Raw genomic sequence first — 57,671 nt, forward strand, 5'->3', positions numbered from 1 at the left:
ATCGGCGTGCTGATCTGCTTCCTCGGAGGGCTGATGGCCGTGGATATCGTGCCCCGGAAGGCGACGGGAGCCGCACTGGGAATCGTCGGAATGGCATCCTACTGTGCCGCAGGAATTCAGGACGTGGCCTCAGGGTGGCTTATCGATGCGAACATATCGGTAACGGCTGACGGAGCCAGGCACTACGACTTCGGGCCCGTCGCGTTCTTCTGGATCGCGGCGTCTGTGATATCGTTCATACTGCCCCTGCTGAACCAAAAGAAATCGGCCGAGATAGGATAAAAACAATGGGAGCGCAGTTATGAAACTGCGCTCCCATTGTTTTAATACGAATAGCCGGAACCGTCAGAACAGGTGGAAAGCCACCGTCAACCCCGCCATCACGATCGAAACCATCGACATCAGTTTGATGAGAATGTTGAGCGACGGACCCGAAGTGTCTTTGAAGGGATCCCCCACGGTGTCACCCACGACCGTAGCTTTATGGCAGTCGGAACCCTTGCCGCCATAGTGGCCCTCCTCGACCATCTTCTTGGCGTTGTCCCACGCTCCGCCGGCATTGGCCATGAAGACCGCCAGCACGAATCCCGAGCTCAGGCCGCCCACGAGCAGTCCCATGACGCCCGCCACGCCGAAGATCAGGCCGACGGCAACCGGAACGATGATGGCCAGCAGGCTCGGGAACAGCATCTCACGCTGCGCTCCGCGGGTCGAAATTTCGACGCAGCGGGCATAATCGGGAGTTCCCTCGCCCGTGAGGATGCCCTTGATTTCCCGGAACTGGCGGCGTACCTCCTCCACCATGCTCTGAGCCGCGCGACCCACGGCATTCATCGTCAGGCCGCAGAAGAGGAACGACATCATCGCGCCGATGAACACGCCGACCAGCACCGTGGGATTCATCAGCGAAACGCGGTAGTATTCCATGAAATCGAGGATCGAGGCGTCCTGGATGAAGCGCATCGACCCGTCGGACATTTCGAGCATCGTCACGCCGTTGTGCATCAGTCCGATGCGTATTTCTTCGACATACGAAGCCAGCAGCGCGAGGGCCGTCAGGGCCGCCGAACCGATGGCGAAGCCCTTGCCCGTGGCAGCCGTGGTGTTACCCAGGGCGTCGAGGGCATCGGTGCGCCTGCGGACCTCGGGACCAAGGCCGCTCATCTCGGCATTGCCGCCCGCGTTGTCGGCGATGGGGCCGTAAGCGTCGGTGGCGAGGGTGATGCCCAGCGTCGAAAGCATGCCCACGGCAGCGATACCGATGCCGTAAAGTCCCAGCGACATATTCTGCGGAGCCATCATGTTCTGCACGTCGAAGCCGATGGCGCAAAGGTAAGCCAGAATGATCGCCACACCGATAGTGATGACAGGAACGGCCGTGGAGATCATACCCGAACCGATACCGGCGATGATGACCGTGGCAGGCCCCGTCTGGGCGCTTCCGGCGATCTTCTGCGTCGGTTTGTAGGAGTGCGAGGTGAAATATTCCGTGGCCTGCCCGATGATGATGCCCGCCACGAGGCCCGTGATGACCGAGAAGGACAACCCGACCCAGTTCTCGACGCCCAGCAGGTAGAGGATGCCGAACGTGGCGACGGCGATCAGCAGCGAGCTGAAATTGACGCCCACGCCCAACGATCGCAGCAGTTCGCGCATCGTGGCCCCCTCCTTCGTGCGGACGAGGAAGATGCCGATGATCGAAAGCAGGATGCCCACCGCGGCAATCAGCATCGGAGCCATCACGGCTTTCATCTGCAGCTCCTCGGAACCGACCGAAGAGAAAGCCGCAGCGCCCAGCGCCGCCGTGGCCAACACCGAGCCGCAATAGCTCTCGTAAAGGTCGGCGCCCATGCCGGCCACGTCGCCCACATTGTCGCCCACGTTGTCGGCGATGGTCGCGGGATTGCGCGGATCGTCCTCGGGGATGCCCGCCTCGACCTTGCCCACCAGGTCGGCGCCCACATCAGCCGCCTTGGTGTAGATTCCGCCGCCGACACGTGCGAACAAGGCCTGCGTCGAGGCGCCCATGCCGAAGGTCAGCATCGTCGTCGTGATGACCACGAGTTTCTGCGGCCCTGCGGCATCGACAAACCAGGTCAGGATCACGTACCAGAACGAGATGTCCAGCAGACCGAGGCCCACGACCACCAAACCCATCACCGCGCCGCTGCGGAAAGCGACTTTCAGGCCGCGGTCCAACGACTGCCGCGCGGCATTGGCCGTGCGGGCCGAAGCATAGGTGGCGGTCTTCATACCGAAGTAACCGGCCAGTCCCGAGAAGAATCCGCCCGTGATAAAGGCGAAAGGCACCCAGCCGTTCTGCACCCCGGCACCGTAGGCCAGATAAGCGAAAAACAGCGCCAGCACGACAAAGACGATGCCGACGACCTTGTACTGCTGACGCAGGTAGGCCATGGCGCCCTTACGCACATGCCCGGCGATCTCACGCATACGCTCCGTACCCTCGTCCTCGCGCTTCATCAGGCGGTAGAACGCCCAGGCGAAGCCCAGGGCGATGACGGACGCAGCGGGTACGATCCAGAAAATCGAAGGAATGTTCATATCATAAAACAGTTGGTTGGTTGCTTTTCAGTCACAGTCAGAAACAAATATATAAAAATATCCCGACCGTTGTAACGGACGGGATATAAAAGTGCCGGAACAGCCATTATTTTGTCTTTTAAGACATCAACACCCCGCCGGTTCCGAAACCTGCGGGGTGTTGTCGGATGATTATTCCACAGTCACGGGCAACTCCACCGCAATATCCGCCGACGAAGTTCCCAGCGAAAGCACATACTCTCCGGGATCGACGCGCCAGCCGTGCGTCCGGTCGTCCCAATAGGCCAGGGCGCTGCGATCGAGCTCGAATTCGACCTCCCCGCTCCTGCCCGGAGCCAATTCCACCCGACGGAACGCTTTCAGCTCCTTCTTCGGCCTCACGACCGCGGGATTCCGCTGCGAGACATAGAGCTGCACGACCTCGGCCCCGGAGCGAGGGCCCGTGTTAGTCAGGACTGCACGAACGGTCAGCGGGCCCTTTGCCGGAAACCGCTTCGCCGCATGGGGTTTCGACAGCGAAAAAGTCGTATAGGAAAGTCCGAATCCGAACGGATAGAGCGGTTCGATACCCTTGGTTTCATACCAGCGATACCCCACCAATACGGACTCCGCATAGTCGATGTCATAAATTCGGATCAGCTTCTCGTTATAGGCCCGCGGCGCCTTGTTGTAAAACTCCGCACCGGCCGGCATCGTCCCTTTGGCCGGAGAGTCCGCAAACTCCCGTTCGATGGTGATCGGAAGTTTCCCCGAAGGATTGATCCTGCCGGAGAGTATTCCCGCCAGGGCCGTCATGCCGTTCTGGCCGGGATACCAGCCGTAAATCACCGCCGCAGCCCGGTCGTTCCAGCCGCTCATGCGGATTCCCGACCCCGAGTTGACCAGCACGACCGTGTTCGGATTCGCTTCGACGCACATGCGGATAAATGCCTCCTCTTCCTTCGGCAGGGCGAACGGACGCTCGAACGACTCCACGTCGATCGTTCCCGCCGAAAGCAGGACGACATCCGCAGCCGCAAGCTGTTCCCGCGTGGGACGTTCCACGACCTGCACGGCATCGCCGAATTCCGCACGGACAGCATCCGCAAGCGAAACATTATCGTATCCCAGTACTTCGGCCGACGAAGAGGTGCTGCCTCCGGTGCGGGGTATCTCCCGGATAAAGCGTCCGGTGAGCAGAATCCGGCGGCCGGCGGCCAACGGCAGAATCCCGTTGTTCCGCAGCAGCACCGTGCCTTTCGCCGCAACTTCGCAGGCCGTTTCGGCATGCGCCGGGAAGCGGTCGAGCAGGTCGGGACGGTATTTCACCCGGTCGTAAAGCCCGAAAGCGACGGCGGTGGCGACGTTGGGCCGGATCATCCGTTCCAGATCCTTTTCCGTAATGCGCCCCTGGCGAAGCAGCTCCCGCACCTCTTCAACGAACTCACGGCGGCCGGGCATCTCCACATTCTGACCGCTTTTGACGACTTTTTCCGTGTCGTACACGGAGCTCCAGTCGCTCATCACGCATCCCCGGAATCCGAGCTCGCCGCGCAGCAGTTCCCCGATGACACGGCTGTTCTGACCGGCCCACTCCCCGTTGAGTTGGTTATAGGAGGTCATCACATAGGCCACACCGGCTTCGATACCGGCGCGGAACGGAGGCATATAGATCTCGTGCAGCGCCCGTTCATCGATCAATGAATTCGACCGGCGGCGGTAAAATTCCGTTTCGTTGCCGATGAAGTGTTTCAGGCAGGCGGCGGTCCCCGTCGACTGCATTCCCCGCACATAGGCCGCCGCGAGGACAGAAGTCAGCAGCGGGTCCTCCCCGAAATATTCGAAATTGCGGCCGCACTGGGAATTGCGGGCGATGTTCAGCCCCGGTCCCAGCAGCACTTCGATACCTCCCGCACGGCACTCCTCCCCCACGGCTTCCGCATAACGGAAAGCCAGCTCGGGATCGAACGACGAGGCGAGCATGATCGGACAGGGAAAGGCCGTCGAGCGCTCCAGCTGGCGGACCATCGTGGAGTCGGGCAGGTTGTTGCGCAGATGAACCCCTTGCGTGGCGTCGGAGAGATAGAGATAGGGAATACCCTTCTCCGGAACGCCGTAGAAGAAAAACGAGGAATAGCCGCGTGCAAAATCGATCTTTTCGTCGAGGCTGAGCCGGGCGATCAGGGAATCGGCCTGCCGGTAGGCTTCATCCCAGGCGACAGGCTGCCGTGCGAAGAGTCCGGCGGCGGCACAGCAGGCCGCCAGGGACAACAAAATTTTCCGTATCATAACTATCAGTCTGTTTTCAAAAAGGGAGGGAGGGGCGGAAAACACTCCGGCCCTCTCTCCCGGTTTCTTAAGTTCTCTATTTCGTCACGCAGATATTGTCGATGAACCAGCGGGAGAACTCTCCCGAAGCGGGTTCGCTCGTGAAACGCACGGCCGTGGAAGCCGTCGCCCCGTCGATCGTCAGCGAGAAACGGTTGAACTCGGTATAGGTCAGGCCGCTCACGACCTTCTTCGCCGCCCCGTCGATCGTTCCGCCGCCGATCACCTCGACGACCACCGATTTCAGATCGCCTTTCAGATCCTTCGCGCCGCTGCTGCTGAACACCGACGCATTTTTATAGGCCATTGCGTCGAACGACAGCGTAAGGGTTCCCGAGGCTCCGAACGCCGGGGTCATCAGCGCGCCCGTGTTGTTCGTATACGAGCCGTGAGCCACGGTCTGCGTCTCCACGAAACCGATCTGCGCATAACCCGGACGCTGGCGGACATGCGTGCCCGAAAGGCCGTTCTTCACCGCCGCATCCCAAACCGAAATGTCGCTGCCGCAGAAGTTGAGCATCGCGGCCAGTTTGTCGCCGTGGCGGTAGTCGAGCCCCGTCGTCAGGTTGTCGAACGGTTCGAAATAAACCGCTCCCGCGGGTTTCTCCGTATTGAAGACGGGAACCTTCTCCACGACCGCGCACGAGTGGAGACGGATCTCGCCGCCGTTGCCGATCGCCGCTCCGCTGCGGTCCACGCGCGTTCCGTCGTAAGGCGAAATGCGGATATAAAGCGTTCCGCGACGTTCGAGCGGAATCTGCGGCGCGATGTCGATCGTCCAGTAGAAGAAATTCTTGCCGCCGCCGACCGTCTTGCCCTGCGGAATCACGAAATGCGGGCCATCCGTCGGCGCAGGCGTATACCAGGTGACATTGTCGTTCGAATAACGCAGATACCAATTTGCCGGAGCCGATCCCGAAGCGCTCCATCCGAAAGAGAAGCGGAACGGCCCGTCAATGGTCTCGTTGAGCGGGAATGTGAGCAGCGCGTAGTTCTGATCGAGCTCTTGCCACGATTTCATCGGCAGATTGTGGTGTCCGCTGGACTCGGTCCAGTAACGGAAACCCAGATTGCCTCCCGAGGAGCTCAGTTTGGCCGTGATGTTGGCGCCCGTGCCGTCCATCGCCGTCACCGAAACGCCGTCGATAGAACCCGTACTGTTCGAACCGGAGTAATAGACATACTTGCCGTCGCCGTTGGTCGCCGTCCGGGTCATGATCGAAAGCACGTAAGGAAGCGTGATGCCGCCGTCGAAACGGGGCGCGTTCATCGCCGCGAAATCCGCCGCCGTGCAAGGCATCACGACGCTGTTCCCGTCGTACACGCCCGCAATGCCGCACAGCCGGCCGCTGCCGACCGGCACGGCGTCGATGCCGAACGTGCTGTTCTGCCGCGCATAGAGCGTGAAACGCTCGTCGTCGGCCGTCTGCACGGTGACGTTGTCGCTCAGCACCTTGTTCAGGTCGCTGACCACCACCTGTGCGTCGAGCGACACGTACATCGACTCGTAGTCGCCCGACGCGAGCTGGGCATAGGTCACCGGCAACGCCTCGGGCGTCACCTGCGTAGTTTCCGAGCGCACCACCCGGTCGTCCGAAACGGGTTTCAGTTCCATCACGCCGGTCTCGGCGTTCACGCCCACCACGGCGCCTTTCAGGTCGATCTCCAACTCTTCGCCCGGATTGCGGTAAAGCGTTTCGTCGGTGCGCAGCGTAATGCCGCAGCGGGGTTTCAGGTCGCTTTGGAGCGCAAGGCAGTTCTCGAAGTAGTTGTTGTCCTGAACGCTCGACACGACGATGCCGCGGAGTTTCACCTCCTGCGTCACGGTGTAGTCGCCGTCGGCGGCCAGCGTCCGCAGATCGGGAACGCTCAGGTAACCCTCGGACGTAGCGGAAGCCTGCACGAAATTCAGCTCCTCGGCCACCGCAGCATTGCGCTTGGCCGCGACACGCAGCGTGAGCGAGCGGCTCGCAGAGGTCGCATTTTCGCCGATCGCCACCGCCACCGTCGCCGTGCCCGTCGCCTCGGAACGCGAGAGCTGCGCCCACGACGTGTCGTCGCCCGTGACGGATATCTGCCAGTCGCAGTTGGCCCTGACCTCGAACGAAAGCGTCGTGCCGAATGACGGGGCGAGGATCGCATGGGTATCCAGCGCGATCGACTGCATCGGCAGCGCCACGTCGTCCTTGCACGACCCGGCCGAAAGCAGCAGCGCGAAGGCCGCCGCCGTTCGGAAAAAGCTGTTTGAAAGTCTGTTTTTCATAATCGCTTACTTTTTGAGGTCTACCAGTACGGGAAGGTGGTCGGAAACCTTCATCACATTGATCTCCTCATACGAGGGCACGGCCGTGCGCAGCACCTCGTACGACGGCGAATTGCCTGTATAGACAAGCACATAATCAATGCGCGACGGCGAAGAGGTATTCACGAAAGTATTGGCCGAAGTGCTGATAATCTTCCACGATTCGAGCGCCGTTTCCGGAATTTTCGACGTATTGAGGTCGCCCGCCAGATAGATCGGCTTCATGTAGGAGGTGTAATTGGCGGCGATATATTCGGTGATAATCTCGAACGACCGCCGCCGGTTCTCATCGGACTTGTGGCAGAAGTGCGTGGCGATAAAGATATAGTCGTCGAACTCCGCCAGGAAGAACTTGCGAGGCTCTTCTCCCGGCAAGTCGCCCGCATAGGTGTTTTTAGGCGCCGTCTTGCAGAGAATGCCGATACCGTAGTCACCACCGCGGTAATCGATCGTCTTGCAGTAATAGGGCCGCATCCCGGTACGGTCGGCCAGCTCCTTCAGCTGGTCGGTGGGATGCCACGTGGTGTTCTTGTCCAATTCCTGCAAGGCGATCACGTCGGGGTCCATCAGCGAGATGACCTTGGCCGTATTGTTGTAGTTCGCACGGTCGGTCCCAGAGTTCTGGGTCCAACCCTCGCAGCGGTGGGTGTTGTAGGTCGCCAGCCGGACCGAGTTGGGCAGGCGGTCGTACCCCTGCCCGTCATAGGGGTTCTCGGGTTCGTCGGAGGTCATGTCCCCGAAATTGAAATCGGAGTTGTCGCCCGACAGGTCGGAACACGCCGCTGCGGAGAGGACCAGGCAGCAGCCGAATAAAGCAGACAATATGAATCTGGTGATTTTCATGGTAGTTCGTGTTTAGGTTTCCGTTTAGAAATTCAGTCCGTCTTTCCAGCCGGGATTCTGGGTGATGGCGCCCTGCGTCAGCACCCGGTCGTCGGTCGGAACGGGATAGAGATAGTCGCGTTCTTCGTTCCAGGTACGGACATAGTCGGTATGAACGATGATGTTGCCGCGGTCGCCCTCGCTGAAAAAGATCTCCTTGTTCAGTTCGTAAACCGTCGCCGCCGAGGTCGCAGGCTTCGATCCCGACCAGATGCACACGTCGTCCACGCCGTCGCCGTTCAGGTCGTAACTTCCCGTACCGGGGAAATAAAGCCCCTTAAAAGGTTTTTCGAAACGCTTACCCTCCTTCCAGCGCATGATGTCCCAATAGCGCAGGTTCTCCATCAGCAGTTCGACGGTGCGTTCGCGGCGGATTTCGAGAATCACACCCTTGTTGTCGCCCGTCACGTTGGCGTAGCCCGTCTCCGCAGAAGCCAGGTAGGGATCGGGATGGGCGTTGGCCTCCGCGAGCGAGAGGTCAGCGACACCGGCCCGCTCGCGCAGCGGGTTGATCGACAGTTCGATGTCGTCCTGGGTCAGCGTTCCCAGCTCGGCTTTCGCCTCGGCATAGTTGAGAAGCACCTCGGCAGCGCGGAACAACGGCAGATCGTTCGTCGAAGCGTTGTACGAATCGTACTTGGCCGACTGCAGGTATTTCACCAACTGGTAGCCGGTCATCGTCGCAGCGAGGTTCGGGGCCGATTCGGCCGTGTCGTCGACACGCTTGTAACCGGGCGTGCGGACCGTCTGGGCGAAGCGGCCGTCGCGGTTCCGGCTCTCGTCGGGCAACTGCATCGTCTCCCAGCCGGGCTGCGAGGTGAAGGGCGTACCGTCTTTCATCAGATACATATTGGCAATGTTCTTCAACAGCCCCGGACGCCCCATCGTGATACTGGTGAGGTAACCGTTCACGTCGTGTTTCAGGCCGATGGCCGTGTTGTACGCCCGGGCGAGGACGATTTCCGTGTCGATCGCTTTGAGCGACGAGAAAAGATTCAGATAAGGCGTGCTCCCGGTCGTGTAGATCCCGTAACCGCTCTCGTCGATGAAACGTTTCGAAGCCGTCGCGCAAGCCGTGAGATAGGACTCGTAACCGGTCAATCCGTGATACTTGCGGAAGGTCCCCTCGAACAGGCAGGCCCGGCTTTTGAGGGCCAGCGCGGTCCAGCGGGTCACACGGTAAAGATCCTTTTCGGCAGGCAGGTGCAGGATGGCAAAGTCGAGGTCCTCGATCACCTTCTGCATCACCAGTTCCCGCGGATCGCGGCCCTTCTCGAAGAGCAACGGGTCGCTGGCGTCGATCGGACGGTCCACCCAGGGCACGTCGCCGTAATATTTCACCTTCTCGAAATAGAACCAGGCCCGGAAGAAACGCGCCAGACCTTCGTATTCGAGCCGCACGTGCTCGTCCGGGCAGTTCGAGGAGTGTTGCAGGAAAAAGTTGATGTCGCGCAGTTTCTCCCACTTCCAGGTATTCGCCGTAGCGGGAACGGTGCGGTTGCCCAGCACCTCGCTCGTAAGCGTGGTCTTGGCGATGATGTCGGCCGTTTCGCCGTAGATCGTCCCGGCGGAGGGGAACATCGTGTAGAAATCGTTGGTGTAGAGCTGACACTCTTCCTCCGTGCGGAAGAAGTTATCGGGTGTGAGCCGGTCTTTCGGGAAACGGTCGAGCGCATCCTCGCAACCGCAGAAGCCGCACGCCGCAACACCGGAAAAGATATAAAGAATGATTTTTTTCATAACGGCAGTCGCATTAGAAAGTTAAGTTCAGACCCACGGAGTAGGTTTTGCACCAGGGATAGACATTCGACTTCTTGTCCGAATCGGCGGCCGCCTGCTCGGGATCGAGGAAATCGCTCTCCAACGCCGACCATGTGGCGAGATTCTCACCGCTGAAATAGATGCGGCACTCTTTGATGCCGACCTTCGAAGTCAGCCGCCGGGGAATCGTGTAGCCGATCGTGAGGTTTTTCAGACGGCAGTAGGCCAGATTTTGCAAGTAACGGTCGTTGGTGTAGTAGGCCGTGCCCTGCGTCGAATTGAGCGACGTGTAGGCGCGGGCACGCGGGAAATAGGCGTCGGGGTTCTCCTCGCTCCACACCCGGCTCATGAAATTCTTTGGAATGAAAGTCGCATAGGGACGGCAGTAAGGACCCCAGAAGCGCAGGTTGTCCGCTCCGGGATACCAGTCCAGCCGGCCGATGCCCTGCATGAACACCGACACGTCGAATCCGTACCACGAGAAGTTCAGCGTCGCTCCGTACTGGTAACGCGGCGACGAGTTGCCGATCACGCGGCGGTCGCCCGGGTCCTCCAGCGTGCCTTTGCCGCCGTTGACGATGTTGTCGCCGTTCAGGTCGAGGTATTTGATGTCGCCCGCACGAACGCCCTTGCCGTAGGCTCCCGTCGCCGAATAGTAGCCCGCGGCGACGGTCGAAAGATCGACTTTCGAAGCGTATTCGGCAGCCTCTTCGTCGGTGCGGAACAGCCCGTCGACCTTATAGCCCCAAATCTCGCCGTACTTCTTGCCCACATAGGGATCGCCGATCAGCCCCGAAGGATTGTCGCACTTGGTGTACTTGGCCGTATAGTCCGAGAACGATCCCGTAATGCCGTAGCTGAAAGTGCTTCCCGCCAGTTCGAACGAGTCGCGCCAGCCGAGCACCAGTTCGTAGCCCTTCGTGCGGAGGTTGTTCGAGTTGACCTGCGGTTCGCCCGCTCCGTAGATCGACGGCAGCGACTTGCCCTTGCCCAGAATGCCCTTCGTGTCGCGGATGTAGAAATCGGCCGTCAGCGACAGGCGGTTGCTGAACATATTGAGGTCGAGTCCGAGGTTTTTCGACACAACCTTCTCCCAGGTCTGGTTGCCCGACACGGGATCGCTCACCGTGGCATGCTGTCCGAGCGTCGTCCCGTCGAACGAGTAGTCGCTCATCGAGCCTTTGGTCGTGACGGTCTGGATGAAATCGTAGTAGCCGATCTGCTGGTTGCCCAGCGAACCGTAGGAAAGACGGATTTTCAGATTGTCCACCGCCTTGCGCAACGGCTCGAAGAAAGGCTCCTCGCTGATGCGGTAAGCCGCAGAGAACGAGGGGAAGAAGCCGTAACGCTTGCCGCGCGGGAAGCGCGAGGTGCCGTCGTAGCGGCCGTTGACCTCGAAGAGATACTTGCCCCTGTAATCGTAGGCCGCCCGGTAGAAGAGGCCCATGATGGCGTATTCGTTGCGGCCTCCGTTGAGCGTGAAGTTGGTGGTGCCCTTGGCCAGGTTGAAGTCCGAGAGGTCCTCCGACAGCAGGCCGTCGTTGGCCGCCGTCAGATCGCGGAAATACTTGGCCTCATAGTTGTAACCGGCGATCAGCGTCAGGTTGTGTTTCTCGGCGAAGGTCCGGTTGTAGGTTCCGTAAACGTCGGCCACATAATAGTTCTGATCCCAGACGACCTCCTTGTATTTATTGGGGAAACTGCCTTCGGGTTCGGTCATCACCTCGCCCGGATACTGCGAATACTGGACGTTGACGCTGCGGTAGTCGTTGTGCAGGTAGCCCTGCGTGTAGCTGAAATCGGCCTTGACGTTGAAATCCCGGTGCAGCTTGAACGTGGCCTCGAACGTTGTGGTGATCTCCTGGGTCTTCTTGTTGCCGAAGCTCTTGCCCTTCTGCATCATGGCGTTGTATCCGTCCATCACGTAGTGGGTCGAGGACTGCGTCATCGAAGTATGCGACACGGCCGTTCCGTCGGGATTCACCGGCACGAACGACGCCAGCGCATGCAGCGTGGGCTTGCGGAAATTGTTGTACTCGTCCTCGTATCCGTAATACCTGTAATTCGACTGGAAGAATTTGGTGTTGCTGGCGATGGTCAGCCACGGCTTGATCTCGGCCTGCAGTTTCACGCGGAAATTGTAAGACTTGAACATGTCAGGTTCGAGCCGGTTGACGCCCTTTTGCTGGTAGTAACGTCCGCTGACCATGTAGGACAGCGCCTTGGAACCGCCCTTGATGTTGATGTTGTGGTCCCACGTCGGGCGGCTGTCGTCGTAGAGATAGTTATACCAGTCGAAATTGGCCAGGTAGACATACTGCTGACGGCCGTTGCGGTTGTCGGTGACGACCCACGGACGCGCCGGGTTCTCGGTCTTGTCGTTGCGCCGCTCCCAGAGCGCCTTGTAATCGGCCTCGGTGTAGGAGGTGTAGGGCGTGTTCTGGGTCGCCATCATGAAGAAGTCGGCGATCTTGGCCGAGTAGTAGCCGCGGGTTTCGTAATCGGTCGAGGTCGTGGGACTGGACACGGAGAAATAACCGTTGTACGACACCTCGGCCTTTTCGTTATACCGCCCGCTCTTGGTCGTGATCAGAATGACGCCGAACGCGCCGCGGGCACCGTAGATCGCGGCCGAGGAGGCGTCTTTCAGCACCGTGATCGACTCGATGTCGTTCGAGTTGATACGGTCGGGATAGGTTTCCACACCGTCGATCAGAATCAGCGGACTGCCTCCGTTGGGCGAAGTCGTACCGCGGATGTTGTACGACGCGCCGGCTCCGGGCTGCCCCGAGGAGAGAGTTACGTTGAGGTTGGGAATCACACCCTGCAAGGCGCGGCCCACGTTCGACACGGGACGGTCTTTCAGCTCTTTCTGCGACACCGTGGCGACGGCTCCGGTCAGGTTGGCTTTCTTCTGCACGCCGTAACCGACCACCACCACTTCGTCGATGCTCTGCTGGGCGGAGGTCAGGACCACGTCGAAAAAGGTCCGGGCGCCGACCGCCGCCTTGTAGGTGTCGAACCCGATGAACGACACTTCGAGCGCGGCCTTGTCCGAAAGGCTGAACGAGTCGAAAGCGAAGGCTCCGTTCGACCCGGAGGAGGTGCCCCGGACCGCTTCGCCGTCTTTGAGCAGGACGGTGGCACCTACGACGGGATTACCGGAAGCGTCCGCGACCTTGCCCGAAATTTTGCGGGGGGGGGAAACTTGCGCACCGCGCCGCGGCGTCAGGATCACCTTGTTCCGCTCGACGTTCACAAGAACGTCGGGAATACATTTCAACACGATCCGCTCGATGGGCCAGGCCTCCGCATCGACGGAAACGACACGGGTCAGGTCGATGTCGGCGTTGTTATACGCAAACGAGTACTTCCCCTGCGCCTCGATCTGCCGCAGCAGTTCGGCGACAGTGACATTTTTCAGATGAATCGTCACGGGCGGGTTGGCGGCGGAAACACCCCCGACGGACACAAACAGAAAAATGAATAAGGACATGATTTTTACAGGCAATCGCCGCTTGTGCGGGGCGCTGCCATCGGATTGTCCAAAAAATTTCATAGTTTTGTAACGATTTAAAGTTCATCATTCGTAGTATTATCTACGATAAGGTCTAATTTTAAGTCATGGGGCGGGTGGTAGGAACATCCGTCCCAATTTTTTCAAGTTCGTCAGCTCGTCATAGGCAAATGGTTTTCAGGGTTTGAGTTCGGGATTGCGTCATTCCGGGGCGAGAAAAACCGTCCCTCCGCGGATGTCGTAGCGTATCGGGGCGATCCGCGAGATCAGGCGCATCGCCTCCTCCAACGATTCGTATTCGATATGGAAAGAGAGTTTCGCCGAAAGGTCGATGTTCCCTTCGGAATGGAAATGCACGCCGTACCAACGTTCCAGATTGACCAGGATGGCCGAGAGCGATTTGTTGGTGAAGACCAGACGACGGGCCGTCCAACTGCAATAATCGCCGGCGGAGACCTCGGAAACCGCAATCCGGCCGGTCTGCGCATCGAACAAGATCCGTTCGTCGGGCCGCAGCAGGATCGGACTTTTACGGTCCGGGGTCAGGACCCGGACGCTGCCCGATTGAAGGATCGTTTCGGCATAGCGGGTACCGGCCCGGTGACGGGCGTCGAACTCCGTACCGAGAACCTCGACCTGCATGACCTCCATATCGACGACGAAGGGATGGGAGGCATCGTGCCTGACCTGAAAAAAGGCTTCGCCGTCGAGCCGGACCCGACGGGTCGCGGCATCGAATGTTTCGGGATAGCTCAGACGACTGTCACCGTTGAGCCAGACCCGCGTCCCGTCGGGAAGCGTGAACTCGCCCTTGCTGCCTTGGGCCGTGACCAGACACACCGAAGGGGTGCGTTCGTACCGCGAACGCAGGAACAGGTATTCCCCGCAGACGACGAGCGCCAGCAGGGCCGCAGCGGCCGCAAACCGCCGCAGGGATATGAACCGGCTCTTCTTTCCGGCCCGGTCCAGCATGTCGATCCGGCGGTGTATGTCGGGGAGTTTATGGCGGTAATCGCTTTCCGCAGGCCGGGCGAGCAATTCCTTCCAGGCCTGAAAAAGCGCCGCATCCTTCGTTTCCCGGTCGGCCGGGGCGGTCATCCACCGTCGGAAACGGCGCTGAATTTCCTCCGGCATGTCGCGGTGCAGGAAATCGCGGACGAGTCTGTTGATTTTGTCGGTCTTCATCGTTTGGGGTGCTGTTCATAATATAGAACGGCGAAAGAACGGCGAACCCCCAGCCGGAAAGAACGATTTTCAGAAAAAGAGCGTGATCGAGACGAGCAGGCGCCGCAGTTGGCCGAGTGCGGCGGTCATGTGGTTCTCCACGGTCTTGACGCTGATCCGGAGCTGTTCGGCGATCTCCCGGTTCGAAAGGCCCTCGTAACGGCTCATCCGGAAGATACGCCGCCGCTGATCGGGCATCTTGTCCACGGCAATGGAGATCAGCAGCGCCAAATCGTTCGTCTCTACCTGGCTGTCGAGCGTATCGTCGTGAAAATAGCGGACGGAGGACAACTGGGCCGATTCGTATTTCTCATGCACCAGCGAACGGCTGTAAATGTCGAAAATAGCGTTTTTCGTCATCGTAAAGAGGTAATTGGAAAAACGGGTCATCTGCGCGATCTCCTCTTTGCGTTCCCAGACTTTCAGCATGATGGACTGCATGACATCCTCCGCCTCCGTCCGGTTCTTCAACATCCAGAACGCCAGTTCCTCGACTTTCGGAGCATAATGCAGATAGAGTGCATCGAACGCCTCCCGGTCCCCCTGCGCCAGCCGATCCAATATTTCCCGCTCCTGCTCCACTCAGAAAATGTTTTTACAAAAATACGAAATTATTTGACTTATATGCAAGCGGGGAGGATAAACTGAGAGGAGGGAAGCCGCCGATTAAATTCGGAACTCCCCTCCTCTTCGTTCATACGCCTGCGGCGTTTTACGGATCGCTGCTCCCGCTACGACCCGAAGTTATCGTAGAGAATATTCTCCGGCGGTACGCCGAGGTCGTCGAGCATCTTCACCACCGAGGCAATCATCATCGGAGGTCCGCACATGAGGTAGATGCAGTCCTCGGGAGCCTGGTGGTTCTTCAGGTAGTTCTCATACAGCACATTGTGCACGAAGCCCGGCGTGTACGCCACCCCGGCGGCGTCCGCCTCGGGATCGGGACGGTCCAGCGCCAGGTTGAATTTGAAGTTGGGAAAATCCTTCTCGATCTGGTGGAACTCGTCGAGGTAGGGAACCTCCTTCAGGGCGCGCGCGCCGTACCAGAACGACACGGGACGGTTGGTCTTTTCGGTTTTGAACAGATGCATCAGGTGGCTGCGCATCGGAGCCATACCCGCACCGCCGCCGATGAAGATCAACTCCTGCGTGTCGGGCAGGTTGTCGGGCAGGAAGAACTCGCCGTAAGGACCCGAGATCGTGATCTTGTCACCCGGCTTGCGCGAGAAAACATACGACGAGCAGATACCCGGATTGACCTTCATGAAGCCGCCCGTAGCCTTGTCGAACGGAGGCGTGGCGATACGGATGTTGAGCATGATGATATTGCCCTCGGCCGGGTGGTTGGCCATCGAGTAGGCACGGAACGTCGGCTCGGGATTGGTCGTCACGAGGTCCCACATCTTGAACTTGTCCCAGTCGGCGCGGTACTTCTCGTCCACGTCCATGTCCGAGAATTTGATGGCGTCGTACTTCGGAATGTCGATCTGAATGTAGCCGCCGCTGCGGAACTTGAGGTTCTCGCCCTCGGGCAGCTTCACGACGAACTCTTTGAGGAAAGTCGAGATATTGCGGTTCGAGACCACCGTGCACTCCCACTTCTTGACGCCCAGGACGGCCTCGTCGACGTGGATTTTCATGTTCTCCTTCACTTTCACCTGACAGCCCAGACGCCAGTGGTCCTTGGCCATCTTGCGCGTGATGAAGCCCGTTTCGGTGGGCAGGATGTCGCCGCCGCCTTCGAGCACCTGGCATTTGCACATGCCGCACGAACCGCCGCCGCCGCAGGCCGAAGGCAGGAACACCTTGTTGTTGGCCAGCGTCGCGAGCAGCGTCGAGCCGCTCTCGGTCGTGATGACCTTCTCGCCGTCGTTGATGTCGATCGTCACGTCGCCCGAGGAGGTCAGTTTCGCCTTCGCATAGAGAAGCAGTGCGACCAGCACGAGCGTAATCACCAGAAAGGCTGCGATCGCAATTAAAATCGTTGTAGTCATTTTTTCAGAATCTCTTTTTAAAGGTTAGAACTGAATGCCCGAGAAGATCATGAAACCGATACCCATCAGGCCGGTGATGATGAAAGCGATGCCGGGACCTTTCAGCGCTGCGGGAATATGCGAATAAGTCGTCTTCTCGCGGATGGCGGCCATCATCACGATCGCCAGCCACCAGCCCAGTCCCGAACCCAGTCCGTAGACGATCGTCTGCCAGAGCGACGTGAGCTCCGCAGCGTCGACCTTCTGCTGCATGAAGAGCGAGCCGCCCATGATGGCGCAGTTCACGGCGATCAGCGGCAGGAAGATACCCAGCTGGTTGTAAAGCGTCGGCGAGAACTTCTCGACGGCCATCTCCACCAGCTGCACGAAAGCCGCGATGGTGGCGATGAAGACGATGAAGGTCAGGAAACTCAGGTCCACGCCCGCTACGAGCGCGTCGGCTTTGAGCACGTATTCATACAAAAGATAGTTCAGCGGCACGGTCATCACCATCACGAACGTAACGGCGGCACCGAGTCCGAGGGCCGTCTTCACGCTCTTCGACACGGCAATGTAGGAACACATGCCGAAGAAGAAGGCGAAGACCATATTGTCGATAAAGATCGACCGGATAAAGATATTCAATGATTCCATACGTTATCCTCCTATTTTTCCTGTAAGTCCTTGTTGCGCGAACGGTGCACCCAGATGATGCAGCCCACGATAATCAGCGCCATCGGCGGGAAGAGCATCAGTCCGCAGTTCGAATAGAAACCGCCTTCGGCCATGTACCAGCTCTCGGGAATGATACGGTAGCCCATGAGGCTGCCCGAACCGAACAATTCGCGGAAGAAAGCCACGATCACCAGGATCAGGCCGTAGCCCAGACCGTTGCCCAGACCGTCGAGGAACGACGCCCAGGGCTTGTTGGCCAGCGCGAAGGCCTCGACGCGGCCCATGACGATACAGTTGGTGATAATCAGTCCGACGTAGACCGACAGCTGCTTCGAGACTTCGTAAACGAACGCTTTGAGCACCTGGTCGACGAGGATTACCAGCGCGGCGATGACGACGAGCTGGACGATGATGCGGATACGCGAGGGAACGCCGTTGCGCAGCAGCGACATCACGAGGTTTGCGAATCCCGTGACGACCGTCACGGAGAGTGCCATAACGATGGCGGGCTTGAGCTGTACGGTGACGGCCAGCGCCGAGCAGATACCGAGGATCTGCACGATGACCGGGTTGTTCGCAGAGAACGGGCCCGTCAGGAATTTCAGGTTCTTAGCCGAAAACAAAGGCTCTTTTTCCATCTTACTCATTGTTTTCTACATTTTCTTCGTTAGACACTTCTGCCGCGGGGACCGCCTCGGCCGCACGCTTGGCCTCCAGCAGGGGCAGGTAGTTCTCCAGGCTGTTGTAGAGCATCGCCGTCACGCCGTCGGAGGTCTTCGTACCGCCCGAGATGGCGTCCACCTCGTGTGCGGGGTCCTTGGCGCCGCCCTTGCGGAGCTTCACCGAGACGAATTTGTCGCCCTCGAAGATCGTCTTGCCGACGAAATTGGCCTGGTATTTCGGCGTAGCTATCTCGGCGCCGAGACCCGGAGTCTCGCCCTTATGGGCCATGATGATACCGGCCACGGTATCCATATCCTTCTCCAGCGCGACATAGCCCCAGACCGGGCCCCAGAGGCCCATGCCCGTTACGGGAATGACCACGCGGCCGTCTTTGGCCTCGAAGATCGGGAACTTGCCCGCCTCGAACGTGCCCGGCAGGTCATTGAGCAGCGCGAAGACATCTTCGCCTTCGATCCGCTTGCCCTCCTTATCCACGACATAGGCATCGATATACTCGTCGTAGGACTGGTCCTGCGCCGAGAGCGACGCGAGGATGTTCTGCTTCTTCTCGTTCAGGTCGTTGGCATCCTGGCGGGGTTTGAGGGCGAGGGCTGCCACGGCCAGCAGCACGGCTACGACCACCACCATCACCGTCGAATACATAATAATATAGGCGTTGCCGTTCTTGTCGCTGAACAGGCCCTTTTTCGCCTGCTTCAGTTCGGTGAATTCCGATGCGGGAACTCCGCAGACAGGGCAGTTAGCGGGCGCGGCGTCACCTTCGTGGATGTAGCCGCAGACATTGCATTTGAATTTTTTCGTTGCCATAACTTATCTCCCCTATTTTGCGAGTTTGACACGTTTCTTGCGGCGGGCGATGTTGGCCTCCACCACGTAGTAGTCGACCAGCGGCGCCAGCGCATTCATGAAGAGGATCGAAAGCATCATGCCCTCGGGATAGGCCGGGTTCACCACGCGGATCAGCACGGCCAGCGCACCGGTCATCAAACCCACGATGTACTTGCCGGCGTTGGTCTGCGACGAGGTCACGGGGTCCGTGGCCATGAAGACCGCGCCGAAGGCGAAGCCGCCGACGATCAGGTGCCACCAGGCGGGATATTCCGTCACGCCGAGCGCCTGGAACAGATAGCCCATCGCCAGTCCGCCGACGAATACCGAAACCATCGTGCGCCACGAAGCGATACCCGTGAAGAGCAGGATGGCGGCGCCGAGGAGGATGGCCAGCGTCGAGGTCTCGGCGAACGATCCGGGAATGAAGCCCAGGAAGGCGTCGAGCGGCGAGTAGGCCATCGTACCGGTCGTCGAGAGCTGCTCGAGGGCCGTGGCGCCGGTGATGCCGTCGACATGCGCGCCCATCATCGTCCAGTCGGAATACCAGACCGTCTCACCCGACATCGAGGGAGTGTAGGCGAAGAATGCGAAAGCACGGGCCAGCAGCGCGGGGTTGAAGACATTCATACCCGTACCTCCGAAGACCTCCTTGCCGAAGACCACGGCGAAAGCCGTCGCCAGCCCGACCATCCAGAGCGGGGTCGATACCGGCATGATCATCGGAATCAGCAGGCCCGAAACGAGGAAACCCTCGTTGACCTCGTGGCCGCGCGCCTGCGCGAATCCGAACTCGATGCCCAGGCCCACGATATACGAGACGCAGACCATCGGCAGCACGCGGACCAGTCCGTAGAAAAAGGCCGTAAAGCCCTCCAGGCCGACCTGAATACCCGTATTGTAGCAACCGAAGAAGAATGCCGGCATCAGCGCCACGACGACCATGATCATCGTGCGTTTCATGTCATTGCAGTCACGGATGTGCGCACCTTTCCGGGTCGTGGTGTTGGGTACGAAGAGGAACGTTTCGAACGCATCGAACGTCGACTCCAGAAAGCCCAGCTTCCCGCCTTTCGAGAACGTGGGCTTGATATTGTCCATGAATTTACGAAGTCCCATCTTTAAGCCTCCCTGATCATTAAGTTAATACCGTCACGGATGATCTGCTGAATCTCGATCTTCGAGGGATCGACGAATTCGCACAGCGCGAAATCCTCCTCCGTGACCTCGTAAATACCGAGGTTCTCCATCTTGTCGATGTCGCCCGCGAGGCACGCCTTCAGGAGATACATCGGGTAGATGTCCATCGGCAGGTATTGCTCGTAGAGCCCCGTCACGACGAACGGACGTTCGCCGCCGTTCATGTTGGTATCGAGGTCGTAGGCCTTCTTGGGACAAATCCACGAGAAGTAGGCGCGCGATACGGAGAACTTGTTGAAGCGGGGCATCGCCCAGCCCAGCAGCTCGTACTTGTCACCTTCGGGAATCGCCGTCAGTTGGTTGGCGTAGAAGCCCATGAAGCCGTCCAGCGCGGTCTTGGCGCCCGTGAGCACGTTGCCCGAGATGAAGCGGATGCTGTCGCCCTCCTTCTGCTTCTTCACGTTGCCTTTGACCACGGAGTCAACCTTCGCACCGCCCACCATGCGGACATAGTGCGGTTTCTCGATCTCCGAACCGGCCACGGCGATGATCTTCGTCATGTCGACACGGCCCTCGTTGAACAGGCGGCCGATGATGGCCAGGTCTTGCACGTTGACCGTCCACACCACCTCACCCTTGTTCACGGGGTCGATGTGGTGAATCTGCACGCCGACGTTGCCGACGGGGTGCTTGCCGGCGAACGTGTGCAGCTCGGCACCCTGGAGCGACGGCATCTGTCCCTCGGCCTTGGCGCGCACCGAGAGGTGCACCTTGCCCGACGTGAGCTTCCGCATCACTTCGATACCCGTCTGGAGGTTCTTCTGTTCGGCTTTCAGGACAAAATTGTAGTCCGGGGCCAGGGGCGCCGAGTCGAAAGCGGATACAAAGACCGCTTTCGGCGAGTCGTTGGGATCGGCAATGATGCCGTAGGGACGCTGCACGATCATCGGCCAGAGGCCCGATTTGAGCAGCAATTCGACGATCTGCTCGCGCGAAGCCGACTTCAGGTCGGGCTTTGCGAACTCCTCATACTCCTGCGTGGCATCGGGGGTCACCGTCACGTTGAGAACCTTGCGCTTCTCACCGCGGTTGACGGCAGCCACCGTACCGCTGACGGGCGACGTGAAGAGAATGCGCTCGTCGGCCTTGTTGAAGAACAACGGCGTACCGGCTTTCACCCGATCACCCACCTTAACCAGCAGCTTGGGAATCACACCCTCGAAATCGAGGGGCGAGAGGGCGTACTCCGAAGCCTGCGGTGCGTCCGCGAGCGACTCCTGGGGTTTGCCCACCAGATTGATGTCTAAACCCTTGCGTAGTGTAATGATTTTCGACATGGTTAAAATTTTGATATTGTTATGTGTTTGGAATTAGTATTCCGCGTAGCGTTGTTAGTGTGCTAACAATTAATCGCGTGCGAAAGTACAAATTTTTTTCCTGAAAACCCCCATGCGCAAACCAATATTTCTTAAATATATTAAGATTTGCGGGCCCCGCTTTCGGGCCAAAACAGAGGACTTTCGAATACTTGCATTTCGAAATAAATACGAAATACCCGGAAGCAAAAACGACCGCCCCGCAACGACCGCCGACGGCAGGCGGTACGTTAAAAAATTGGTCTCAAATTCGCAAGGGTCGTGTTAAATTCCTACATTTGTCGTCGCCATGCTTCCTTATGTCAACATACACACCCACCGCCCGACGGGCTCGGGAATCGAGCTCCGCACAGCGGGCGTACACCCGTGGAATGCTGACATGCAGGAGGTTGCGACGCTCGGCGAACGGCTTTCTGACGTACAGGCCGTGGGAGAAACGGGGCTCGACTTCGTGCACGGTCCCGCGCGCGAGGTGCAGTTCGGGGCGTTGCGCGCCCAGCTGCGGATAGCCCGCGAACGGGGGCTTCCGGTGGTGCTCCACTGCGTCAGGGCTTTCGAACCCCTGATGCGCGAACTGGCCGCGTGCGAACCCCGTGCCGTAATTTTTCACGGCTTCATCGGATCGCCCGAGCAGGCGCGGCAGGCCCTTGCGAAAGGCTATTTCCTCTCGTTCGGCGAACGCGCCTTCGCATCGCCCAAAACGCTTGCAGCGCTGCGCGAAACGCCCCTGTCTCAGCTCTTTCTGGAGACCGACGACAGCCCCGTACCGATCGCGGAAATCTATGCCCGGGCGGCCGAAGCGAGGAGCGTTCCGGCGGAGGAGTTGCAACGGGCGACGCTGGCGAATTACAAACGGACATTTGAAACTCAGCATGGATAACTGGCTGGAAAGAACCGAATTACTGTTAGGCGCGGAAAAACTCGCGCAATTGAAGGCAGCCCACGTGCTCGTGGTCGGGCTGGGCGGCGTGGGAGCCTATGCCGCGGAGATGATCGCCCGGGCAGGCGTGGGACGCATGACCATCGCCGACGCCGATGTGGTGAACACGACGAACATCAACCGTCAGCTGGTGGCCCTGCATTCGACCGTCGGACGCCCGAAGGCCGAGGTGCTGGCCGGACGCCTGCGCGACATCAACCCCGGAATCGAGCTCACGGTGGTCGCCAAATACATCAGGGACGAGGAGACCTACACGCTGCTCGACGCCGCACGTTACGACTATGTGGTGGACGCCATCGACACCCTCTCGCCCAAACTGGCGCTGATCGCCGCCTCGCTGGAGCGGGGCCTGCCGCTCGTCAGTTCGATGGGCGCCGGAGCCAAGACCGACCCGACGCGACTGGAAATCGCCGACATCTCGAAGACCCACCACTGCCCGCTGGCCCACATGCTGCGCAAGCGGCTCCACAAAATCGGCATCCGAAAGGGCTTCCGGGCCGTCTTCTCGCCCGAGCCGATGCGCGAGGGAGCGATGATCCTCTGCGAGGAGCAGAACAAGAAATCGAATGTCGGGACCATCTCCTACATCCCGGCGCTGTTCGGCATCGGGTGCGCCTCGGTTGTCGTCAGGGATTTAATCGGAGAACTGAATCCCTGACGACAACAATTAAAAATGAAAAATTAAGAATTAAAAATTATGCAACCGAACATCGTATTTCTGGACGAATACAGTCTCGGAGGCGCCGACCTCGGGACCATCCGTGCGCTGGGCAGCTACACGGGTTACGAAACGACCTCCCGCGATGAGGTCGTCGACCGCTGCCGCGAAGCCGACGTAGTTATTACCAACAAGGTGGTCTTCCGCCGCGAGACCCTTCGGCAGCTCCCCCGTCTGCGGCTGATCTGCGCGGCGGCGACGGGCATGAACCACATCGACCTCGACGCGGCGAAAGAACAGGGCATCGCGGTGAAGAACGCCGTGGGTTATTCGACCCACGCCGTGACGGAAACCACCATCGGCGCGGCCATCGGGTTGCTGCGGCAGGTGGTCTATTACGACGATTATGTCAAAACCGCCTACGCCGGATCGCCCCTGCAATACCATTTCGGCCGTACGACCCACCAGCTCCACGGATCGAAATGGGGCATCGTCGGACTGGGCAACATCGGCCGCAGCGTGGCCCGCGTCGCCGAAGCGCTGGGATGCGAAGTCGCCTACACCTCCACTTCAGGCGTCGTGCGCGAGGAACCCTACCCCGCCCTGCCGCTCGACGAACTGCTCCGGCAGTCCGACGTGGTGTCGATCCACGCCCCGCTGACCGACCGCACGCGCGGACTGATCGGTGCGCGGGAGCTCTCACTGATGAAACCCTCGGCCATTCTCATCAACGTCGCCCGCGGCGGCATCGTCGACGAAGCCGCGCTGGCCGCGGCCCTCGACGCCGGAAAACTCGCCGGAGCCGGCCTCGACGTCTTCGCCCACGAACCCCTCGAACCCGGCAACCCGCTGCTCTCGATCCGGGAGCCGGACCGGCTGCTGCTCTCGCCCCACAACGCCTGGTCGCCCGTGGAGGCGGTCGAAGTGTTAGTAAAGTGCATCGCACGAAACATCCGGGAATTTTACAAAATAGGTTGACATGGACGTACAAACCCTCACGGCCGACGAACGGCGTCAGCGGGTATTCGATTTCCTCGACGCCCGCGGCATCCGCTACGAGTGGTACGAACACCCCGAGGCTCCGACCATCGAGATCGCCCGCCAATGGTGGCGCGACGATGGTTCGAAGCACTGCAAGAACCTCTTTTTCCGCAACCACAAGGGTAACCGCCACTACCTCGTATGCTTCGATTCGGAGCAGTCGATGGCCATTCACGACCTCGAACACCGCCTGCGGCAGGGCAAGCTGTCGTTCGCCTCGGAGCAGCGCATGGAGCGCTGGCTGGGACTGCGCCCCGGTTCGGTGTCGCCTTTCGGGCTGATCAACGACCCCGCGAACCACGTCCACCTGTTCCTCGACACCAACCTGCGACAATGGCCCTCCTACTCGTTCCACCCTAACGACAACCGCGCTACGGTGGTCATTTCGCGCGAAGAGTTCCTACGGTATCTCGCCGCCGCCGGCAACTCCTACGAGTTCATCGAGCTGTACTGAATCAAAAACCCCGGCCAGAAGGCCGGGGTTTTTCGTACGTGAAAGCCCGTTATTTCATCTCCACCAGCGCTTTGCCCGTCATTTCGGCAGGCTGTTCCAGCCCCATCAGGCAGAGCACCGTGGGTGCCACGTCGGCCAGAATGCCGTCGTGAACCGATTTCACACGGTCCGAAACCACCACGATGGGCACAGGGTTCAGCGAGTGCGCCGTGTTGGGCGTACCGTCGGGATTCACGGCATTGTCGGCATTGCCGTGGTCGGCGATCATCACCACCTCGTAGCCGTTGGCCTTGGCGGCCTCGACGACCTCGGAAACGCACTTATCGACGGCCTTCACGGCCTTCTCGATGGCCTCGTAAATACCCGTGTGGCCCACCATGTCGCCGTTGGCGAAATTCAGGCAGATGAAGTCGAATTTCTTCTCTCCCAGCGCCGCAACCAGCTTTTCGGCAACCTCCGGGGCCGACATCTCGGGCTGGAGGTCGTAGGTAGCCACCTTGGGCGACGCGACGAGGATGCGCTCCTCGCCCGCGAACTTATCCTCGCGGCCGCCGTTCAGGAAAAACGTGACGTGGGCGTATTTCTCGGTCTCGGCGATGCGCAGTTGTTTGAGGCCCTGCTTCGAAACGAACTCGCCGATGGTGTTGGGCACGTTCTCCTTGTCGAAGAGGATGTGCAGACCCGTGAACTTGGCGTCGTAGGGGGTCATGCAGCAATAGTAAAGCGGCAGGGTGTGCATTCCCTCGGCGGGCATCTCCTCCTGCGTCATCACGATCGTCAGTTCCTTGGCGCGGTCGTTGCGGTAGTTGAAGAAGATCACCAGGTCGTTCGGACGGATCGTGCCGACAGGCTGTCCGTTCTCGTCGATATGCACGACGGGCTTGATGAATTCGTCCGTCACGCCCTCGTCATACGATTTCTGGACGGCTTCGACCATGTCCGACGCATGTTCGCCGACGCCGTTCACCAGCGCGTCGTAAGCCACCTTCACGCGCTCCCAGCGCTTGTCGCGGTCCATGGCGTAGTAACGGCCGATCACCGTCGCCACCTTGCCCGTAGATGCCGCCATGTGCTTCTCGAGGTCGGCAACGAATCCCTTACCGCTGCGCGGGTCGGTGTCGCGGCCGTCCATGAAGCAGTGCACGAACGTATTTTCGATCTTGTACTCGGCGGCGATGTCGCAGAGTTTGAAAAGGTGCTCCAGTGACGAGTGCACGCCGCCATCCGACACGAGGCCCATGAAATGCACGTTCACGCCGTTTTTCTTGGCGTATTCGAACGCGGCTTTCACTTCGGGATTCTGCATGATCGAGTTGTCGCGGCAGGCGCGGTTGATCTTCACGAGGTCCTGATACACGACGCGGCCGGCGCCGATGTTGAGGTGTCCGACCTCCGAATTACCCATCTGTCCGTCGGGCAGCCCGACGTTCTCACCGTCGGTGCGCAGTTCGGCATGGGGGTATTTCGCGGTCATGGCCGAGATATATTCGGGATGGACGGTCGAGATCACGTCCGCCTTATCGTGACGGCCGTTTCCCCAGCCGTCGAGGATCATAAGCAATACCTTGTTATTCATATCTTTCCGTTTTAATTGCTATTTCAATTGTGCCTTGATCAGCTCCACGGCCTTGTCGATGGCGGCCTGCAGTCCGTCGGGGTTCTTGCCGCCGGCGGTGGCGAAGAAATTCTGGCCGCCGCCCCCGCCCTGCATCAGTTTGGCGGCTTCGCGCACGACAGCTCCCGCATTCACGCCCTGGGTCGTAACCTCGTCACCGAGCATGATCGTCAGCGTCGGCTTGCCCTCCCAGACGGAACCGACGACGAAAACCAACTTCGAAGAACGCTGGCGCAGGTTGTAAGCCAGGTCTTTCACGAAATCAGGACGGCGGTCGGTCTGCGTGGCGAAAATCTGCATGCCGAGACGCTCGGGCGTCGAAGCGATGATCTTATCGGCCCACTGTGCCACCTGCTCGCGGCGCATGGCTTCGACCTCCTTCGACAGCGTTTCGTTGCTTTCGAGCATCTTCTTCACAGCCTGCACGACCTGCGGGTTATTGAGGTATTCGGCGACGTTGCGCATCGTATCCTCGGCGGCATAGATAATCTTCTCGGCCTGCTCGCCCGTGACGGCCTCGATACGGCGCACGCCGGCCGAGATGGCGCTCTCCGAGAGGATTTTGAAGAACCCGATGTTACCCGTGGCGCTGGTGTGCGTACCGCCGCACAACTCGACCGACGATCCGAAGCGCACCATGCGGACCTTGTCGCCGTATTTCTCGCCGAAGAGCATCATCGCACCGCACTTCTCAGCCTCCTCCTTCGTCGCCTCGCGGTTCTCCTCGAGCGGATAGTTGGCGCGCACGGCACGGTTGACGAGCCTTTCGACCTCGCGCAGCTCCTCGGGCGTAACCTTCTGGAAATGCGAGAAGTCGAAGCGCAGGATTTCGGGCGTCACCATCGACCCCTTCTGCTCTACGTGCGATCCCAGCACCTTGCGCAGCGCCTCGTGCATGAGGTGCGTGGCGGTGTGGTTGTTGGCAGCCGCCTGCCGCTTCTCGGGATCGACCTTGGCCGTGAATTCAGCCGCAGGATTTTCCGGAAGCTCCCCGACGATATGGATAATCAATCCGTTCTCCTTCTCGGTGGCCACGACCGGGATACGCTCATTAGCGCTCTCGATAAAGCCGATGTCGCCGATCTGACCGCCCGAATTGCCGTAGAACGGCGTGCGGTCGAAGACCAGCTGGTACGAAGTCTTGCCTTTCGAGGTCACACGGCGGTAACGGGCGATGCGGACTTTTTCAGTCAGCGTGTCGTAACCCGTGAAGACGCTCTCCTTGATGGGAATCAACTCCACCCAGTCGTCGGTGTCGACGGCCGCGGCGTTGCGCGAACGCTCTTTCTGGGCCTGCAGTTCTTTCTCGAACGCCGCGAGGTCCACGCCGACGCCCTGTTCGCGGGCAATCAGCTCCGTGAGGTCGATCGGGAAGCCGAACGTATCGTAAAGCTCAAAGGCGTCCCTGCCCGAAATAAACTCGCGCCCCTCTTTCTTGGTGCGCTCAATGACACCGTCCAGCAGGTTGATACCCGTCGCCAGCGTCCGCAGGAACGACGATTCCTCCTCCTCGATGACTTTTTCAATGAGCCCCTGCTGCGCTTTCAGCTCGGGGAACTGGCCGCCCATCTGCTCAACCAGTCCGGGAACCAGTTTGCAGAGCGTCGGCTCGGTGAAGCCGAGGTACGTGTAACCGTAACGTACGGCGCGGCGCAGAATGCGGCGGATGACGTAACCCGCCTTGACGTTCGACGGCAGCTGGCCGTCCGCAATCGAGAACGCGATGGCGCGCAGGTGGTCGGCGATTACGCGCATGGCCACGTCGGCCTTGGCGTCCTCGCCGTATTTCTTGCCCGACATCGCCGCGATACGGCCGATCGTGGGCTGGAAAACATCGGTGTCGTAATTCGATTTCTTACCCTGCAGGATCATGCACAGGCGCTCGAAGCCCATACCCGTATCGACGTTGCGCGCCGGAAGCTCCTCCAGCGAGCCGTTGGCCTTGCGGTTGAACTGCATGAAGACGAGGTTCCAGATCTCGATCACCTGCGGATGGCTCGCGTTGACCATCTCGCGGCCCGGCTTGAGGGCCACCTCCGCTTCGTCGCGCAGGTCGAAGTGAATCTCCGAACAGGGACCGCAGGGACCCGTCTCGCCCATCTCCCAGAAATTGTCGTGCTTGTTGCCGCGGATAATGTGGTCCTCGGGCAAAAACTGCTTCCAGTAGTCGTAAGCCTCCTGGTCGAACGGCACGCCGTCCTCCTCCGAGCCCTCGAACACCGTGGCGTACATCCGCTCGGCGGGCAGTTTATAAACATCGTGCAGCAACTCCCAGGCCCACTCGATCGCCTCTTTCTTAAAGTAGTCGCCGTAAGACCAGTTGCCCAGCATCTCAAACATCGTATGGTGGTAGGTGTCGTGTCCTACCTCCTCCAGGTCGTTGTGCTTGCCCGAGACGCGCAGACATTTCTGCGTGTCGGCCGCACGCGGATATTTGCGGGGAGCATTGCCCAGGAAGATGTCCTTGAACTGGTTCATGCCCGCGTTGGTGAACATCAGCGTGGGGTCGCCCTTCACCACCATCGGGGCCGAAGGCACGATAACGTGGCCCTTCGACTCGAAGAAGTCGAGAAAAGCCTGACGAATTTTATTTGACTCCATGATATATTGATTTATCCTATTTTTCCGTTATTCAATTCGGGTTGCAAAATTACACATTTTAAACTAAATTTGCACTCTATTAAAGAGTTTTTTCCTCGATGGGGCAAAAAGGACACAGATTCGATACCGGGGCGCTGCGGGCCGGTGCGGAGGAACTGACGCACGAAGCACAGGTCCTCACGCACGACGTGGTGACGGCCCCGTTCCGGCTGCGAACCTACCGCCTGATCCGCAAGATACTGATCGGCTTCATCCTCGTCTCGATCGCCAACGTCGTCTTTTCCTATTTCTTCTACACCCCCAAGATGTACCGCATCCTGCGCGACAACCGCGAGACGGTCATCAAATACCGCATCCTGCAGGACCGCATCCGCACCGCCCAGCGGCGGGTCGACGAAATCCGCCACCGCGACAACTACGTCTACCGGTCGCTTTTCTCGACCGACACGCTCTCGATCCCGGGCGTATGGCAACCCTACCCCGACTCGAAATACGCCGCGATCGCCGAGGACGAATACGCCCCGCTGATGGTCGGGACGTGGCGGCAGCTCGACGCCCTGGCCCGCACGATCTATCTCGAATCGGTGTCGTTCGACGAACTGCAACAATTGTCGAAGAACAAGGAGCAGCTCTCGGCGGCCGTTCCGGCCATCTGGCCCATCGAGCGCAACGCCCTGCACAACAACCATATCGGCGCTTTCAACATGCGGCGCATGCACCCCGTGCTGGGGTATGTCCGCCCCCACAAAGGCATCGACCTGGGATGCGACCGCGGCACGCCGGTCTACGCCACGGGCGACGCCGTGGTGGAGATCGCCTCCGCCGGCGGCAACGGCGGTTACGGACACATGGTTCTGCTGAACCACGAATTCGGCTACAAGACCCGCTATGCGCACCTGAGCAAAGTCCTCGTGCAGCCGGGCGAGCGGGTCGCCCGCGGGCAGATCATCGCCGAAACGGGCAACACGGGCATCTCTTCGGGTCCCCATCTCCACTACGAGGTGATCCACAAGGGCGTGCCCGTCAATCCGGTCAACTACTTCAACCGCAACATGACCTCCGAGGAGTACGAGCAACTCATGGAGAACATGCGCGATACCAATTTCGAAAAGCTGTAAGATGGCAGGGAAAAAGGATCTCGAAAAGCTCCGCCGGCGCAAACGCCGCAAGCAGCGCATTATCCGCGCCACGGTCCACGCTTTCGTGTGGCTGGGCATGGCGGTGCTCTACTACCTGGGATTCTCGGTCTTCTTCGACACGCCGTTCGAGTACCAGCTCAAACACTCGACCGACCGCCTGCGCCGCGAATATACCGAATTGGCACAACGTTACGATTCGCTGCAAATGGTACTCGGCAACCTCACCGACCGCGACCGCAGCGTTTTCCGCACCCTTTTCGAATCCGAGCCTTACGACTTCGACTCGGAGTATGAACAGCACCAGTCGGCAACCTACGAAAAGATCATCGGCCGTTCGACGCGCCAGCTCAAACGCGAACTGCGCGAAGGGGTCGCGGCAATGGAAAAGCAGTTGGACGAGCTCAACGACACCTACCTCGAATTGCAGTGCCTCATCGACTCGGCAGGCCGCGGATGCAACAACATCCCGGCAATCCAGCCGGTCATCAACAAGCAGCTGACACTGCTCACAGCCTCCTACGGCATGCGCATACACCCCTTCTACAAAACCCTGCAGTCGCATCAGGGCGTCGACTACACCATTCCCGAGGGATCGCGCGTCTTCGCCACGGCCGACGGCGTGGTGCGCGACGTGGCGCTGCGCAACTCGACGCAGGGGCAGACCGTGGTGATCGACCACGGCAACGGCTACGAGACCTCGTACGGCCACCTTTCGAAAATCCACGTTCGCAAGGGACAGACCGTGCGGCGCGGCGACATCATCGCCCTTTCGGGCGACACGGGCCTCTCGCTGGCCCCCCACCTCCACTACGAGGTGCGGTTCAACGGCATGCGCGTAGACCCGATTCACTACTTCTTCATGGAGCTCTCGCCCACCGAGTACCAACGCCTGATGCGCATCGCCCAAACGGGCATGCAGTCTTTCGACTGACCCGGCTAAGAGCCGGGATTCAGGCGGCAACGAGCCTTTGGAACAATCATAGCCGGATACACGCCTTCGACCGAATAGTAAACCGAAAAATGGAAAATTCTGAAATACGCCTTATTCTTTTAGACTTCGACGGCACGCTGGCCGACACCCGGCGGGCCAATACGCTGGCCTATGTCGCGGCCCTGGGCGAAGCGGGTTACTCGCTCACCGAAGAGGAGTACGCCGCACACTATTTCGGCATGCGGTGCAACGAGTTCCTGACCCGGCTGGGGATCGCCGACCCCGCCGAACGCGAACGGATACGGTTGCGCAAGATCGCCCTCTACCCCGCGTTTTTCGACTCTGTGCGTCTGAACGTGCCGCTGTGGGAATTCTGCCGGCAGTTCCGCGCCGACGGCGGCCGCGTGTGGGTCGTCTCCACCGGCAGCCGGGACAATATCGACAACGTGATCGCCCACCTGGGCATCGGCGGCGGCCTCGACGGCATCCTCTCGGGCGCCGACGTGGAGCATCCCAAACCCGCCCCGGATTGTTTCCGGGAGGCCATGCGCCGCGAAGGCTGCACACCGCGCGAAACGCTGATCTTCGAAGACTCGCCGATCGGCATCGAGGCGGCACGCCGCAGCGGCGCATCGTATTTCGTGGTGAAGCTATAATTTCCGGAGAATCCGGCAGGGATTGCCCGCGGCGACCACTCCTTCCGGAAGCGACCGGGTGACGACGCTGCCCGCACCGACGGTCGTCCCGTCGCCGATCGTCACCCCGGGCAGGATAACGCTCCGGCCTCCGATCCAGACATTGCGGCCGATCACGACCGGAGCCGTCTGCGAACGCCACAGCGGGCTGTTTTCCGAAAGCCGCTCCGCAGGTTCCGTGGGGTGAAACACGGTGTAGATATGCACTCCGGGACCTATCCCCGAATAATCGCCGATCGTGATCCGGTTGCAGTCGAGAAAGACGCAGTTCATATTGATCTCGACATTCCGCCCCAAATGGATATTCTCCCCGTAGTCGACGAAAAACGGAGCTGCGATCCAGACATTCTCTCCCCGCGAACCGAGCAGAAGATCGAGCAGTTCGGACAGACGGGGTAAATCGGTCGTCGGTGCGGCATTGTAGAGTGATTGCAGACGCTTGGCCTCGTGCCAGCGCGCCAGCAACCCGGAGTCCGTGCAGTCATACGGCTCGCCCGCAAGCATCTTTTCCTTTTCAGACCGTATCATCGTTTGCAAATCAGGTTGAAATCGCAGAACTTGCAGGTGTCGGCATCTTCGCACTGGCGGAACGGCACCGAGGGATCGTACAATTCGGCGAGCGTCTCGCCCACGAGTTCCTCGAAACGTTCGGCATAAAGCGTATAGCCGGCTCCCCGCACTCCCGTCTCCTTGTCGTCGAGCGTCGGCAGGTAATCGGGACGGTTCATCGCCCGCACGTAGTAGAGCGCCGGCACGGCGTCGGCCCCGCGCGTGCGGTAGAGCATCATGGCGTAAAGCAACGTCTGGAGAATGTTCGAAAGCCGCTGCCTGCCCTCGCCGCGGAAAAGGCTCTCCACCCCCGCAAACTCCAGGTGCGGCGCCCCGGTCTTGTAGTCGACCACACGCAGCGTTCCGTCGTCCAGCGCGTCGATACGGTCGGCGATGCCGGCGAATTTCATGCGGAGCGGCCGCCCGACCGACGCGAAGTCGAATCCGTACGCCACTTCCTGTTCCAGGCCCGTGACCGTGAAGGCGTCGTGCGCGGCATCGTAAGGCATCACCCCGCCCCGCAGATAGCGCGTGACGATATCCTTCACCAGCAGGAGATTGCCCGTATAATCCTCGGCCGTGGCCGCTGTGTCTCGGAGGTAATTCTCGTTGATCGCCGCCTCGACCGCCGCAGCCACCTCGCCCGTGCGGAGCATCGTCCGCAGGGTCTCGCCGGGATGCAGCTCCCCCACGATCCGGGCATAGAGTTTCTGCACGGCGGCATGGAGGATGGTTCCGAACATCGGGGCGTCGACCTCCTCGGCGATCTCGTCGTCGGCCTCGAGGCGCGCCACGGAGTGAAAATAGAACCGCAGGGGACACGCCACATAGCGGAAAAATGCCGTCGGCGAAAGCGTGGCCTTCGATTCGGAATCGGTGAAGCGCTCCAGACGCCGCATCACCCCCTCATCCTTCGCCACCTCGATCGGGGCCGTCTCGGCGAGGTTGACATCGACACCCACCTCGACCTTTTTCACCGGGAATCCGCTCTCGTAGTCCAGTTGGTAAATATAGCGGCTGGGCTCGCCCGTCGATTTGTCGTCGGCATGCGAACAGTAAAGCATCCACACCCGCCGGGCGCGCTGCACGAGGCGGTAGAAATAGTAGGCGTAGACGCCTTCGTGATGCTCGGGCGTGGGAAGCCCGTAGGCCGCACGCAGGTTGTAGGGCACGAACGACGCCTGGGCCATGTGGTTGCCCGGGAAGTTGTCGTCGTTCATCGACAGCAGGACGACGTTGTCGAAATCGAGGTTGCGGGTTTCGAGGATACCCATGACCTGCACCCCTTCGAGCGGCTCGCCCTCGTAGGGAATGCGCAGCGTTTGCAGATGGCGGCGCAGGAGCGAGGCATAAACCTCGGAAGTAATCTCGATATCACACTGATCCAGCGAGTTGCGCAACTTGGTGAGCTCTTCGGCAATCACGGCCAGGAACTCCACCCGCTGACGGGCGTCGTCACCCTCGTAGGGCATCCGGGCCACGGCGGCCGTGACCCTCAGCAACCAGTCCGAAAGGTCGCGCCACTCGGCGGCGGGCGAAAAGACCAGTTTCAGCAGTTCGTTGCGCCCCAGCCACCGGGCGTCTATCGAGATACGGCGTTCGCGCACGATCTCATCCTGCATAGCACGGGTCTCGCGGGCATCGCAGTCCGAAATATAGGGATGCGCGAGGATGCCCACGGCGTCGGCATGGTAGAACGTACATCCCGCCCCTTTCGTGCGGCGGTGAGCCTGCAACTCCACGAGACGCTCGATAAACGTATAGGCCAGGCTGGACCGCAGCGGATAACCCATCGTGACGTTGACCCGCCCGATCTCGGGCGGCAGGGCGTACAACAGCGGCAGGAGCAGATTCTCGTCGGTCAGCACCACGGCGGTACGCTTGTCCAGCGGCCCCGCGGCGGCCAGGCGGCGCAGGATCGCGGCGGCATGCTTGCACTGCACGGCGTTCGACACCGCGGCCACGGCGGTCAGCTCCTTGGGCCGCTCCATGTTGTCGTGCGACACGCCTCCGCGCGGCGGGAACTGCACGACGTTCTCGCGCACGAACATTCCGGCCTCCTGCTCGGGGCGGTCCTTATAGTAGGAGTCGTAATCCCAGTAGAAATCGGTCTCGGCGGCGGTCGAAAGGAACCGGAAAAGCACCTTTTCGCACTCCGACAAGGCGTTGAAACCCGCCACGACATACTGCCTCGGCTCCGGAAACGCATACCCGCCCTCGCGGATGCGGTCGGCGGCGGCGCGCTGGACCATGCCGTTGTAGGCGATGCCCAGCCCGGCAAGGCGTTCGCGGAAACGGCGGTAGATGGGCCCCAGCGTCTTCCAGATGGCCAAAAACTTGCGTTTCTCGGCCGAAAGATCGGCCTCGTCGCCCAACGACGACCAGAAGCGCAGGATTTGCAGCTGCGCGGGGGTGAGGTACGAAATATCGGCTTCGATCTCTTTGATATCCGAGATATTGCGGAACAACATCGCGGCGTCGATCCGGTATTTGTCGATGGTGTCGAAATCCGTGAGGAGCATGTCGCCCCAGAAATAGAACTTGTCGAACGGCTCGGTATGATACTCCGAGTAAATTTTATAGAGCTCTGCGATGAGCCGGATACGGTCGCCCGGCACGAGGCCCGAAATCTCGCCCATCAGGTCGTCGACCGTCACCCATTCGGGCTGCCACATGGGCCGCCCGGCGATGCCCGTCAGGGCGTCGACGAAGAACAGCCGTGCACGCCGCGACGGAAAGAGCATCGCCCGCCCGGACAGCCCCTCCCCGTAACGGGCATAGAGGTCCTCGGCGACTTCATAAAGAAAGGTTTTCACTCCACCCGCGTTATGTCGCCGCCCATGAACTTCGAGCCGCCGCGGACGATGGGCGGCACCCCTTTGTAGGTGATCTTGCCCCCGGTCGAGGTCTTGCCCTGAAAACGGTCGGTCACCCACAGCGAGGCGGTACCCGAACTGGTGACGTTGACCTCGGCGGCCATCGTCTCCAATCCCGCGGCTTCGACCTTTCCGGTCGAGACGAACAACGAGAGGTAGCGCACGGCGCCTGTCAGCGTCGCCGAACTCTTTCCCGAAAGCTCCATCTTAAGATCCTTGACATCCATCCGGGCCGTCACCTGCGCCAGTCCGCCGACCGTCAGGTCGAGCACCGTGGCCACCAGCGTGCTGTCGAACGTCGCCACAGCGTCGGCGATGGCGATACGCTCCAGCGAGTTGTAATAGACCGTCACGGAGGTGCGGTCGGGACGGCGCGCGTCGGCGCGCTCCGAGATGCGCAGCACCTTATCTTTCACCTCGGCGCGGAACTTGGTCGTATAGGAACCTTTGGTGTCGTAGACGATCTTGGGGGCCTCGGTGTCGGGCACCGGGACGAATTTGATGTCGAGCGGAGCCGACACCTCGACGGCGGTAAACGAAGTGAGCCATTCGCGGCGTTCCCCGGCTTCGGCCGGCTGCTGTGCGCGGCAGAGCGCGGCGGCGGCCAGCATCACGGCCGTCAGAATCATTTTCTTCATAACAAGGTCTTGTTTTACCTCCGCTAAATTACAAAATTATTGCGAAGTTCGGGATTTGTTTTGTATTTTTACCCATTAAAACGAAATTTCGGACAGTGAGAGCGAAGATTCTGAATGCAAGCGCCGGATCGGGAAAGACCTACCAGCTGGCCTACAAATACGTCCGCGACGTGATCGGCCAACCCGGTCTCTACCGGCACATCCTCGCCGTGACCTTTACCAACAAGGCCACCGAGGAGATGAAATCGCGCATCCTGAAAGAGATTCACGCACTGGCTTCCGGCGCCGCCAGCCCCTACCTGGAAAACCTGTGCCGCGAGCTGTCGCTCGACGAACGTTCGGTACGCAAACGCGCCGCCGAGGTACGCTCAAAAATCCTGCACGACTATTCGCGCTTCACGGTGCTCACGATCGACACCTTTTTCCAGCGCATCCTGCGGGCCTTCATCAAAGAGCTGGGCATCGACCTCAATTACAACGTCGAAATCGAGACGGCGTCGGTGCTGTCCAAAAGCGCCGACACGCTGATCGAGCAGATCACCGTCGACCGCGACCTGCAACGGTGGCTCACGGAGTTCGTGCAGGAGCGCATCGACGAGGGCCGCAAGTGGGACATCCGCGACGGCATCCTCTCGCTGGGCGGCGAACTGTTCAAAGAGAAGAACAAAGCCGCGCTGGGCCGGGCCCGTTCGCGCGAGGAGCTGGGGCAGATCGTCTCGCGCGCCACGGCGCATGCCGAGGCGACCAAGAAACGGATGCAGGAGGCGGCCGCGCAGGCCGTCGGGATCATCTCCCGGGCAGGTCTCACGGCAGCCGACTTCTCGGGCAAAAGCCGCAGCTTCGCCAATTATTTCTTCACCATCGCCGCAGGCGAACTGAAACCCTACGGCGCCACGGTGGCCAAGATGGCCGCCGCGACCGACGGCTGGGCCGCCAAGGGATCGCCCGCACAGGCGCTCGCCCCCGAACTGCAACCCCTGCTTCGGGAGATATGCGATTTGTACGACGCCAACGTGCGGAGCTGGAACACCTGCGACCTGCTGCGCGAGAACTACCGCAGTTTCGCCCTGCTGTCGGACCTCTACGAACGGGTGCAACAGTTGTGCGACGAACAGAATACGATGCTCCTCTCGGAGACCAAATACGTCCTCTCGGAGTTCATCGGCCACAACGACGCGCCGTTCATCTACGAAAAAGTCGGCAACCGCTTCGAACGCTTCATGATCGACGAGTTTCAGGACACCTCGGTCAAAGAGTGGGAGAATTTCCTGCCCCTGCTGCAAAACGCCATGGCGCAGAGCGAGGAGACCTCGGTGCTGATCGTGGGCGACATCAAACAGTCGATCTACCGTTGGCGCGGCGGCGACTGGCGCATCCTCCACGAGAACGCCCAAAAGGCCCTGGGACCCGGCGACACCGTGGTCGAAAACCTCCAGGAGAACTGGCGAAGCCTGCCCGCAGTGGTCGATTTCAACAACCGCATCATCCGGCAAATTGTCGCCGCAGACAACCTCCTGCTCAACGAGACCCTCTCGAAAGCCGCCGACGACGGGGCCATCGACCCCGCAGAGGCCGCCGCACTGCACGACACGCTTGCCGACGCCTACCGCGAACACGCCCAGACGCCCCGCCGCAAGGCCGAACATCCGGGCTATATCTCGGTCGAGACCTTCGCCGAACGGCCTCCCGTCGTCGAGCGCATCTGCACGCTGATCGACAAGGGGTTCCGGCCGTGCGACATCATGATCCTCGTGCGCGGGGCCACCGACGGCGCGAAGGTCGCCGCCGAACTGCTCGATTTCAAACGCCGCAACGAGGAGCCCCGCTACCGTTTCGACGTGATGACGCAGGAGGCCCTGATCGTCGGCAACGCCCCTGTCAGTTCGTTCATCGCCGCCGCCCTGCGGCTGGCGCTCAACCCCGACGACTCGCTTTCGCGGGCCGTTTACAACCACTACCTCGGCCACGCATTCGACCGCGCGCTGACCGACGGCGAACGCGATTTTTTCCGGTCGATCCGCCTGCTGTCCCCCGAGGAGGCGTTCGAGCGGATCGTCATGGAGCACGCCCTCGAGGTCGACCGCCGGCAGACGGCCTACCTGCAAGCCATCCACGAACAGATCATCGCCTTCTGCGCAACGAAGATCGCCGACATCGCGCTGTTCCTGCGCTGGTGGGACGAGACGGGCAAAAACCGCTCGCTGTCGGTCGACGAGAGTGCCACGACGGTCGAAATCACCACCATTCACAAGGCCAAGGGGCTCGAAAAACGGGCCGTAGTGATCCCCTACTGCTCGTGGGCGTTGGACCCCAAGTCGAGCGGCATGGTGCAGAACATCGTCTGGGCCGAGGCACGCGGCGAAGCGACCGGCGGGATCGGCCGCTTCCCGGTACGCTACAAGCGGGCGATGGCCGAGTCGGATTTCTCGGCGGAGTACTACCGCGAACTGGTCTACGCCCACGTCGACAACGTGAACCTGCTGTACGTGGCCCTCACGCGCGCCGCCGAGTCGTTGCACGTCTTCATCCCGCAGAAAGGCGGCCGCACGGTCGGGGGGCTGCTGCTGCAAAGCATCCGCATCGACGGCGACAAGGCCCTGCTGGGCGACACCGAGGGACGCTATACGGCCGACGAGACGGGCGAACACTTCGCTTTCGGAGAGTTCGCGGGACCCGTCGCGGGCGGCGCGAAACGCTCCGAGACGGAACATGTCATCCTCGAAGACTACCCCACGGCGCGCGCCGACCTGCGGCTGAGACTCCCCTCGCAGCGTTATTTCGAGGACGGGGCCGACGTCGAGCTTTCACCCCGCAACTTCGGCATCCTGATGCACAAGGCTTTCGAACAGGCCGGCGACGAAGCGCAGATTTACGACGCCGTGCGGCGCATGGAGGCCGGAGGCACGCTTTCGGCCGACGACGCCGCGACCCTGCGGCAGATGATCGCCCGGGCGCTGGAACATCCCGAGGTGCGCGAATGGTTCGGCGGCGGCTGGCGGCAGGTCCGCAACGAAAGCGAGATCATCCTGCCCGGAAGCTCGTCGACGCGGCGTCCCGACCGCGTGATGATCGGCCAGGGGCGGGTCGTGGCCGTCGACTACAAATTCGGCGAACGCGATGCCGAACGCTACCGCCGTCAAATGCGCGAATACCTCCGTCTGCTCGGTGAAATGGGCTATGAAGGGGTCGAGGGTTACCTCTGGTACGTGAAACTGGGGACCATCGAAAAAGTGGAACCATGAGAAGCATCCTTCAAATACTTCCCGCGGCATTCCGCCGCCGGGGCATCCGGATCGCCGGGACATTGTTGCTGCGCGCCGTGCTGAACCTCGCGGGGCTGGCGGCCCTGCTGCCCGCGCTGACACTGGTCCTCGACCCCGCGGGATTCGAGGGCGACGGTCCGCTGGCGCACATCTACGCCTGGTCGGGACTGGAGTCACCGCGCACCTTTGCGTTGGTCCTCTGTGCGGGGGTCGTGGCATTTATGGTCGTCAAATGCGGCGTCAATTTCCTGCTCGCACGCGCCGAACGCCGCTACATCTACGACCTCTACCGCACCCTCTCGCGGCGCCTTTACGTCGCCTACCACGACCGGGGACTGGCCTTCATCAACGGCTCCAACTCCTCGGTGCTGGCCCGCAACGTCAATGTCGTCTGCCTGGCCTTCGCAGCCGGGGTCCTGCGCCCCGCAGCCGGAGTCATCGCCGAAGCGATGCTTCTCGCACTGCTGTTCGTCGCGCTGGCCCTTTACACGCCCCTCGCAGCCCTGCTCGCCGCCGTGATCTTCCTGCCCTCGGTGTGGCTCTACTATGCGCTGGTCCGCAACCGCATCAATCGCATCGGTGAGTCCGAAAACCGCGCCCAACGCGAAAAGGCGCGGCTCGTGGCCGAAACCTTCCGCGGCTATGCCGACATCGAGCTCAGCAACGCCTTTCCGGGGATGCTCCGGGCTTTCGACCGCACGATGGACGAGGTCGTGCGCACCCGTTCCCGCGAAGCCGACATCGGCCAGCTGCCCCAGATGTTCACCGAGGTAGGGCTGGCCGTGGGCATGGCCCTGTTCGCGGCCCTCAGTTTCGGCCACGGACAGGCCCAGCTGCTCTTCGGCATCTTCGCCGTGGCGGCCCTGCGGCTGATGCCGTCGGTCCGCAGCATCATGTCGGGATGGGCCACGATCCGTTACAACCGCTACACCATCCCGATCCTGCGCGATGCAGCCGCCCTGGAAGCCGTGCCCTGCGAACCGTCGTCGCCCAGCACCGAAATACTGCCTTTCGAACACGAAATCGCCGTCCGCAACCTCACGTTCCGCTTCACGGACAAGGGCCGGGAGCTCTTCGGAGGGCTCTCGCTCACGATCCGCAAGGGCGAACGCATCGGTTTCCGCGGCGCCTCCGGAGCCGGAAAAACGACCCTCTTCAACCTCCTGCTGGGGCTTTACGAACCCACGTCGGGCGAGATCGCCGTCGACGGCGCCGCACTCACCGCGGCCAACCGCCGGGCTTGGCAGAACCGTATCGGTTACGTTTCGCAGCACTTGTTCCTCAGCGACGGGAGTTTCGCCTCGAACGTCGCACCGGGCATCCCGTCCGACGAGATCGACCGCCGGCGGGTCGCCGAAGCGCTCGATGCGGCCCAACTGGGTGATTTCGTCGCCTCCCTGCCCCGGGGTATCGACACCCCCGTCGGCGAATGCGGCTGCCGGCTCTCGGGCGGACAGCGTCAGCGCATCGGCATAGCCCGGGCTCTCTATCGCCGGGCCGACGTGCTCTTTTTCGACGAGGCCACCTCGGCGCTGGACAGCCGCACCGAGGGAGAGATCAACCGCTCGATCGCCTCGATCGCGGCGCAAAACCCGGGACTGACCCTGCTGGTGATCGCCCACCGCGAAACCTCGCTCGAATACTGCGACCGAATCATAACACTCGGAGAATAGATGAATTACACCATTGCCAATATCCGCGTCTCCCTGCCCGACGCCTGCACGGGAGCGCATTTCACCCGGGCTCTGCAACCGTTCCGGACGGCGGAGCCCGGCCCCGCAGACCTCACGCTGGAAATCGTTTCCCGCCTCCCGGACATGCCCGGCTACCGCGAACTCTACCGCTTCGACTTCACCGATGCCGACGCCGACTGCCGCTTCGGACGCGACGAGGCGGGCTACCTGCTCGAAATAGCGCCCCGCGACGGCTCCGCCCCGGCCCGTTTCCGCACGGCCTACGGCTCGGCTGAGACCGCGAGCGATTTCACCGCGCAACACAATCCCGCGCTGCTGCGCTTCGGACTGTGGACGCTCTACAACATCGCCGCCGTCGGTCGCGGAGCCGTGGCTTTCCACTCCTCGGTGATCCGCTTCCGTGACCGGGGTGTGCTGTTCCTCGGGGAGTCGGGAACCGGAAAAAGCACCCACACGCGGCTGTGGCGGGAACATATCCCCGGCGCCGAATTGCTCAACGATGACAGCCCGATCATCAGCGCCGGCGACGGCATCCCGCAGGTCTGGGGATCGCCGTGGAGCGGAAAAACTCCCTGTTACCGCAACGAACACCTGCCCATAGCGGCCATCGTGCGGCTGTCGCAGGCTCCGCACAACCGCATCCGCCGCCTGCGTCCTATCGAAGCCATCGGAGCCCTGCTGCCCTCGGCACCTCCGGCGTTCTGCCGCGACGAACAGTTGCAGGACAATGTCTGCACCCTGCTCTCGCAGGTGATCGAAAGCGTCCCGGTCTACCACCTCGAATGCCTGCCCGACGCCGACGCGGCCCGTCTCTCCTGCCAAACCGTCTTCGGAGAATGAGCATCTCGGACAATACCACCGTCTTCGGGTTCGTCCGCGACCTGCTGTCAGAAGGACAGGCCGTCGACGTGCGCGTGATGGGCCAGAGCATGCTCCCCTTCTTCCGAAGCGGCAGCCGCATCCGCCTGCGCCCGGTGCGGCCCGGCGACCTCGTCCGCGGACACGTCGTACTGGGCGAAACCGAGGCCGGGAATTTCGTCGTGCACCGCATCGTCCGCGTCGGAGCGTCGCACATCGTCCTGCTGGGCGACGGCAACGTCGCCGGCACGGAAACGATTCCCCGGGAGCGTATCTACGGGATCGTGGACTGCGGCCGCCTCCACCTGCTGCTGGCGCGCATCTGGCTGTGGATGCGCCCTGTGCGGAGATATCCGCTGTGGTTTCTGCGGAGAATCTGCCGCAAATAGCAACAAAAAAACAGACCGGATCGCTCCGGTCTGTTTTCGTATAAATCGGCTTGGACTATTCGCCCAGGGCGAAACGTTTGTAAGCAACAACCGTAGCGTCCTTGTCGGCCTTGTGGATGAACTCGGCGATCGTCTCCTTCTCGCCTACCACCGGCTGAGCCAGCAGCGTGTTCTCCTCGAAGAACTTGCGCATCTTGCCTTCGGCGATCTTTTCCAGAATGGCCTCGGGTTTGTTGGCGTTCTTGGGATCCTGCTTCATGGACTCCAGGGCGATCTTACGCTCGTGCTCCACAACCTCTGCGGGGCAGTCTGCCTCGGAGATCGAAACGGGAGCCATGGCCGTAGCCTGCATGGTCACGGTGTGAGCCACCTCGGCGGGAATCTCCTTGCTGAAGCCCAGGATCGTACCCAGCTTCTTGTTGAAGTGCACGTATGCAGCGCAGTAGGGAGCCTCGATGCGGGCATAGTATGCCAACTCGATCTTCTCACCCGTCTGGCCCGACTTTTCGGTCACCATCTCCTCGACGGTATGGCCTTCGCCGTTCTTCGTAGCCAGCAGAGCGTCGCGGTCGGCAGCATCGTTCTTCACGGCAACCTCCAGCATGGCCTCTGCCGAAGCACTGTACTCGGCATTCTGGGCCACAAAGTCGGTCTCGCACGCCAGGCAGAGGATGTAAGCCTTCTGGCCTACGACCTTCGTCACGACGACACCCTCGGTAGCGGTGCGGTCGGCGCGCTTGGCAACGACGAGCTTACCCTTCTCGCGGATAATGTCCTGAGCACGCGCAAAATCGCCTTCAGCCTCGATGAGTGCTTTTTTGCAATCCATCATACCGGCACCGGTCATTTTGCGGAGCTTCATTACATCTGCAGCTTTGATTTCCATAATCTTTTCCTTTCTCTTACGGTTCGTAATACAATTATTCTGCCTTTTCCTCGGCAACGGCCTCTGCGACCTCAGCCACAGCCTCGGCGGGAGCGGCAGCAGGCTCCTCATAGGGAGTCTCGACAGCGGCAACAACCTCTGCCACGGCAGCCTCCTCGGCATCGACCGAAGCCTTCACGGCTTTTTTGATGCGGGGCTTGCCCTCCTTCTTAACTACAGCACCCTCGGCATCAGCCTCCTGTGCTTCCTTCTCCTTCTCGAGTTTGCGCTCCTCGGAGCCCTCGGCGATAGCGGCGCACATGGCTTCGAGAACCACGGCGATCGACTTCGTAGCATCGTCATTTGCAGGGATAACGTAATCAATGTCGGTCGGATCACAACAAGTGTCTACCATTGCAAATACGGGGATGCTGAGGCGCTTGGCCTCCTTCACGGCGTTGGATTCCTTCTGTACGTCAACAACGAACAGAGCGGCCGGAAGACGCGTCAGGTCGGCGATCGAGCCGAGGTTCTTCTCCAACTTGGCGCGCTGGCGGGAGATCTGGAGTTTCTCCCGCTTGGAGAAATTATCGAACGTGCCGTCGGTGTTCATCTTATCGATGGTGGCCATTTTCTTGACGGCTTTACGTATGGTGGGGAAGTTTGTCAGCATGCCGCCTGCCCAACGCTCGGTGACGTAAGGCATACCTACGGCTGCCACCTTTTCGGCAACAACGTCCTTGGCTTGTTTTTTGGTGGCTACGAACAGCACGCGGCGACCGCTCTTGGCGATCTGCTTGATGGCCGCAGCAGCCTCATCGATCTTCAGCACGGTCTTGTGCAGGTCGATGATATGGATGCCGTTCTTCTCCATGAAGATGTAAGGAGCCATTTTAGGGTTCCATTTGCGCTTCAGGTGACCGAAGTGCGCACCGGCTTCCAGTAATGTATTAAAATCTGTACGTGACATTTTAATTCAATTCGTTGGTTTAATTTTAATTCTCTTTTCATCAACTCAGGCGGGTAGCGGCCTTGCCGGTCCCCTGAGTTTTCCGCGGCGCGGCAACCTCCTGGTAGTACCGTAATATATATAGGTAATCCGAAAGGTTTGGAAACCGTCGCCGTGCGTTGCCGAAATTCCGGTCGTGCGTATTAACGCTTGCTGAACTGGAACTTGCGGCGTGCTCCGGGCTGACCGGGCTTCTTACGCTCAACCTCGCGGGGATCGCGCGTGAGGAATCCGGCCTTCTTCAGTACCGGACGCATCTCTGCGTCGATCTCGCACAGTGCACGTGCGATGCCCAGACGAGCGGCCGAAGCCTGTCCCGTGATACCACCGCCATCGAGGTTGATGACGATGTCGTAATTCTCCACGGTGTTGGTAGCCAGCAAGGGCTGCTTCACCTGATACTGGAGAATTTCGAGCGGGAAGTAAACTTCAAGCGCTTTGCGGTTGATTGTAATCTGACCCTTGCCCGGCTTCACGTATACGCGAGCCACAGCGGCCTTGCGACGACCTACGGTGTTTACAACTTCCATAACTCTTACTTAATCTCGTTTAATTTAATGGTCTTCGGGTTCTGTGCGGCGTGGGGATGCTCCGCGCCGGCATATACCTTCAGGTTCGTGAGCAGCTTGTCGCCCAGACGGGTTTTGGGCAGCATGCCTTTGACGGCCTTCTCGATCAGGAAGGTCGGTTTCTTGGCCAGATAGTCGGCAGGCGTAGCGAAACGCTGGCCGCCGGGATACCCGGTGTGACGCGTGTAGACCTTGTCGGTCATTTTGTTGCCCGTGAGCTTCACCTTCTCCGCATTGATGACGATAACGTAGTCACCGCAGTCGACGTGGGGGGTGTAGCTGGGCTTGTTCTTGCCTCGGAGGATCTTCGCGATCTGCGATGCAAGACGTCCCAATACCTCGTTCGTAGCGTCGATGACGACCCACTCCTTGGTCACCGTCGATGCATTGGCCGAGATAGTCTTGTAGCTTAATGAATCCACTTTTGTTTACGTTTAATTTAACTTATTGTAATCCGTTTCCCGCACTTTGCGGGTGCGCAAAGGTACGAAAAAGTTTTCGAACTGCAAAACCAAATGAAAATCAAAATCGTAAACAATGCAAAAAAAGCCGCAACCGCCCCGTATTCAGGGAAGTTACGGCTTTCATCAATGTCCGGAAACGCTGTCAGGGCCGGGGCGTATATCCGCCGGACGACGGACCGAATTTCGGTTTATGCGCTGCTGCCGGCTTCACCGGGACCCGGAAATCGACCGGAAGCGTATATTTCACCCGCACGGGCTCGCCGCCCTTGCTGCCGGGGGTCCATTTGGGCGACTCGGCCAACACCCGCACCACCTCCCGCGAGAGGATCGGGTCGGGCGACCGGATAATCCGCACCGACGACACCGTGCCGTCGGGCTCGACGACGAACGAAGCCACCACACGCCCCTCGATGCCCAATTCAAGAGCCTCACGCGGGAATTCCACCGCCTGCATCACCCACCGGCGGAACTCCGGCAGGCCTCCGTTCTGGTATTTGGGCATCACGTCGAGCGAATCGGGATTCTCGCCGAGCTCCTCTTCCTGCCCGAAAGCGAACATCTGCGAGATCCGGAAACGGACCTTTTCACCGCCCGCCACGGCGGGGGTCCACAGCGGGGTTTTATCGACGGCCAGGCGGACCAGCCTGGCGAATCCCGAATGCTCCTTCGGGGCGCTCACTTTGATGCCGCTCATCGTCCCGTCGGGTTCGATGACGAACCGCACATTGACCCGCACTTTGGGAACGGCAGCGCCGGGGTCCAGCAGGCTGTCCACCTGCCGGCGCACCCATTCCCGAAAGACTCCGGGCGAACCGCCGCAGAAGCGCGGCAGGCTGTCGGCGGTCGTGTAGACCGTATTGTCCTCGGAATAAAGCCCGTCAGGACCACGCTGCAAAAGCAGGTCGAAACGCAGCCGGAAATCGACATTGTGCTGCTTGCCGTCAGTGCTCAGGGGTGTCCACAGGGGCGACGAAGCGATCGTCCGCTGAATCTGGTAGGCGAAATCGGGATCGCTGAAGCGCGTCGTTTCCACCCCGCGCACCTTACCTTTCCCGTTCACCGAGAACGACACCTCGACCCAACCCTCGTCCCCGCGGTAGAAAGTCTTGTCGGAGAACTCCACATTCCGGAGCACCCAGTGTTTGAAGTCGATCAACCCGCCGCCCTGGAATTTCGGCAGCTGCGTAACGACCGTGGGTTTTACGCCCGGCCGCTGAAGGTTGAAATCAATCGGAATGGAGAGCCGCACCCGCACGGGCCGGCCGTTCAACTTTCCCGGCTCCCAGCGAGGCGACCGGCGCACGACGAACAGCGCCGCCTCGGAGAGCAACGGGTCGGGCGACGTCAGCGCCTCGGCATTCGAAACTTTGCCGTCCGCCCCGACGACGAAACTCACCACCACATGCCCTTCGATGCCGTAGATGACCGCCTCGCTGGGATAGCGCAAATGCTCCTGCACCCAGCGGCAAAAGTCGAGCGTCCCGCCCCCGTTGAACGAAGGCATCGGGTCGGCCAGCAGGTAGGGTTCGGTCGTAAGGGTATCGATCAGCGGCAGTCCGTCCGGTGTTTCTACCGGACGCCCGGCGGCGGTAACCGCGTGGAGCGCAGCGAAAGCCGCCATCAGCAGAATCAGCTGTTTCATCGCAAAAGAGGTTTAGTGATGCAGTCGTGTAAATATAACAAAAAAAGCCGCAGTGACCAATTTGCGGTGCAAAAAAACGGGCTCCGAAAAATTCCGGAACCCGAATTCGTCAGAATTGCGTGATCTGGGACCTGCCCATCCGGGAGGAGTTTGCCGGACGTCCGTCGCCGCGGTACTCACGGCCGGCCGGAATCCGGAAATCGACGGGAATCGTGCATTTGACCCTTACGGCCTTGCCTTTCTGCTGTCCCGGCGTCCATTTGGGCGAACGTTCGAGCACTCTGAGCACCTCCCGCGAGAACTCCGCTTCGGGAGATTGCAGGATTTTCACATCCGACAGCGATCCGTCCCGGTTGATGATGAAAGTCGCCACGACACGCCCTTCGACACCCTGTTTATACATATCGACGGGATATTTCACATTGGTTTTCACCCAGTTGCGGAATGTCATGACATCACCGCCCTGGAATTTCGGCATCTGTTCCACGATCAGAAAAGCATCATCCCCATCTTTGGGCGAATCGGCCTTTACCCGTTCGGCCGCCTTACCGAAAAGCAGTTGCAGTGAAGCCTGAATACGGACCTTTTCGCCCTGCATAACGGCAGGAGTCCAACGGGGGACCGAATCGAGCGCCTTTCCGATCCGTTCGACAAGCCATGCCGGAGTCCGGTCGTCGACCGACAGGTTGGTTATCGAACCGTCTTTCTCGATCACAAGGCGCAGGGACGTGCGTACATCGATCAACTCTCCGTCAGGGTCCCGGTCGCCGACCCGTTCAGCAATCCATTCCCTGAATTTCACCGGACCGCCCCCTTCGAACGTCGGCATCGTGTCGGCTTTTCTGTAAGGAAAATGGTCTTCGGCGTGCAGTTTTCCGTCAGTCCCGCGGCGAAGCACGATCTCCATCTGCAACCGCTCCCTGACATCGGGAGCTCCGCCTTTCCGGGCAGTCCATCCGGTCGATTCGCGCACGATGCGGAGCACCTCCCCGTCCAACGAATCGTCTTCGGAGGATTTTTCCACCTCCACATCTTTCACTTTGCCGTTTTTCGCCACCCGGAATGCCAGAGTAAGCCGAAAAACATCCCCTTCCTGATAACAGTCCCCGGAAAAAGTCAGGTTTTCCCGCACATACCGGCTGAAAGCGAACATATCCCCGCCCTGAAAAGAGGCGGGCTTCCCCGAAAGGGTCTGTTTGCCATCAGTCCGGGATGAGGCTGTAACGGATACGGCCGCAGTCGCGGCCAGCAAGAGAAGAAGAATTCGTTTCATAAGACCAAGATGCATTTAGACTTATTAAAAGTAGAAAATTTTCTCCATACAACAAAAAAAGCCGGAAACAAATCCGGCTTTTTCCAAAAATTAAGTCTCTGTTATCCGAGGAACGAGAGCAGAATACCCGCGGCAACCGCCGAGCCGACCACACCGGCCACATTGGGCCCCATGGCGTGCATCAGCAGGAAATTCGACGGATCGGCCTTCTGACCCTCGGTTTGCGACACGCGGGCAGCCATCGGCACGGCCGAAACGCCTGCCGAACCGATCAGCGGGTTGATCTTGTTCTCATCCTTCGAGAAGAAGTTCATCACCTTGGCCAGCAGCACGCCGCCGGCGGTACCCATGCCGAAAGCGATCACACCCAATACGAGGATGAAGAGCGTCCGGGGATTGAGGAACGCCTCGGCCGTAGCCGTAGCGCCCACCGTGAGGCCCAGGAAGATCACGACGATGTTCATCAGCTCGTTCTGCACGGTCTTCGACAGACGGTCCACCACGCCGCACTCCTTCATCAGGTTGCCCAGCATCAGGCAACCCACCAGCGGCGTGGCCGACGGCAGCAGCAGGGCGATGATGACGGTGATAATCAGCGGGAAAAGAATCTTCTCGGTCTTCGACACCGGACGCAGCTGGCGCATTTTGATCTTACGCTCCTTCTCGGTGGTCAGCGCACGCATGATGGGCGGCTGGATAACCGGCACGAGGGCCATGTAGGAGTAAGCGGCCACAGCGATCGGACCGAGCAACTCGGGCGCGAGGATCGCAGTGAGGTAGATCGACGTAGGACCGTCCGCACCGCCGATGATACCGATCGAACCGGCCTCCTCGGGCGAGAATCCAAGCGCATAGGCGCCGATGAACGTGAGGAAAATACCGATCTGCGCCGCAGCTCCCAGCAGAAAGCTCTTGGGATTGGCGATCAGCGGGCCGAAATCGGTCATGGCACCCACGCCCACGAAGATAAGGCAGGGGTATATGCCGAGCTTCACGCCCAGGTAGAGGTAGTCCAGCAGTCCGGCCTGCGCCACGAAGATGTCCCAATGGACGTGCCCTCCGGCGAAGAGCTCAGTGTGATAGAGATTGGCTCCGGGGAGATTCGTCAGCAGCATACCGAACGCGATGGTCAGCAGCAGCAGCGGCTCGAACTTGTGTTTGATGGCCAGATAGAGCAGGAAGAAAGCCACGCAGATCATGACCAGGCTTCCCCACCCCATGTTGGCGAAAAGGCCGGCGACACCGGTCGACTCGACAAAGGTTTCCAGACTTTCCAGCACGAAGTTGGAGCCGGAAGTCAATGCACTCCACATAAGCCTACTCGATTACGATTAAAACGTCGCCTTCCATTACCGTAGCGCCCTGCTGCACGAGGACCTGTTTGACAACGCCGCCGCGGTCCGCGTCGATGTTGTTCTCCATCTTCATGGCCTCGAGCACGACGAGCGTCTGTCCCGCAGCGATCGTGTCGCCTGCGGCGACCTTCACGCTCAGCACGGTGCCCGGGAGGGGGCATTTCACGCTGTAACCCGACGAGGGGGCGGCAGCGGCAATACGCGGCGAGGGAGTCGCCGAGCTGGGGGTTATCATGGCGCTGTTGGCCGACTTGGGAGCCGGTGCAACCTGGGGTTTGGAAACCGTCGAGGCTTTGGCCCCCTCGATCTCGACTTCGTAATCCACGCCGTTTACCACGACATGCGCCACCGTCGAGGTCTCGTTTACGTTGTCGATCTGGACGTTATAGTTATGTCCGTTGATTTTCAGTGAGTAATCTTTCATTTTCTTGTTTAGGTTATTTCCGGTCGGGAAGCTGGGTTAAACCGTGAATTTTCGAATTCCAGGGCGAATAGGCCCGCTTGATGTTGAGAATGGTCAGCACTTCGGATTCGCGGTCGTGCAGGGCGCCCTTGTAGATTTTGAGCGCCGTGGCGATGGCCGCGATCTCCTCGGGGCTGATCATCGGCTGCGCGTCGACCTTCTTGCCGACGGCGGGACGTACCCGGAAGCAGGCGCCGAAGGCCTTCATGATGAAGATCAGCGCCACCAGCAGGATGAACACCAGGCTGAACCCGATCAGCGACACCCAGAGCACCTCCGACCATCCCCAGCTCATTGCTTGCAGTATCATAAGCTATCAGTCTTTACAAGGGAATATTCGAATGCTTCTTGGCCGGGTTCTGCAGACGCTTGGTAGCCAACGACTGCAGGGCGCGGATCACGCGGAAACGCGTGTTGCGCGGCTCGATCACGTCGTCGATATAACCGTAGCGGGCGGCATTGTAGGGGTTGGAGAACTTGTCGTTGTACTCCTTCTCCTTCTCGGCCACGAACTTGGCTTTCTCCTCGGGATCGGCGATCGCGGCGACCTCCTTGCCGTAGAGCACCTCGACGGCGCCGCTGGCGCCCATCACGGCGATTTCGGCCGTCGGCCATGCGTAGTTGATATCGCCGCGGATGTGCTTCGACGACATCACGATATAGGCGCCTCCGTAAGCCTTGCGCAGCGTCACGGTAACCTTCGGCACCGTAGCCTCGCAGTAAGCGAACAGCAGCTTCGCACCGTGGGTGATCACGCCGCCGTACTCCTGGGTCGTGCCCGGCAGGAAGCCCGGAACGTCCACGAGGGTGACGATCGCGATGTTGAAGGCGTCGCAGAAACGGATGAAGCGCGCTGCTTTGCGGCTGGCATTGATGTCCAGCACGCCGGCCATGTATTTGGGCTGGTTGGCGATGATGCCCACCGACTGTCCGTTGAAACGGGCGAAGCAGGTGATGATGTTCTTGGCATAGCCCGCAGCCGACTCGAGGTACTCGCCGTCGTCGACGATGGCCCGGATGACCTCGCCCATGTCGTAGGGCTTGTTGGCGCTGTCGGGGATGATGTCGTTCAGCGAATCCTCCAGACGGGTGATCTTGTCCGTGCAGACAGCCAGCGGAGCATCCTCCATATTGTTCTGCGGCATGTAGGAAATCAGCTTCTTAATGAGCGCAATACCCTCCTCCTCGGTGTCGACGGCGAACTGCGCCACGCCCGACTTGGTGGTGTGCATCGTAGCTCCTCCGAGCTGCTCCTGCGTCACGTCCTCGCCCGTCACGGTCTTCACGACCTTCGGACCCGTGAGGAACATGTTCGAAGTCTCCTTCTTCATGATGATGAAGTCGGTCAGCGCGGGCGAATAGACCGCACCGCCGGCGCAGGGACCGAAGATGGCCGAAATCTGCGGGATGACGCCCGACGACATCACGTTGCGCTGGAAAATGTTGGCGTATCCGGCCAGGGCGTTGACACCCTCCTGGATACGTGCGCCGCCCGAGTCGTTCATGCCGATGCACGGAGCGCCGTTGCGCATGGCCATGTCCATGACCTTGCAGATCTTGTCGGACATCGACAGCGACAGCGAACCGGCCGTCACCGTGAAATCCTGTGCGAATACATAGACCAAACGTCCGTCGATCGTTCCGTAACCCGTCACCACGCCGTCGCCGAAGGTGTGCTTCTTCTCCATGCCGAAGTCGTAGCAGCGGTGGGTCACGAACATATCGAACTCCTCGAACGAACCTTCGTCGAGAAGCATCTGAATACGTTCACGAGCGGTGTACTTGCCTTTGTCGTGCTGTTTGTCGATCGCCTTCTGGCCACCGCCCATGCGGGCCGTTTCGCGGTTCTCGATCAGTTGGTTGATCTTATCCTGAATCTGGCTCATATCTTTATTTGTTTTTGTTTTCGCAAAGCTCCGTCAGAATGCCCTGGGTCGACTTGGGGTGCAGGAAAGCGATGGTCATGCCCTCGGCTCCCTTGCGCGGGGTCTTGTCGATCAGGCGGATGCCCTTGGCCTCGGCGTCGGCGAGCTGCTCCTCGATGTTCTCACAGGCCAGAGCCATGTGGTGAATGCCGATGCCGCGGTTCTCGATGAACTTGGCGATCGTCGACTCCTCGGACGTGGGTTCCAGCAGTTCGATCTTGGTCTGCCCCAGCATGAAGAACGCCGTGCGGACCTTCTGGTCGGCAACCTCTTCGATGGCGTAGCACTTCAGGCCCAACACGTTTTCCCAGTAGGGAATTGCTTCATCGAGACTCTTCACGGCAATGCCAAGATGCTCGATATGAGAAACTTTCATAGCAACAATTAAATTTAAGTTAGTGAATATTTATGTGTTGTTTCGTTCGTTGTTATTTTGCGAACACAAAGATAGACGAATCTTTCAGAACCGCCAAAATTCGACGGACTTTTTTTGGCAATAGTTTGGCTTCGAAATTCGCAGGATGTGTCCGAAAGTACGATTCGGGCACCGGACGGCTACGGGCGGCCCCGGAAAAGTTGCGGTTCGAAAGCCGCCGGAAACAAAAATCCCGCCCCTCGGGCGCACAAATCGTATTTTTTCCTATCTTTGGGGTCGTAACGACCCTTTTATCAGTCGGAAGGTTTTGCAAAGCCATATGCAATTCGGTTTTGGAACAAGCGCATTTTTTTCCTATCTTTGTCGTGCAATCCGCAGCAGCGGGTTGTCTTGGCTCAACGGAAAAATCTGGAAAATTTATCTTAGCAGCCAAGTGCATATCCTGCTTGCGGTGCAACCTGCGCCGTATGGCATGGAATATGGTTTCCTACGTCATTACGGCGCGGGCTATATGCGCTTACTGCTACAAAGGTTTTCCAGAGCCGTCCGTTGGGTAAGCAAACAGTAGTCCGCGTTCGTATTTTATGTTACGGGCGCGGCACGGGCGTTTTCCAAAATCCACTGCATCATGAAGCATGACAACCGCCGCCGCAGCGACAACAACCGTTTCGACCACGAACGCCTCCGGTTCGCAATCCGTGCATCGGGACTCTACACCGGGCTTTTCGCCCGGCGAATCGGCCTTTCCGACAGTGAACCGCTCTACGAAGTGCTGACGGGCCAGGCGCCCCTTACCCCGGCGCTGGCCCGCCGCATCCACGCCTGCTATCCGCAGATCGACCTGGAATGGCTGATGACGGGCCTCGTCGGGGACGCCGAACCTCCCGCGGCCGGTCAGAGCGACGTGTAAATCTGCATGAGGCGTTCCGCCACGGCATATTCCGAGAAAAGCTCCGCACGGCGGCGTTCGCGCTGGCGCATCGTCTGCCGCCACGACTCGTCGCAAAGGGCGTTCTCCAACGCCGCGACGACCTCGCCCGGCGCCTCGGGATTCACGTAGGCGGCGGCATTGCCGGCGGCCTCGCGGTTGAGCCGCGTATCGCTCAGCACCATCGGAAGCCCTGCGCGCAACGCCTCGACCACCGGGACGATCGACGCCTCGGACCGAACGTCGGGCAGGTAGGCGAAGACCCGCGCCATGCGGAACAGCGCCGGAAGGTCTGCGGGCGTCAGTTCATAGATAAAATCCACGCGCGCGGCAAGGTGCCTCTCACGGGCATAGCGGAGCAGAAAATCCGAATAGACCGTGCGGCGGCCGCAGACGACCACCCCGACATTCGAATCCAGCGCTGCGAGCGCATCCAGCACCGCCTCGTGGTTGTGATGCGGTTCGACCGTCCCGAGCATCAGGATAAACTGCTCAGGCAGACCGTATTTGCGCCGCGTATGTTCCAATTCCGCCCGAGCCGGCGGTTCCTGCGGCACACGGGCCGCGAGCGGCATCACGACCTCGATCTTCGAAGGGTCGATACTCAGGCGTTCCGACAGCTCCTCGCGGGCCGGGGTGCTGACCGTGATGACCCGCTGCGCCTGCCGCAGCGCCCGGCGGTAGAGGCGCAGGGCGATAAGCCGCTCGGAGAGGCTGTAGAGGTGCGGATAGCGCAGGAAATTGAGGTTGGGGACGGTCATCACCGCCGGGACGCGCCCCAAATGTACGGAGAGCGGCAGCGAGAAGCTGAAGCCGTGGAAGAGATCGACATCACCATGATGCTTTGCATCAACGACATATTCATGTTCCGGGGCGTAATGCGCCAGCACGTCTGCAAGGTGCCGGCAGTAATTGCCCCGGGACGTGACCGGGGCCGTATCGAGTCCTATTTTCATAACTTGTTACTGAAAAATTGTTCCATCTGGCAAATAATCGTTATCTTTGGTGTCGTAACGACACTTTTATTTTTCGTGTCTTCGGATTACAAAACAAGGCTCTCTATGAAGAAAGTGCTCCTTATCCTGTCGTTCGCAGCCGTCGCGGCTTCGGGTGGCGTCATGGCCCAGAACGTCGTGCTCGGCGACCGGGTCCCCGAGCTCAAAGTCTCGAAATGGCTCGACGACAACCAGCCGGCGGCCGCTCCGGCGACCTACATCGAGTTTTTCCACTCCTCGAACCCCGCCTGCATCACCTCGCTCAAACGCCTGAAGGAGATCACCGACAAAACCGGGGCCAAACTGCGCGTGATCGTCGTCACGAAAGAAGACGCCGCGAAAGTCACGCCGCTGCTCAGGCCCTACCTCTCGAAGCGGATCGGCGCAGCCCTCGGCTCGGAAAAGGGTTTCACCGCCTTCGGCGTGACCTATGTGCCGTTCGGGGTGCTCACGGATGCCAGAAACCGCGCGGTATGGATGGGCAACTCGCTGCAATTCAATGAAAAACTGATCGAACAAACAACCAGGTAACACTCCATGTCATTCACCAAGATAGACCACTACGAAAAAGAGTACGCGGACATGCATCACGATACGGCCCTCAACGTCACGGAAGGCGTTGAGGACCAGCCCATAGTAAGCCCTTACTTCAAACGCCGCAAGAAGCGTGCGCTCTCGACCGGGGAGTACGTCGCGGGCATCCTCGCGGGCAATATCACCACACTCTCGCAGGCCATCACGCTGGTCGAATCGTCCAACCCGGCGCACTATGCGCAGGCGCAGGAGATCATCGAGGCGTGTCTGCCCCACGCCGGGAAATCGGTCCGCATCGGCATCACGGGCGTCCCGGGAGCCGGCAAATCCACGTTCATCGAAGCCATCGGCAACATGGTCGTCTCGCTGCGCCACAAGCTCGCGGTGCTGGCCATCGACCCCTCATCGGAACGCAGCGGAGGCTCGATCCTCGGCGACAAGACCCGCATGGAGAGCATCTGCAACAACCCTTCGGTCTTCGTGCGCCCCTCCCCTTCGGCGGGATCGCTCGGAGGCGTGGCCCGCAAGACGCGCGAGACGATCGTGCTGTGCGAGGCCGCCGGGTTCGATGTCATCTTCATCGAGACGGTGGGCGTCGGGCAGTCGGAAACCGCCGTGCATTCGATGGTAGACCTCTTTATGTTATTGCAGATCTCGGGCGCGGGCGACGAATTGCAGGGCATCAAACGCGGCATTATGGAGATGGCCGACCTAATGGTCATCACCAAGGCCGACGGCGAGAACATCCACAAGGCGGAGTTGGCCCGGACGCAGTTCCAGGGTGCATTGAGGTTGTTCCCGGTGCCCGAATCGGGCTGGCGGCCCAAGGTCTACACCTCGTCGGCGGTGGCCAAGACAGGTCTGGAAGAGGTTTGGAAAGGCGTCGAGGAGTATCTCGAACACATCGAGAAAAACGGCTATTTACAGCACAACCGCAACCGGCAGAACAAATACTGGATGTACGAAACGATCAACGAAGCGCTGAAGGAGAGTTTCTACCGCGATCCGGCCGTCGAAGGGCGCATCGGGGAGTACGAGAAGCGCGTGCTGGAAGACCGGATTTCATCGTTCATCGCCGCCAAAGAGTTGTTGGCAATCTATTTCAAAGATACGGCCGGGAAGTCGGAATAATCCCTCCGCCGTCCCGTCACCGGACAAAAATACCGCCCTTCGTGATGAGGGGCGGGATTTTCGTATGCGGAAGGAACGTCTTACGCGATCTCGGGATGTTTCACGTAGATTTCGCGCAGGCGCCCGGCCAACTCCGGAACGCCTTCGGCAGCACGTTTGCGGATCACCTCCAGCGGATTGCGGATGCCCCGGATGGCAGGGCGGCCCGGATCGACCACATAGACCGGGATTTCGGGACGCACGCACCGCACCAGCGACGCCGCAGGATAGACCGCCAGCGACGTGCCTATCACCACAAAGATATCGGCCTCGGCGGCAAGCGCCGAAGCACGTTCGAACTCGGGAACCGGTTCGCCGAAGAAGACGATATGCGGACGCAGCAGCGAACCGTCGGGAGCCACGTCGTCGAAGCCCTGCTCGATGCCGTCGAACGGCACGATGAGCGACGGATCGTCCGACGAGCGCAGTTTGGTGAGTTCGCCGTGGAGGTGGAGAATGCGCGTCGAGCCGGCGCGTTCGTGCAGGTCGTCGACATTCTGGGTGATGACCTGCACATCGAAATCGCGCTCCAAAGCAGCGACGGCCCGGTGTGCGGGGTTAGGTTCGGCAGAGAGCATTTCGCGGCGGCGGTCGTTGTAGAAGCGGATCACGCCCCGGCGGTTAAAGTCCAGGGCCTCGGGGATGCAGACCTCCTCGATCTTGTAATTTCCCCACGTCCCATCTGAGTCGCGGAACGTCGCAAGGCCGCTGTCGGCGCTGACGCCGGCGCCGGTAAAGACTACGAGTTTTTTCATGGCATGGATAGTTACGCAGGGGTAAAGGTACGAAAATTATGGCATAGTTCATGCAAGATTCAGCCGATGTATACAAAAACAAAAAAATTCACACTATGAATCAGCAAAAGCACAACACCGAGGACACCCTGACAGACATTTTCGGATCCAAAGAGATGCGTTCGCCGGCTCCGACGGAATTCATCCCCAAGGACAAGACCGCACCCGAAATCGCCTATCAGCTGGTCAAAGACGAGACCTATCCCCAGACCCAGCCGCGGCTGAACCTGGCAACCTTCGTGACGACCTACATGGACGACTACGCCACCCGTCTGATGAACGAGGCCATCAACATCAACTACATCGACGAAACGGAGTATCCCCGCGTAGCGGTGATGTGCGGACGCTGCCTGAATATCGTCGCCAACCTGTGGAACACCCCCGAAAAGGCCGAGTGGAAGACCGGCGCACTGGGCATCGGTTCGTCCGAAGCCTGCATGCTGGGAGGCGTGGCCGCATGGCTGCGCTGGCGCAACCGCCGCAAGGCCGCCGGCAAACCCTTCGACAAACCGAACCTCGTCATGAGCACCGGATTCCAGGTCGTATGGGAGAAGTTCTGCCAGCTGTGGCAGATCGAAATGCGCACCGTGCCCCTGACGCTCGACAAGCCCACGCTCGACATCGAAGAGGCCCTGAAGGTCTGCGACGAAAACACCATCTGCATCGTGCCCATCGCCGGTGTGACCTGGACGGGTCTCGACGACGACATCGAGGGGCTGGACAAGGCCCTCGACGCCTACAACCGGAAAACCGGTTATGAAATTCCGATCCACGTCGACGCAGCGTCGGGCGGTTTCATCCTGCCGTTCCTCCGCCCCGAAAAGAAATGGGACTTCCGCCTCAAATGGGTGCTGTCGATCTCTACGTCGGGCCACAAGTACGGACTGGTTTACCCGGGACTCGGATGGGTCGTATGGAAGGACAAGAAATACCTGCCCGATGAAATGTCGTTCTCGGTCAACTACCTCGGCGCCAACATCACGCAGGTGGGCCTGAACTTCTCGCGCCCCGCAGCGCAGATTCTCGGACAGTACTACAATTTCATCCGCCTGGGATTCGAGGGTTACCGCGAGATTCAGCAGAACTCGATGGACATCGCCCGGTACTGCCACCAGCAGATCGGCAAGATGCCGTGCTTCCGGAACTACGCCAAGGAGGTCGTCAACCCGCTGTTCATCTGGATGATGAACCCCGAGTACGACAAGAAGGCCAAGTGGACGCTCTTCGACCTGCAGGCCGCACTGCAGCAGAGCGGCTGGATGGTCCCGGCCTACACCATGCCCAAGAACATCGACGATCTGATCGTCATGCGTATCGTCGTGCGCCAGGGTATGTCGCGCGACATGGCGGACATGCTGCTGGGCGACATCCGCAATGCCGTCGCCGAGTTCGAGAAACTCCAGTACCCCACCCCCTCGCGCATCAAATACGAGAACAAAGAGCACCAGAAAGGCAAGGTTTACACGCATTAATCAATGCTGGAAATCTCCGGCAAACGGCCCCGCTTTGGAAAATGAAGCGGGGCCGTTTTCCTGCGCCCTGCCATACGACGCATCCCGATGCCAAACTGGACAATATCCGCGCATCCGGGAACTTGCCGAAAGCAAAAAAATCCGTATCTTTAACGCGTTTTTACCCGACGCGTGTGATTATGACAGAAACCTTCCCGATCTTCCTGACCGTCATGGCCCTGCTGGCCGGCGTGGTCTTCGCTGCACTCCACTTTTTCGAAGCCGG

48 protein-coding genes and 1 pseudogene (1 of these 49 running past the window's edge) are annotated in these 57,671 nt (G+C 60.1%); 17 read left to right on the plus strand and 32 right to left on the minus strand.

Annotated elements, in window-relative coordinates; translation table 11 throughout:
• A pseudogene (locus tag BLU78_RS07635) lies at positions 1 to 282 on the plus strand (MFS transporter); the annotation flags it as partial.
• 63 nt (positions 283 to 345) lie between these two features.
• Here the strand turns inward: BLU78_RS07635 and BLU78_RS07640 are convergent.
• The 14 genes from BLU78_RS07640 to BLU78_RS07705 all read right to left on the minus strand — a co-directional run bounded on the left by BLU78_RS07640 (position 346) and on the right by BLU78_RS07705 (position 21,192).
• On the minus strand, positions 346 to 2,562 hold the full coding sequence (locus BLU78_RS07640; protein ID WP_010260084.1) for a sodium-translocating pyrophosphatase: 2,217 nt from the start codon (positions 2,560 to 2,562) through the stop codon (positions 346 to 348).
• Between the two features lie 171 nt (positions 2,563 to 2,733).
• A complete protein-coding gene (locus BLU78_RS07645) occupies positions 2,734 to 4,830 on the minus strand; it encodes a beta-glucosidase family protein (protein ID WP_010260087.1) in 2,097 nt (698 codons plus the stop codon).
• A gap of 76 nt (positions 4,831 to 4,906) precedes the next feature.
• On the minus strand, positions 4,907 to 7,132 hold the full coding sequence (locus BLU78_RS07650) for a DUF5689 domain-containing protein (RefSeq protein WP_010260088.1): 2,226 nt from the start codon (positions 7,130 to 7,132) through the stop codon (positions 4,907 to 4,909).
• A 6-nt stretch (positions 7,133 to 7,138) separates the two neighbouring features.
• Complete coding sequence (locus BLU78_RS07655; protein WP_010260091.1) at positions 7,139 to 8,014, minus strand: endonuclease/exonuclease/phosphatase family protein; 876 nt, start codon at positions 8,012 to 8,014, stop codon at positions 7,139 to 7,141.
• Between the two features lie 24 nt (positions 8,015 to 8,038).
• Positions 8,039 to 9,793, minus strand: a complete 1,755-nt coding sequence (locus BLU78_RS07660; protein WP_010260095.1) for a RagB/SusD family nutrient uptake outer membrane protein — start codon at positions 9,791 to 9,793, stop codon at positions 8,039 to 8,041.
• A 13-nt stretch (positions 9,794 to 9,806) separates the two neighbouring features.
• Entirely contained in the window at positions 9,807 to 13,310 is a 3,504-nt protein-coding gene (locus BLU78_RS07665) for a SusC/RagA family TonB-linked outer membrane protein (protein WP_010260098.1), read from the minus strand.
• 222 nt (positions 13,311 to 13,532) lie between these two features.
• The gene (locus BLU78_RS07670) at positions 13,533 to 14,516 is read right to left on the minus strand and encodes a FecR family protein (protein WP_010260101.1); all 984 of its coding nucleotides are present in this window, start codon (positions 14,514 to 14,516) and stop codon (positions 13,533 to 13,535) included.
• Between the two features lie 69 nt (positions 14,517 to 14,585).
• Positions 14,586 to 15,137: an RNA polymerase sigma-70 factor gene (locus tag BLU78_RS07675; RefSeq protein WP_010260104.1), complete on the minus strand. Its 552-nt coding sequence runs from the start codon at positions 15,135 to 15,137 to the stop codon at positions 14,586 to 14,588.
• Between the two features lie 149 nt (positions 15,138 to 15,286).
• Positions 15,287 to 16,549: an NADH:ubiquinone reductase (Na(+)-transporting) subunit F gene (gene nqrF / locus BLU78_RS07680; RefSeq protein ID WP_010260107.1), complete on the minus strand. Its 1,263-nt coding sequence runs from the start codon at positions 16,547 to 16,549 to the stop codon at positions 15,287 to 15,289.
• 24 nt (positions 16,550 to 16,573) lie between these two features.
• Positions 16,574 to 17,182, minus strand: a complete 609-nt coding sequence (nqrE, locus tag BLU78_RS07685; protein ID WP_010260110.1) for an NADH:ubiquinone reductase (Na(+)-transporting) subunit E — start codon at positions 17,180 to 17,182, stop codon at positions 16,574 to 16,576.
• 11 nt (positions 17,183 to 17,193) lie between these two features.
• Positions 17,194 to 17,841, minus strand: a complete 648-nt coding sequence (locus BLU78_RS07690; protein WP_010260113.1) for an NADH:ubiquinone reductase (Na(+)-transporting) subunit D — start codon at positions 17,839 to 17,841, stop codon at positions 17,194 to 17,196.
• A gap of 1 nt (position 17,842) precedes the next feature.
• Positions 17,843 to 18,694, minus strand: coding sequence for an NADH:ubiquinone reductase (Na(+)-transporting) subunit C (gene nqrC / locus BLU78_RS07695; RefSeq protein ID WP_010260116.1), 852 nt, complete (start codon positions 18,692 to 18,694; stop codon positions 17,843 to 17,845).
• Positions 18,695 to 18,706: 12 nt separating this feature from the next.
• Positions 18,707 to 19,816, minus strand: a complete 1,110-nt coding sequence (gene nqrB, locus BLU78_RS07700) for an NADH:ubiquinone reductase (Na(+)-transporting) subunit B (protein WP_010260120.1) — start codon at positions 19,814 to 19,816, stop codon at positions 18,707 to 18,709.
• Positions 19,817 to 19,836: 20 nt separating this feature from the next.
• The gene (locus BLU78_RS07705; protein WP_010260124.1) at positions 19,837 to 21,192 is read right to left on the minus strand and encodes a Na(+)-translocating NADH-quinone reductase subunit A; all 1,356 of its coding nucleotides are present in this window, start codon (positions 21,190 to 21,192) and stop codon (positions 19,837 to 19,839) included.
• A 328-nt stretch (positions 21,193 to 21,520) separates the two neighbouring features.
• Between BLU78_RS07705 and BLU78_RS07710 the strand changes: the two genes are divergently transcribed.
• The 4 genes from BLU78_RS07710 to BLU78_RS07725 are packed head-to-tail and all read left to right on the plus strand — an operon-like array spanning position 21,521 to position 24,324.
• Positions 21,521 to 22,111 carry a TatD family hydrolase gene (locus BLU78_RS07710; RefSeq protein ID WP_010260126.1) on the plus strand — a complete coding sequence of 197 codons (591 nt, stop codon included), beginning with the start codon at positions 21,521 to 21,523 and terminating at the stop codon, positions 22,109 to 22,111.
• On the plus strand, positions 22,104 to 22,829 hold the full coding sequence (locus tag BLU78_RS07715) for a tRNA threonylcarbamoyladenosine dehydratase (RefSeq protein ID WP_176791127.1): 726 nt from the start codon (positions 22,104 to 22,106) through the stop codon (positions 22,827 to 22,829). The genes BLU78_RS07710 and BLU78_RS07715 overlap by 8 nt, the downstream gene beginning before the upstream one ends.
• Positions 22,830 to 22,868: 39 nt before the next feature.
• The gene (locus BLU78_RS07720) at positions 22,869 to 23,807 is read left to right on the plus strand and encodes an NAD(P)-dependent oxidoreductase (protein ID WP_010260130.1); all 939 of its coding nucleotides are present in this window, start codon (positions 22,869 to 22,871) and stop codon (positions 23,805 to 23,807) included.
• 1 nt (position 23,808) lies between these two features.
• Positions 23,809 to 24,324: a prolyl-tRNA synthetase associated domain-containing protein gene (locus tag BLU78_RS07725; RefSeq protein WP_010260132.1), complete on the plus strand. Its 516-nt coding sequence runs from the start codon at positions 23,809 to 23,811 to the stop codon at positions 24,322 to 24,324.
• 49 nt (positions 24,325 to 24,373) lie between these two features.
• Here BLU78_RS07725 and gpmI read toward each other — a convergent pair whose 3' ends face one another.
• Together gpmI and alaS are read right to left on the minus strand one after the other, a co-directional pair.
• Complete coding sequence (gene gpmI, locus BLU78_RS07730) at positions 24,374 to 25,900, minus strand: 2,3-bisphosphoglycerate-independent phosphoglycerate mutase (RefSeq protein WP_010260133.1); 1,527 nt, start codon at positions 25,898 to 25,900, stop codon at positions 24,374 to 24,376.
• 18 nt (positions 25,901 to 25,918) lie between these two features.
• Positions 25,919 to 28,540 carry an alanine--tRNA ligase gene (alaS, locus tag BLU78_RS07735; RefSeq protein ID WP_010260136.1) on the minus strand — a complete coding sequence of 874 codons (2,622 nt, stop codon included), beginning with the start codon at positions 28,538 to 28,540 and terminating at the stop codon, positions 25,919 to 25,921.
• Positions 28,541 to 28,638: 98 nt separating this feature from the next.
• Between alaS and BLU78_RS07740 the strand changes: the two genes are divergently transcribed.
• The 3 genes from BLU78_RS07740 to BLU78_RS07750 all read left to right on the plus strand — a co-directional run bounded on the left by BLU78_RS07740 (position 28,639) and on the right by BLU78_RS07750 (position 31,266).
• Complete coding sequence (locus tag BLU78_RS07740; protein ID WP_010260138.1) at positions 28,639 to 29,658, plus strand: M23 family metallopeptidase; 1,020 nt, start codon at positions 28,639 to 28,641, stop codon at positions 29,656 to 29,658.
• A 1-nt stretch (position 29,659) separates the two neighbouring features.
• Positions 29,660 to 30,610 carry a M23 family metallopeptidase gene (locus tag BLU78_RS07745; protein ID WP_010260141.1) on the plus strand — a complete coding sequence of 317 codons (951 nt, stop codon included), beginning with the start codon at positions 29,660 to 29,662 and terminating at the stop codon, positions 30,608 to 30,610.
• An 89-nt stretch (positions 30,611 to 30,699) separates the two neighbouring features.
• Positions 30,700 to 31,266 carry an HAD family hydrolase gene (locus BLU78_RS07750; RefSeq protein WP_010260143.1) on the plus strand — a complete coding sequence of 189 codons (567 nt, stop codon included), beginning with the start codon at positions 30,700 to 30,702 and terminating at the stop codon, positions 31,264 to 31,266.
• Here BLU78_RS07750 and BLU78_RS07755 read toward each other — a convergent pair.
• Genes BLU78_RS07755 through BLU78_RS07765 form a run of 3 tightly spaced genes read right to left on the minus strand, consistent with a single transcriptional unit; the run spans position 31,261 to position 35,368 of the window.
• Complete coding sequence (locus BLU78_RS07755; protein WP_026020621.1) at positions 31,261 to 31,830, minus strand: sugar O-acetyltransferase; 570 nt, start codon at positions 31,828 to 31,830, stop codon at positions 31,261 to 31,263. The genes BLU78_RS07750 and BLU78_RS07755 overlap by 6 nt on opposite strands.
• Positions 31,830 to 34,670 (minus strand): PD-(D/E)XK nuclease family protein, encoded by a 2,841-nt coding sequence (locus tag BLU78_RS07760; RefSeq protein ID WP_010260148.1) that lies wholly within the window; start codon positions 34,668 to 34,670, stop codon positions 31,830 to 31,832. Before BLU78_RS07760 ends, BLU78_RS07755 begins: the two co-directional genes overlap by 1 nt.
• Positions 34,667 to 35,368: a GIN domain-containing protein gene (locus BLU78_RS07765; RefSeq protein ID WP_010260152.1), complete on the minus strand. Its 702-nt coding sequence runs from the start codon at positions 35,366 to 35,368 to the stop codon at positions 34,667 to 34,669. Before BLU78_RS07765 ends, BLU78_RS07760 begins: the two co-directional genes overlap by 4 nt.
• A 95-nt stretch (positions 35,369 to 35,463) precedes the next feature.
• Between BLU78_RS07765 and BLU78_RS07770 the strand changes: the two genes are divergently transcribed.
• From BLU78_RS07770 to BLU78_RS07785, 4 genes are read left to right on the plus strand one after another with little or no spacing between them, the layout of a single operon-like run.
• Positions 35,464 to 38,610 carry a UvrD-helicase domain-containing protein gene (locus BLU78_RS07770; RefSeq protein ID WP_010260154.1) on the plus strand — a complete coding sequence of 1,049 codons (3,147 nt, stop codon included), beginning with the start codon at positions 35,464 to 35,466 and terminating at the stop codon, positions 38,608 to 38,610.
• A complete protein-coding gene (locus tag BLU78_RS07775; protein WP_010260159.1) occupies positions 38,607 to 40,304 on the plus strand; it encodes an ABC transporter ATP-binding protein in 1,698 nt (565 codons plus the stop codon). The genes BLU78_RS07770 and BLU78_RS07775 overlap by 4 nt, the downstream gene beginning before the upstream one ends.
• The gene (locus BLU78_RS07780) at positions 40,305 to 41,165 is read left to right on the plus strand and encodes a hypothetical protein (protein ID WP_010260161.1); all 861 of its coding nucleotides are present in this window, start codon (positions 40,305 to 40,307) and stop codon (positions 41,163 to 41,165) included.
• Entirely contained in the window at positions 41,162 to 41,572 is a 411-nt protein-coding gene (locus BLU78_RS07785) for a S24/S26 family peptidase (RefSeq protein WP_010260163.1), read from the plus strand. Before BLU78_RS07780 ends, BLU78_RS07785 begins: the two co-directional genes overlap by 4 nt.
• Before the next feature lie 55 nt (positions 41,573 to 41,627).
• Here the strand turns inward: BLU78_RS07785 and tsf are convergent, their stop codons facing one another.
• The 11 genes from tsf to mce form a co-directional block, all read right to left on the minus strand.
• Positions 41,628 to 42,458, minus strand: a complete 831-nt coding sequence (gene tsf, locus BLU78_RS07790) for a translation elongation factor Ts (protein ID WP_010260165.1) — start codon at positions 42,456 to 42,458, stop codon at positions 41,628 to 41,630.
• A gap of 34 nt (positions 42,459 to 42,492) precedes the next feature.
• Positions 42,493 to 43,407, minus strand: coding sequence for a 30S ribosomal protein S2 (gene rpsB, locus BLU78_RS07795; RefSeq protein ID WP_020693273.1), 915 nt, complete (start codon positions 43,405 to 43,407; stop codon positions 42,493 to 42,495).
• 182 nt (positions 43,408 to 43,589) lie between these two features.
• The gene (gene rpsI, locus BLU78_RS07800; RefSeq protein ID WP_010260168.1) at positions 43,590 to 43,976 is read right to left on the minus strand and encodes a 30S ribosomal protein S9; all 387 of its coding nucleotides are present in this window, start codon (positions 43,974 to 43,976) and stop codon (positions 43,590 to 43,592) included.
• Positions 43,977 to 43,981: 5 nt separating this feature from the next.
• Positions 43,982 to 44,437, minus strand: coding sequence for a 50S ribosomal protein L13 (rplM, locus tag BLU78_RS07805; protein ID WP_010260171.1), 456 nt, complete (start codon positions 44,435 to 44,437; stop codon positions 43,982 to 43,984).
• Positions 44,438 to 44,621: 184 nt separating this feature from the next.
• Positions 44,622 to 46,121: a TonB family protein gene (locus tag BLU78_RS07810; protein WP_010260174.1), complete on the minus strand. Its 1,500-nt coding sequence runs from the start codon at positions 46,119 to 46,121 to the stop codon at positions 44,622 to 44,624.
• Positions 46,122 to 46,230: 109 nt separating this feature from the next.
• Positions 46,231 to 47,394 carry an energy transducer TonB gene (locus tag BLU78_RS07815; RefSeq protein WP_176791128.1) on the minus strand — a complete coding sequence of 388 codons (1,164 nt, stop codon included), beginning with the start codon at positions 47,392 to 47,394 and terminating at the stop codon, positions 46,231 to 46,233.
• 101 nt (positions 47,395 to 47,495) lie between these two features.
• Entirely contained in the window at positions 47,496 to 48,707 is a 1,212-nt protein-coding gene (locus BLU78_RS07820) for a sodium ion-translocating decarboxylase subunit beta (RefSeq protein ID WP_044106204.1), read from the minus strand.
• A 4-nt stretch (positions 48,708 to 48,711) separates the two neighbouring features.
• Positions 48,712 to 49,173 (minus strand): biotin/lipoyl-containing protein, encoded by a 462-nt coding sequence (locus tag BLU78_RS07825; RefSeq protein WP_010260180.1) that lies wholly within the window; start codon positions 49,171 to 49,173, stop codon positions 48,712 to 48,714.
• Positions 49,174 to 49,186: 13 nt separating this feature from the next.
• Positions 49,187 to 49,522: an OadG family protein gene (locus BLU78_RS07830; protein ID WP_229096371.1), complete on the minus strand. Its 336-nt coding sequence runs from the start codon at positions 49,520 to 49,522 to the stop codon at positions 49,187 to 49,189.
• Positions 49,523 to 49,535: 13 nt separating this feature from the next.
• Positions 49,536 to 51,098, minus strand: coding sequence for an acyl-CoA carboxylase subunit beta (locus tag BLU78_RS07835; protein ID WP_010260184.1), 1,563 nt, complete (start codon positions 51,096 to 51,098; stop codon positions 49,536 to 49,538).
• Between the two features lie 4 nt (positions 51,099 to 51,102).
• The gene (gene mce, locus BLU78_RS07840; protein WP_010260187.1) at positions 51,103 to 51,513 is read right to left on the minus strand and encodes a methylmalonyl-CoA epimerase; all 411 of its coding nucleotides are present in this window, start codon (positions 51,511 to 51,513) and stop codon (positions 51,103 to 51,105) included.
• Positions 51,514 to 52,141: 628 nt separating this feature from the next.
• On the opposite strand from mce, the gene BLU78_RS07845 reads away from it, so the two are divergent.
• Entirely contained in the window at positions 52,142 to 52,423 is a 282-nt protein-coding gene (locus BLU78_RS07845) for a hypothetical protein (RefSeq protein WP_010260190.1), read from the plus strand.
• Here BLU78_RS07845 and BLU78_RS07850 read toward each other — a convergent pair.
• Entirely contained in the window at positions 52,408 to 53,397 is a 990-nt protein-coding gene (locus BLU78_RS07850) for a glycosyltransferase family 4 protein (protein ID WP_010260193.1), read from the minus strand. The genes BLU78_RS07845 and BLU78_RS07850 overlap by 16 nt on opposite strands.
• A 105-nt stretch (positions 53,398 to 53,502) precedes the next feature.
• Between BLU78_RS07850 and BLU78_RS07855 the strand changes: the two genes are divergently transcribed.
• Both BLU78_RS07855 and meaB read left to right on the plus strand, forming a co-directional pair.
• On the plus strand, positions 53,503 to 53,967 hold the full coding sequence (locus tag BLU78_RS07855; RefSeq protein ID WP_010260196.1) for a hypothetical protein: 465 nt from the start codon (positions 53,503 to 53,505) through the stop codon (positions 53,965 to 53,967).
• 6 nt (positions 53,968 to 53,973) lie between these two features.
• Positions 53,974 to 55,101 carry a methylmalonyl Co-A mutase-associated GTPase MeaB gene (gene meaB, locus BLU78_RS07860; protein WP_010260199.1) on the plus strand — a complete coding sequence of 376 codons (1,128 nt, stop codon included), beginning with the start codon at positions 53,974 to 53,976 and terminating at the stop codon, positions 55,099 to 55,101.
• 80 nt (positions 55,102 to 55,181) lie between these two features.
• Here meaB and BLU78_RS07865 read toward each other — a convergent pair whose 3' ends face one another.
• Complete coding sequence (locus tag BLU78_RS07865) at positions 55,182 to 55,895, minus strand: SIR2 family NAD-dependent protein deacylase (RefSeq protein ID WP_010260202.1); 714 nt, start codon at positions 55,893 to 55,895, stop codon at positions 55,182 to 55,184.
• A 95-nt stretch (positions 55,896 to 55,990) separates the two neighbouring features.
• Between BLU78_RS07865 and gad the strand changes: the two genes are divergently transcribed.
• Positions 55,991 to 57,406, plus strand: a complete 1,416-nt coding sequence (gene gad, locus BLU78_RS07870; RefSeq protein ID WP_010260205.1) for a glutamate decarboxylase — start codon at positions 55,991 to 55,993, stop codon at positions 57,404 to 57,406.
• Positions 57,407 to 57,585: 179 nt separating this feature from the next.
• Positions 57,586 to 57,671 carry the 5' end (the start) of a DUF1295 domain-containing protein gene (locus BLU78_RS07875; RefSeq protein WP_026020622.1) on the plus strand. It continues 676 nt past the right edge of the window, so the window shows 86 of its 762 coding nt (coding positions 1-86); the start codon lies at positions 57,586 to 57,588; its stop codon lies beyond the right edge, outside the window.

This window comes from Alistipes timonensis JC136, assembly GCF_900107675.1.
GTDB lineage: Bacteria > Bacteroidota > Bacteroidia > Bacteroidales > Rikenellaceae > Alistipes > Alistipes timonensis.

Coding starts and splice junctions, on each gene's coding strand:
- BLU78_RS07665 (WP_010260098.1), bottom strand. CDS start 13,310: ATGTCCTTATTCATTTTTCTGTTTGTGTCCGTCGGGGGTGTTTCCGCC.
- BLU78_RS07835 (WP_010260184.1), bottom strand. CDS start 51,098: ATGAGCCAGATTCAGGATAAGATCAACCAACTGATCGAGAACCGCGAA.
- BLU78_RS07690 (WP_010260113.1), bottom strand. CDS start 17,841: ATGGAAAAAGAGCCTTTGTTTTCGGCTAAGAACCTGAAATTCCTGACG.
- BLU78_RS07660 (WP_010260095.1), bottom strand. CDS start 9,793: ATGAAAAAAATCATTCTTTATATCTTTTCCGGTGTTGCGGCGTGCGGC.
- BLU78_RS07845 (WP_010260190.1), top strand. CDS start 52,142: ATGAAGCATGACAACCGCCGCCGCAGCGACAACAACCGTTTCGACCAC.
- gad (WP_010260205.1), top strand. CDS start 55,991: ATGAATCAGCAAAAGCACAACACCGAGGACACCCTGACAGACATTTTC.
- rpsI (WP_010260168.1), bottom strand. CDS start 43,976: ATGGAAGTTGTAAACACCGTAGGTCGTCGCAAGGCCGCTGTGGCTCGC.
- alaS (WP_010260136.1), bottom strand. CDS start 28,540: ATGGAGTCAAATAAAATTCGTCAGGCTTTTCTCGACTTCTTCGAGTCG.
- BLU78_RS07650 (WP_010260088.1), bottom strand. CDS start 7,132: ATGAAAAACAGACTTTCAAACAGCTTTTTCCGAACGGCGGCGGCCTTC.
- BLU78_RS07750 (WP_010260143.1), top strand. CDS start 30,700: ATGGAAAATTCTGAAATACGCCTTATTCTTTTAGACTTCGACGGCACG.
- BLU78_RS07775 (WP_010260159.1), top strand. CDS start 38,607: ATGAGAAGCATCCTTCAAATACTTCCCGCGGCATTCCGCCGCCGGGGC.
- BLU78_RS07855 (WP_010260196.1), top strand. CDS start 53,503: ATGAAGAAAGTGCTCCTTATCCTGTCGTTCGCAGCCGTCGCGGCTTCG.
- gpmI (WP_010260133.1), bottom strand. CDS start 25,900: ATGAATAACAAGGTATTGCTTATGATCCTCGACGGCTGGGGAAACGGC.
- BLU78_RS07745 (WP_010260141.1), top strand. CDS start 29,660: ATGGCAGGGAAAAAGGATCTCGAAAAGCTCCGCCGGCGCAAACGCCGC.
- BLU78_RS07850 (WP_010260193.1), bottom strand. CDS start 53,397: ATGAAAATAGGACTCGATACGGCCCCGGTCACGTCCCGGGGCAATTAC.
- BLU78_RS07765 (WP_010260152.1), bottom strand. CDS start 35,368: ATGAAGAAAATGATTCTGACGGCCGTGATGCTGGCCGCCGCCGCGCTC.
- BLU78_RS07705 (WP_010260124.1), bottom strand. CDS start 21,192: ATGTCGAAAATCATTACACTACGCAAGGGTTTAGACATCAATCTGGTG.
- BLU78_RS07825 (WP_010260180.1), bottom strand. CDS start 49,173: ATGAAAGATTACTCACTGAAAATCAACGGACATAACTATAACGTCCAG.
- BLU78_RS07645 (WP_010260087.1), bottom strand. CDS start 4,830: ATGATACGGAAAATTTTGTTGTCCCTGGCGGCCTGCTGTGCCGCCGCC.
- BLU78_RS07710 (WP_010260126.1), top strand. CDS start 21,521: ATGCTTCCTTATGTCAACATACACACCCACCGCCCGACGGGCTCGGGA.
- BLU78_RS07815 (WP_176791128.1), bottom strand. CDS start 47,394: ATGAAACGAATTCTTCTTCTCTTGCTGGCCGCGACTGCGGCCGTATCC.
- BLU78_RS07740 (WP_010260138.1), top strand. CDS start 28,639: ATGGGGCAAAAAGGACACAGATTCGATACCGGGGCGCTGCGGGCCGGT.
- BLU78_RS07655 (WP_010260091.1), bottom strand. CDS start 8,014: ATGAAAATCACCAGATTCATATTGTCTGCTTTATTCGGCTGCTGCCTG.
- BLU78_RS07810 (WP_010260174.1), bottom strand. CDS start 46,121: ATGAAACAGCTGATTCTGCTGATGGCGGCTTTCGCTGCGCTCCACGCG.
- BLU78_RS07720 (WP_010260130.1), top strand. CDS start 22,869: ATGCAACCGAACATCGTATTTCTGGACGAATACAGTCTCGGAGGCGCC.
- rpsB (WP_020693273.1), bottom strand. CDS start 43,407: ATGTCACGTACAGATTTTAATACATTACTGGAAGCCGGTGCGCACTTC.
- BLU78_RS07865 (WP_010260202.1), bottom strand. CDS start 55,895: ATGAAAAAACTCGTAGTCTTTACCGGCGCCGGCGTCAGCGCCGACAGC.
- BLU78_RS07640 (WP_010260084.1), bottom strand. CDS start 2,562: ATGAACATTCCTTCGATTTTCTGGATCGTACCCGCTGCGTCCGTCATC.
- nqrB (WP_010260120.1), bottom strand. CDS start 19,816: ATGGACAATATCAAGCCCACGTTCTCGAAAGGCGGGAAGCTGGGCTTT.
- tsf (WP_010260165.1), bottom strand. CDS start 42,458: ATGGAAATCAAAGCTGCAGATGTAATGAAGCTCCGCAAAATGACCGGT.
- BLU78_RS07670 (WP_010260101.1), bottom strand. CDS start 14,516: ATGAAGACCGACAAAATCAACAGACTCGTCCGCGATTTCCTGCACCGC.
- BLU78_RS07785 (WP_010260163.1), top strand. CDS start 41,162: ATGAGCATCTCGGACAATACCACCGTCTTCGGGTTCGTCCGCGACCTG.
- BLU78_RS07820 (WP_044106204.1), bottom strand. CDS start 48,707: ATGTGGAGTGCATTGACTTCCGGCTCCAACTTCGTGCTGGAAAGTCTG.
- BLU78_RS07830 (WP_229096371.1), bottom strand. CDS start 49,522: ATGATACTGCAAGCAATGAGCTGGGGATGGTCGGAGGTGCTCTGGGTG.
- nqrF (WP_010260107.1), bottom strand. CDS start 16,549: ATGACTACAACGATTTTAATTGCGATCGCAGCCTTTCTGGTGATTACG.
- BLU78_RS07780 (WP_010260161.1), top strand. CDS start 40,305: ATGAATTACACCATTGCCAATATCCGCGTCTCCCTGCCCGACGCCTGC.
- meaB (WP_010260199.1), top strand. CDS start 53,974: ATGTCATTCACCAAGATAGACCACTACGAAAAAGAGTACGCGGACATG.
- mce (WP_010260187.1), bottom strand. CDS start 51,513: ATGAAAGTTTCTCATATCGAGCATCTTGGCATTGCCGTGAAGAGTCTC.
- BLU78_RS07725 (WP_010260132.1), top strand. CDS start 23,809: ATGGACGTACAAACCCTCACGGCCGACGAACGGCGTCAGCGGGTATTC.
- nqrE (WP_010260110.1), bottom strand. CDS start 17,182: ATGGAATCATTGAATATCTTTATCCGGTCGATCTTTATCGACAATATG.
- BLU78_RS07715 (WP_176791127.1), top strand. CDS start 22,104: ATGGATAACTGGCTGGAAAGAACCGAATTACTGTTAGGCGCGGAAAAA.
- nqrC (WP_010260116.1), bottom strand. CDS start 18,694: ATGGCAACGAAAAAATTCAAATGCAATGTCTGCGGCTACATCCACGAA.